The following is a 57,671-nucleotide window of genomic DNA, read 5'->3' on the forward strand; positions in this document are numbered from 1 at the left end:
TTTTGGCATCGCATATAAAGAAAAACCCCGTTTTTGACTCTTATAGAGCAATTTCGGGGTTTGTTTCTTCTAATATATGGTGTATTTTATTGAAAAACAATAATTTGTGTTATTATGAATGTGCCTTAGTATAGCCTAATAGAAATTTATGGATCCCTAAAGGACCCAAAATTATAGCTAATAAACCAGCAGCCAGTCTTTTATTATCTTCTTCAAAAGGTTGCAGATTATTCCAATGTTCTTGTTTTGAATTCTCCATAATCACACATTTAACTGATTATCAACCATTAAATTTATGAAATTATATTCAAATACTGAAATAGTATGGCTTCTTAAAACAAAGTATTGTTCTAATTAAAATAAAAATCATTAATCTTATCGACAATTACCTGCGCTAATCGTTCATGACTTTCAAAGGTCCAACCGGCCACATGAGGTGACAATAGTACATTTTCAGCTTCTAATAAATACTGAAAAGCTTCTGGCGTAGTTTTATCCTGAAATAAGGTTTCAAAAGAAAGTTTTTCATATTCTAATACGTCTAATCCTGCACCTAACACTTTTCCGGATTGCAAAGCAGCAACCAAATCAGCCGTTACAATGTTTTTACCTCTCGAAGTATTAAAAATCCAAAACGGTTTAGCAAAAGCATTAATATAGGCTGCATTTACCATTTTATCGGTTTCTGGAGTCCAAGGAAGATGCAAACTCAACACATCTGCTTTTTGTTGTAATTCTGCTAACGAAACTTGTTTTGCATTGGCATCACCAACATTTTCTTTTATATCATAACAAAATACTTCTACATCAAAACCTCTTAGTTTTTTGGCAAACCATTTTCCCATATTACCATAGCCAATAATACCAACCGTTTTTCCATCTAATTCATGTCCACGATTGCGTTCTCTGTTCCAATGTCCGGAACGTATTTCTCTATCGGCTCGATTTAAATGATTAAAAAGCGACAAAATCATTCCCAAAGTGTGCTCGGCAACTGCATTTCTATTGCCTTCGGGAGCTGCAATGAGTTGGATGTTTTTTGACAAGGCATAATCACAATCAATACTTTCTAAACCTGCGCCAACACGGGCTATAAACTGCAAATTAGTTGCTTTGTCCAGGAAATTTTTATCAATCTTAAATCGGCTGCGAATCACGATTCCATGATAATCTTGAATTTTTGCTTCAATTGCTTCTTTTGGCGAAGTAAAATCTTCATGGTTTTGAAAACCTAATTCTTGCAATTGCTGCATTAAAATGGGATTATTACTATCGATGTGAAGAATTTTAATATTCATAACTATTTTTAAGTTGAGCTTCCAAAATTAATAAAAAAATGGGCTTATTAATTTAATCCCAAAAATTAGCAGCTCTTAAAAATAAAAAACCATTTCTAAATTAGAATTAATTCAGAAATGGTTTTCTTTTGGATAACCCAAACTTAAAGTAATGTTTTTTACATACGCTCTTTTTTTACTAATCCATTTTTCCTTTAATATCTCACCATTGATTCATCTCCGAATAAAAAGCGAGAAATCTTGTCGTAAAACATGTTGAATAACTTTTTCATAATAATGTTTATTTAGTGTTAGTTTTAAATTAAACCATTAATTAAGAAAAGCAGTGATAGATTGGGATTTCCATCTATAAAATTACAGCATTTTTTAATTTTATAAAAGCAACTTCAGCAATACTCGATGTAAAGCTATTTTTTAAGATAAACTACATGAAAATCAAGCATTTGAATTATTTTATTTACAAAAAAACAGGCTCAAAATTTAAAAAAACAAACACAGAATCAACAATATTTATATCTTTGTTAAAAATGTATATTTTACATTTAAATAAAAAACCAACCTATATTATACTAAAATGAACAAAACCTTGAACTTTTTACGCCTGACTTTTCTATTAAGTTTCATAGTTATCGGAATGACAGCCTATTCTCAAAAGCTAAAAAAGAATCAATTCAACAATCCTCTGGCATTTCAACGAGCAGATCCATTTGTTACAAAAACTGCCGACGGAACTTATTACTTTATTGCAACAGCTCCGGAATATGACCGTATTGAAATTCGCAGTTCAAAAACAATTAACGGCATCAAAGAAGCTAAACCGGTAGTAGTATGGCGTAAACACAACAAAGGCGCTATGGGAAACCATATTTGGGCTCCTGAATTGCACCGAATTGATGGCAAATGGTACATTTATTTTGCTGCAGGATCGGCTGAAGACAAATGGAAAATACGCATTTATGCCTTATCTAATCCATCAGAAGACCCTACGAAAGGAGAATGGAAAGAAGAAGGTCAAATTGTGACTAAAAAAGACACTTTTGCCCTGGACGCTACCACTTTCGAACTAAACGGGCAGCGTTATCTTATTTGGGTAGATAGAGGCTCAGGAAAAGTAGTTAATACCAGCCTGTATATTGCAAAAATGACCAGTCCAACTTCAGTAGATGAAAAACAAATTGTTATTAGCCAACCTGATTATGATTGGGAAATGCATACCTACAAGGTAAACGAAGGACCTGCTGTACTTATCCGCAATGGAAAAGTATTTTTAACGTTCTCCGCCAGTGCAACTGACGCTACTTATTGCCTGGGTTTACTTTGGGCAAAAGAAGGCGCCGATTTACTCGACCCAGCTTCCTGGAACAAATTAGACAAACCCGTTTTCTTTACTAACGAAAAATTCAAACGTTACGGCCCGGGACACAATAGTTTTACGGTAGCCGAAGACGGTAAAACCGATGTGATGATATACCACGCTCGTGATTACGAAAAAATCATTGGTGATGCCTTAACCGATCCTAACCGTCACACCCGTGCCAGAGCATTAAAATGGACTAAAGATGGTATGCCTGATTTTGGTCAGGAAATAGATGATAACGATATGGCTTTGAAAGCTAAAAAGAAATAAATTTGCCTTTTAGTTATGTAAAAAAGGGCTTCTCAGTAATTTGAGAAACCCTTTTTTTTGAAAATGTATTATCTATATTGGTTTGGCAAACTTTATCCCTTTTTGAGTTAATTTTTCAATAGGAGTATTACCTTTCAAGAATAATCGTACGGTAGCCTTATCTGAAACCATTTTGGTTACAGATTTTATTATTGCTTCTTTATTTACGACTTTATTATTCATACAACAAAATTAGTGTTCCCTTTTTAAAATAAAGTATTTATCTTATTGTTATAACACTCACGATTACAATAATATAAAACTATTCTTTAGATTGGTTAATGAGTAGTGAACTGCCCCAAAAAGGCAGTTGATGATTCAAGAATACCTTTTGTATTTTAAAACAGGAATATTAAATCCCTTTAATTTTCTTTACTGCCGCTTTAATTCCACGTATTAATGACGAACTAAATCCATGAGATTCCATTTCGCTCAAACCGGTAATGGTACAACCCTGAGGAGTCGTTACCCTGTCGATTAATTGTTCCGGGTGAATTTGTTCTTCCATTACCATTTCAGCAGCTCCTTTTACGGTTTGTGCCGAAATAGCCAATGCCGTTTTCCAGTCAAATCCTATTTCGATTCCCGCCTGCATAGATGCTCTAATGTAACGCAAAGCAAAAGCAGTTCCACTGGCTGCCAAAACTGTAGCCGCATCCATTAATTTTTCGTCAATAACGGGTGCTGTACCTAAATCCTTAAAAAGAGTGACTAGTTTTTGTCCTTCTGCCTTGTGTTTTTCGTTAAAAGAAATACAAGTCGCCGAAGCTCCGTATTGTGCTGCAATGTTAGGCATAATTCGAATTGCCTGATGCCCTTCGCCAATTTTATTCTGAAGCACTTCAATAGACAAACCACTTACACCGGAAGCAATTATTTTATTAGAAATAACAGGAAGTATTTCAGCCAAAACAGTATCTACCTGATACGGTTTAATCGTTAAAATAATAACATCTGCCTCTTGAATATTGTGTTTATTATCCGAAGAAACCGTAACACCTAATTTTTCTAAATATAAAATACTGGTAGTATTTCTTCTTGTTACCGTAATCTGATTTTCGGTAGCGCATCTCGCCATTCCTAATGCAATAGCAGCACCTAAGTTACCACCGCCTATTATATGTACTTTCATTAAATAAATGTATTAAAATCCTAAAATCATTCTTGCCACTGCAAAATATATGATAATACCAAAAATATCATTCGCTGTGGTTATAAAAGGTCCTGTTGCAATAGCAGGATCAATCTTGTTTTTATGTAGAAAAAGCGGAACCAATGTTCCTAATATAGCAGCAAAAAGAATAACCACAACAATAGAAATAGAAATTGCCAATCCTACCAAGTATTGTTGATACATTATCGAATGATAACCCAGCAACAATAAAGAAATTATAGAACCTGAAATCATTGCTACGGCAATTTCCTTGCTAAAATAAACCCGACTAAACTCTTTCAAAGAACCATTAGCCAATCCTTGTACAACGATTGCTGATGCCTGTACTCCAATATTTCCCGCCGTGGCCGAAAGTAAAGGCACAAAAATAATCAAGGTCGAATAGCGTCGAAAAGCATTTTCATTATCTTTTAAAACAAAAGAAGCAATAACTTCTATCACCATTCCGATGAGCAACCAGGGTAAACGCGCTTTGGTCAACTCTAAAATACTGTCATTGGTCTCTACATCTTGAGTAATACCCGCCGCTAATTGGTAATCTTTCTCAGCTTCTTCCTTAATTACATCTACAATGTCATCAATGGTAATACGACCTACTAAACGTCCCAATTCATCCACTACGGGAACGGCTTCCAAATCATATTTTTGCATGATTCGAGCCACTTCCACATCTTTATCGTCTACTTTTACCCAGTTTAATTTTCGAATATAAACATCGCTGATATGCGTTTTGGTTGAAGTAGTTAACAAATCTTTTAGCGAAAGTCTTCCCTTTAATCGGTTTTCATCATCAACAACATAGATTGAATGTACTCTGGAAACATTTTCGGCCTGAATACGCATTTCTTTTACACAGGTCAACACATTCCAGTTCTCATTCACTTTTACCAACTCTTTCCCCATCAAACCACCGGCAGTATCCTCGTCATAACGCAACAATTCGACAATATCCTTAGCGTGTTCAACGTCTTGTAGTTCCGAGATTACCTCCGCTTTTAAGTCCTTAGACAATTCGGCGATAATATCTGCCGCATCATTGGTATCTAATTCATCTAACTCCTCAGCAATCTCTTTTGCAGAAAGACGACTTAATATATTCTCACGCAAATCATCTTCTAATTCAAGAAGAATTTCTGCTGTTTTTTCACTGTCTAATACCTTAAAAATATAAGTAGCTTCTTCAAAATCAAGTTCGTCCAAAACCTCGGCAATATCAGCATGGTGCATGTCATTCAGTAAGGATTCCAGTTCCTTATCATTCTTATTGACAATGTGTTGCTCTAATTCGAGAATTAAGTCTTTGGTGATTTTAAATTCCATCGGCTTCTATTTTTTGAGTAAGTTCGATAAATTGTGCCACATCCAATTGCTCCGGACGGAGGTCAAAGATACTATCTTCTCTTAAATTATCTGACAAATTCAGTGTTTTTAAACTGTTACGCAAAGTTTTACGGCGTTGCTGAAAAGCCGTTTTTACCACCGTAAAGAATAGTTTCACACTACAAGGCAAGCTGTAATCTTCTTTTCGGCGCATACGCATCACCCCTGATTTTACCTTTGGTGGCGGATTAAAAACATTCTCGTCTACCGTAAACAGATATTCAGTATCATAAAAAGCCTGTGCCAAAACGGATAAAATTCCGTAGGCCTTACTTCCTTTTTTCTCGCAAATTCGCTCAGCCACTTCTTTTTGAAACATACCGGAGAATTCAGGAATTTGGTCTCTGAATTCCAATACTCTAAAAACAATTTGGGTCGAAATGTTATATGGAAAGTTCCCGATTATAGCAAACTGCTTGTTCTCAAAGACTTCATTGATATTGTATTTCAAAAAATCCTGCGAAATAATCTTACCATGTAATTTTGGATAATTGGCTTCCAAATACGTCACCGATTCGGTATCAATCTCAATTACATAAGTAGTGATGGGTTTATCCAACATATATTTGGTCAAAACCCCCATTCCTGGTCCTATTTCCAATACATCATCATATCCTTCTAAGCTTAGCGTATCAGCAATGTCTTTGGCTATACTTTCGTCTTTTAGGAAATGCTGTCCGAGGTGTTTTTTGGCTTTTACTTTATCCATGGTGTTTGTTTAAATTTTAAGGTTTTTAAAAACCTCGGATTTTATTTTTTATAGTTGTCTCTATGTTATATAATTATATAAAACTATTTCCAAAGTTTTTCATGCTCCCAATTTGTCTTCATTCCTAATGCATTCGGATCAACATTCGGATATTTTATAAAAAGCTTCGATAATCTTTCTGTAAAATTATTTTCAGGTTGTATTCTATCTAATAAATACTTCATTATACAAAGATGAATATACAATTTTTCATTTTGTTTTGGCACATCTTCAACCCAATTGAATGGAGGATTAGTCAGCAGTTTAGGGTTTCCAGGTAAATTTTTGTTCCATATCCTAGAATGATGAGCACAATAATTGCGAATTTGAGCAATGGATTGTAACCAACTTGGTAAAAAAGTATGATTAACCGCCCCGAATTCTTTGGCAATAATATCTTTCGATTTTACGGTACTTTTTAAATTACCATATAATTTTGATAAAGAACCAAAACTTGTTTGCTCTAAAGATTTCCAAGCTGGAGGAAAACGCAAATCATCTTTGTGATTTTTAACATGATTCTTTATAGTTGTTTCTTTTGTTCTTTCTAGTTCTTCTTCTAGACTCGAAAGTGTTTTAACTAAAGCTCTGCTGTCTATAAATAAATCAAAACTTTGAAACCACCAAGGACTAAATTCATGGGATAGATGATAAATAAGTTTTGTGCGTAAACTTATCTCAATTTTTTCGATAATATCAAATAACAAAATTCTAAGTTCACTATCAAATTGATAAAGAGCTATAACATCTTTAAACTTACTATTCTCTTTAAAAATATGATTAATTTTATCAGATTGCATGGAATACCAATATTCTCCCAGTCTATAATAACTGATATGAGATAAATAGTGTGGGGCGTTATCTTCAGGAGTGATTAACAAACCTCTTGTTTCTAATCTTTCAATTTGTTCTTGAATCGTAAAAGGTAGTTTTTCGAACATAATTAATCAAAAAAAATAAAAACCGAAACATCTTTAAAGCAAAAGACACACCCTGGGACGCTGTCTTTATTGCTAAAAACTGTAGCGTGGTGTGTACTGTTAGTGCAAAGGTAAAGCATTTTTTTGAATGTCAAACAAAATGTCAAACAAATTATTGGAATTCAAAAATCACTTGTAACTCAGTTCTAAAAGTGAGCATTTTTTCACCAAAAAGTTTTTGACCCTCTGCCTGAAGCACTGCATCATCTTCTTGATAGAATTTTTCTAAAGTCACTAAACTATCCGTTGTAAATTGAGCCGAATAAGTCACTCCTCCCATTTCTTCTTCTACTAAAACACGAACCAGTTTAGCATTGGTAAATTTGCCCGTTGCCAGCATTTCAGGAATGTGTTTGTGTTGCATCCAGATCATCCATTTATCATGAACGCTTTCGTGTATATTAATTGTAATGTTATAAATTATCATTTTTAAATGTATTAAGATTGCTGTATTAAGTATTAAGACAATAAAAGTCAATCAAAATTTCTAGTGCAATCTGTTTTCTGTATTCTCCTTATATTCTCTATTCTGAAATCTAAAATCTGCTATCTAATTTACAGGTTTTTATCTCCTCTTAACTCCCTAAATTTCTTTCTGGCTTCGACAAAATAAATACTGTCCTGATGGTTGAAAATCAACTTTTCGTATAATGGTTTTGCCTTTTCGGGTTCGTTTAACTTCTTGCTATAAATTTCCGCCGAAAAAAACAGCGCTTCATCAATGTAAATTCCATCACTATGATGGTCAATTATCGATTGGTATTGGCTTAAAGCCAAATTATATTCGGCTATTTCCTCATAGACTTTCCCCAGTCGCAATTGCGTTACCGCCTCTATTTCCTGTCCTTTAAAGGTTTTTAAAACCAACTGAAACTGTGCAATGGCTTCCTGATTTCTGTTTTGATACAACAAATAATCGCCTTTGGCAAAAGCTTTCAAAGCCGTCTGTGTCGAATCGGCAACTGTGTTATCATTTATCAACAAAAAATATTCTAGAGCATCATTGGCAATCAACTGCGTATTTGCCGATTTCAATTCCTTAAACTGTTTTAATGCCCAAGGAAAATCGCCTTTAAAATAACTCGTTTTGGCTGCTTTCAAACTCGCTTCGTGAGCCACCACATCATTTTTCAAATCCATTTCAATTTGCGAATAATACAACAACGCCTGATTGAATTTTTCTTCGAAAAGCAAAATATCCGCCAATTCCATTTTGGCCTGAGCCACTTCGTAATTATTGAGTTGCAACTCCAAAGCTTTCTTCACAATCGCTCTTCCCTGCTCCGGTTTTTTCAAATGGAATGCCACAAAATGTGCCTGAATTAGCTGCAAAGATAAGGTAAAAGGACTTATTTCAAATTGTTTCAATAAAGCCTCAATTTCCGTATTGATAGTTGCGTAATCTTTTTCGGTGGCTTTAGCAATTTTTAGCTCTATCAAATACGAATGTGCCTGAACCAATAATCCTAAATCCTTGGTATTTTCAATTACAAAATCCAGTATTTCTTTAGCCACCTCCTGATTTTCTTCTTCAATGGCTAAGTTTGCCAAATTCAAAATAGTGGAAAGCGATTCAGGATTGCGTTTGTAGATTGCTTTTTCCTGAATAAAGGCTTTCGGAAATTCTTTTTGTTGTATATAAAACCAACTCAAATATCGGTTCCAGAACAAATCCTGACTTTTTTGAACCTTCAAAACCAAAGCTTTTCGCAAAGCATTGCTAAAACTCACATCGGCTTCATCGGTCATAAAACGCGACAATTGATTCTGAATCACAATTGAATTTTGAGGATTTGCATAAGCTTCGTCCAGAAAAGTGTTAATCATCATTTCGAAATTACCTAATTGCCCATACAGCAATCCTTGTTGGTAATTGAAATTAAAATTAGGCTGGATTTCAGTAGCTGTTTTATAAGCTTTTAATGCATATTCTAATTGTACTTTTCGTTCAAAAGAATTAGCAATTCCGTACACTTCATTGGGATTTTTACGAATACGCTCTATTGCCTCATCATAATAGCTTTTGGCTTTAGCATCATTCTTTTGCAATTGGTAATTATATCCCAATTCAACTAAAAGACTTTCTTGGTTGTATTTTGTAAGCCGGTTTTGGATGGCTTTTTCGGCAACATCATATTGTTGCAATTGCTGATAACAATCTACTGTTCGGAGAAAGTATTGCATGTTTTGAGGAATGTTCTCCAATAATTCCTCATAACTGATTTTGGCTTTTTCAAAATCGCCTTTGTCGTAATAATACTGCGCTAGTTGTTCATTTTGTGAAAAACAAATCAATGAAAAAAACAGGGAAATATGTAGAAAGAGTTTTTTCATTATTCGATTTCAATTTGCTTTCCATTTTTCTAAGTTATTTAACCGCAAATTCACAAATTTTAATTCTTTAAGACTAAAAAATAATTTGCGAATTTGCGGTAAATAAAACTAAAGTTAGTTTATAATATCAAATCCGCAATACGGACGTAAAACCTCTGGAATTACAATTCCTTCCGGGGTTTGGTAATTTTCAAGAATTCCCGCAAGTACTCTAGGCAAAGCCAATGAACTTCCGTTTAAGGTGTGTGCCAATTGGTTTTTTCCGTCTTTATCTCTGAAACGCAATTTCAAACGATTCGCCTGAAAAGTTTCAAAGTTAGAAACTGAACTAATTTCTAACCAACGCTCTTGCGCCGTAGAATACACTTCAAAATCATAAGTCAAAGCCGAAGTAAAACCCATATCGCCACCACAAAGACGCAAAATTCGGTATGGTAATTTCAATTCGTTCAAAATCTCTTTTACGTGTTCTACCATTCCGTCTAAAGCTTCATAGGATTTCTCAGGATGCTCCACACGCACTATTTCTACTTTGTCAAATTGGTGCAAACGATTCAATCCACGTACGTGCGCACCGTAAGAACCCGCCTCACGACGGAAACATGGCGTATAAGCTGTAGTTAAAATTGGCAACTCATTTTCATTTAAGATTACATCTCTAAACAAGTTGGTCACCGGAACCTCAGCTGTTGGAATTAAATATAAATTGTCGGTAGCGTCATGGTACATTTGCCCTTCTTTGTCTGGCAATTGTCCCGTTCCGTATGCCGAAGCTTCGTTTACCATGTGAGGCACTTGAACTTCATTGTAACCCGCAGCCGCATTTTTATCTAAGAAATAATTGATTAAGGCACGCTGCAATCGCGCTCCTTTTCCTTTATAAACCGGAAAACCTGCTCCCGTGATTTTATTTCCTAATTCGAAATCAATGATGTCGTATTTTTTTACCAAATCCCAGTGTGGTTGTGCCCCTTCATGTAAAACTGGCACTTCACCAGCTTCAAAAACATTTAAATTTTCCTCTGGTGTTTTTCCTTCAGGAACAATATCGGCAGGAAGATTAGGTAAAGTATATAATTTTTCAGCAAGATCAGCAGCAATAACCTCAGCTGTTTCAGCCAGTTTCTTGCTCTTTTCTTTATTGATAACTGTTTTTTCTTTTAAGATAGCAGCTTTAGATTTCTCACCCGCTTTCATCAATTCGCCAATGTCTTTGGACAATTTATTAGATTCAGCTAAAATATTGTCTAACTCTACTTGCGTAGCACGACGACGCTCATCAAGTTGTACCACTTCTTCCACAACACTTTTGGCATCCATATTTCTTTTTGCCAAAGCCTTGATCACTTTTTCCTGATTCTCTCTAATAAATGCAATTTGTAACATAGTTGGGGTTTTATAAACTATTATATTTCTAATAACGGTAGCAAATTTAAGGAAATGTTTGGTACAAATAAGACAAAGTTTAAATTGAAAAAAATATTCCCCTAAGGCTTATGGAGCTTGCACAAAGAAGTACATATTTTTTATGCTTTACTTTAAGAATTATTAATCTGCCTTTGCGAAATGCTTATTATCTGTCAAGCAACTAACAGCTAAGCTGATATTTGTTATTCATCATATCAATCTCTAAATTGCTTTAAATTGGGAATGATTATATTGAATTCTGTTCCAACACCTAATTCGGAATTTACATTTACAACACCATCCATTAAATCAACAGACTGCTTTACTATAGACAAACCAATTCCAAAACCCTCACTGACTTCCTTCTCTACCTGAAAATTTAAATCAAATATTTTCGAAAGCATTTCTTTGCTGACGCCAATTCCATTGTCTTTGATTGAGATTTTTGCCTCAATACCATTTGAATCGATTGAAACCAATACAAATGACTCTTCTTTGTTATTGTCATAATATTTCAAACTATTGTCTATCAAGTTTGAAATAACCGAAGTGATTTCATTTTTATACGTATAAAATTCAACCGTTTGATGTACATCCGTCTTAATTTTGACATGTTCCAGTGCTGGATTGTATTTCACGGATTCGTAAAAATCACTTAACAATCTATTAAAATCTACTTCTGTATATTTATTAGTTGATTTAGACAACTCAAGGGTTTCCTGTACGAAAGACTTCAAATTAGAAGCACTTTTTTCGATAAGAGAAAAATATTCATCAATTGATTCATTGTCTATCCTTGATAAATGGATTAGGCCTATAACTGAATTTAAAGGAGCAACTATATCGTGAGTAATTTTAAACATGGTAGAATCCAAGCGTTTGTTGATTTCTTTCAACTGCTTATTTTGCTTTTTAACAATCTCTTCCGAGATTTTTCGTTGACTTATATTAATATGCGACACAATTGACAAATCGACGTTGTTTACCAATGGAGTACACCTTAAAATAAACCATCTTTGCTCGTTTAAGGAATTACAAGAATACTCCATTTGAAAAAGAGCTTGTTCCCTATTAATCACAGCTTGAATACCCACTAATGCTTCGGTAGCACTTTCTGCATCTTTACCGGTTGCTCTTCCACATATATCCAAATAGTTTACACCAACATCCGTTTTGTCCAAAAAACCAAAATTTTCACTCGAAAAACTTTTCCAAGCGATGTTTGTGTAAATAACCTCCCCTTTTTTGTTAATTACAGCAATGGAGTCTATGAATGAGTCAAAAAATTCAAAAGAATATACCATGAAATTATTTGCAATTTGATTCAGAGATGACTTTAACTAAAAGTGTCGAATCATTTACTGATTAGGTTAACAAATCAAAAAAAATGTATGGTAAATATAGGACAAAGTTTTTGGAACAACGAAAAAATATCTTACATAAAACATATATAAAGACAGGACAAAGACACACACAAAAAATTCAGTATTTAGTTAATGAATTCTTTGTTGTCTTTACAAAAAAAAACAATTTTATTGACTATGCCCTTTTAATTTCGCGTCCTACAAAGTCTTCCAACAATTCGAACATGGCATCAACAGAAAGAACCTGTGTGTCCGGATGATTTTTTAAGAAAGCGGCATTCAACTGCAATAAATTTTCTTCCAGTTCGAAAAAGCGGTCGTTGTTAAGCAAATCACGAATAGGATTTACCCCTTCGAGTTTGCCTTTAAAGAATTTTTCTCTTTTCACACTGCTCATTAATTTGACTTTTTTGCATTGTTCCTGAAATAACTCCAAATGTTTTTCGGCGCCAATTAAAGCCAAACCTTCTTCAATCAATTCGTTTAATTCGGAATTCCAACCGGAATTGTATACAAATTGTGCAAAATTACCCTCCACATATTGGCTGTAGTAATAATCCAAATAATAACTCATCAACGCATCTTCGTGAATCAAATCGTCATCGATTTTTTCCTCGCGCATCAGATTAATTACCGAAATGTTTGAGTTGATTACATCTTGAGGATTTTCGCTATTTGCGGCTGTTTCTGAGATAATGATGCTTCCGAATTCCATTTTGAGTTTTTTAAAGAGTGGTTTGCAAATTTCGGCTAAAATAGTGAAGAATGAAAATGTTTTTAGCCACAGATTAATAGTGCTAAAAGTTATTCAGCACCCTATTCGTTAGTATTCTTTTGCTGATTCATTTTGGCAACCAAAGCTTTCAAACGCAAAGCTTTTTCTTTTTTCTCTTCTTGAAGCTTGGCCTTTTTCCGATTCAATAATTTGGTGTGTAAAGCCTTGTTTTTAGTGTTTTTTTCAGGTCCTTTTGGCATGATTTATTTTCTTTAAATCCGTTTGCAAAGATAAACAAACCTAACTGACAATATATTACAAATGACAAATGGAAGACAGTAATACTTTTTGTAAGAAAAAAAAGTAATATATTTGAAAAACCAAATTATAAATCAACACAACCAAAGATGAAAAAAACAATACTATCATTATGCTTTTTATTAGCCCTAAATGCTTTTTCGCAAGAGAAAAAAATCTGGGCAAAATCTATTATCAATCAAAAAGCACCAAAACTGGTCGTAGAAAAATGGCTTTCAGAAAAACCTAAGACAAAAGGAAAATTTGTGCTAATTGATTTTTGGGCTACCTGGTGTGGTCCTTGCAAAATAGCCATTCCTGAATTAAACCGTTTGAAAACGGAGTTTGAAAATGATTTGGTAGTTATTGGCATCAGCGACGAACCAAAAGAAAAAGTAGTCGCTTTGACATCTCCTCAAATTGAATATTACAGCGCCATTGATACACAAAGAAGTATGTATAATTCATTAGAAATAAAAGGCATTCCGCATTGTATTTTGATAGATCCCAATGGTATTGTCCGCTGGGAAGGTTATCCACTATTAACCGGATATAAACTAAACTCTGAAGTAATAAAAGATATTATCGAAAAATTTAAAAGCACAGATACTACAAAACAGCTTTGATTTAAAACATCTGCTAAAACCTGCAGAATCTACGTAAAAATAAATGTTTCGAACGCAAAAGGATTCGCGCACGAACTAGACGTATTAATTATGTGAAAATAGATTTTTTAGCTAACCTATCAGATCTTAAATAAATCTATATTTAAACAAAAATAGAATATTTGCAAAATTCAATATATTTCATTTTATTTGTTTTTTAACAAAAATAAACTTACTATGAATACTAAGCTACCAAAAGCACTTATCGATAATATTAAAGATGGTAAAGTAATTCTTTTTCTAGGTGCTGGAGCAGCATTTGATTCGTTTCATAAAAATTCAAAAAAACCGCCTACTGGTAATCAATTAGCAAACTTAATCGCAGAAAAATTTTTAGGCGATGAGTATTTAGATAAAGATCTTCAATATATATCTGAATTAGCAATTAGTGAAACAGATCTATTTACAGTTCAAAAATTCATATATGATATTTTTATTGAATTCAAACCTGGTGAACACCATAAACTAATACCTTTATACAAATGGCACTCAATTTACACAACAAATTATGATTTGTTGATTGAAGAATCATATGAAAGATGTCATACAAAACTCCAAGAATTAGCAACTTTTGTGAAAAATGGCGAAAGAATTGGCGACAAAATGATTTTTGAAAACTCAGTCATGTTTAACAAATTACATGGTTCAATTACTGATATCAATGACAAGGATGTACCTCTTATCCTAACTCCTGATCAATATGTGGAACACAAGGAAAATAGAGAAAGATTATTTAAAAGGCTAGAAGAATCATCTTATGAATACCCAATTCTTTTTGTAGGTTTTAGTTTCGCAGATTTAGACATAAGAAACAGTCTTAAACACTTAGAAAAAATCGGAAGCGTTCGTCCCAGGTCATATATGGTTGGGCCATATATTACAGATGCGGAAGAAAGACTATATGATTTAAAAAAAATCTCATCGATAAAACTTTCTTTTAAGGATTTCATGAAAGAAATTCAATCAAGCATTTCTGAAAACCAAAGAATTTTGAGTACTTTAAAGAAAGATAGTTTTTCACATCCAATTATTAATAAATTTAATTCTGACTCACCTGAACCAAGTGAAAGACTTATACAATTTTTAGAAAGAGATGCAATTTATTTACATACAAATTTAGCTGCTAAAAATACTGATCCACGTGATTTTTACAAAGGATATTTTGAAGGATGGGATCCAATTATTAAAGAATATGATGTTGAAAGAAATATCACAGATTCTATTTTGTCAGAAGTATTTTTAATTGAAGAAAATCAAAGGATCTCTAAGCAAGAATTGTACATAATAAAAGGGAATGCTGGTTCTGGAAAAACTGTTCTATTACATAGATTAGCTTGGAATGCAGCTGTAATATTTGAAAAATTATGTATTTTTTATAAATCAGACATAAGTATAGAATATGACAGATTATCTGAATTATACCAACTCACAAAAGAAAGAATCTATTTATTTATTGATAATGTAACAGAAAGAAATGAAGATATTGAATATATCTTTACAAAAGCAAAAAAAGACAATTTATTAATATCTATAATATCAGCTGAAAGAGTAAACTTATGGAATATTAATGGTGAAACTTTAAACATCTATCTAACCAGAGAATATACTCTTAAATACCTAAAAGACAACGAAATAACTAAACTCATAGATCTTTTAACTAAATATAAATCTTTAGGATATTTACATGGCAAAACGATTGATCAACAAAAAGATGCTCTTTCAGAAAAATCAGGAAGAGAATTATTAGTGGCGCTATATGAAGCAACGGCAGGAAAACCCTTTGCCGACATAGTTATGGATGAATATAATTCAATTCCTAATGAAGAAGCCCGAAACCTATATCTATCAATTTGCGTTTTTCATAGAATTGGAACATACGCTAGAGCAGGAATAATTTCAAGATTACATAGTATTAATTTCTCATATTTTAAAGAATATCTTTTCAAACCTCTTGAATCGGTAGTATATAGTAATAGAAATTACAACATTAATGACTATGTTTTTCAAAGTCGTCATCAACATATTGCTGAATTAGTTTTTGAACAAGTATTAGTTGATTTAAATTCAAGATATGACAAATACATTAATATTATATCAAAGTTAGATATAGATTACGATAGCGATCGTCAAGTTTTTATTGCTATGACTAACGCACGAAACCTTTTAAATGTTTTTAAGGATCCTGAAATGATTAGATCAATTTATCAAATCGCATATGATAATGTTGGTGAAATTTCATCATTGATGCAACAAGAATCTATTTTCGAAATGAATTCCAATAGTGGAAATTTAGAGAAAGCTTCAAAATTACTAGATTTAGCTCATGAAATAGACCCGAAAAATGGGTCAATTGCTCATTCTAAAGCAGAATTTCTATTAAGAAAAGCAGAAAAAACATCTCAAAGGTTATTAGCTAATAATTTACTAAATAATGCTAAAGAAATTTGTAATGAAATAATATCAAATAAAAGAAATAAAAATATAGTTCATGCATATCATACATTGTTGAAAATTTATTTACAGGAACTAAAGATATCCATTGATAATCAAGCAAATAACATAATTGAAGTGAAAATTCAGGAATTCGAAAAAACATTAAACAAAGCAAAACAATTTTACCCAAATGAAAGTTTTTTTCATGATGCAGAAGCTAGCTTTAATAAATTAATAAATAATACTCCTAAAGCTTTAGAAGCATTAAAATCTGCTTTTGATTTCAACAAAAGAAGCCCATATTTAGCTACAAGATTGAGTAATTATTATATCGAAGAAGGTAAAATAGATGATTCCTTAAATATTTTAGAATTATCCCTTGCTGTAAACGAAAACGATAAAGATTTAAATTTTAGATATGCAAAATTACTAAGTGAAAAATCTCCTGAAAACTATGTGAATTTAAAACATTATTTAAGAAAATCTTTCACTAAAGGAGACAAAAGATATGAGCCTCAATATTGGTATGCAAGATGTTTATATCTTTTAGATGAAAAAGATGAGTCATTAATTTATTTTAACTCTTTAAAAGATGTTCCTCTAGATGTAAGAATAAAAAGAAAACTCAATGGCTTTATAACAATTAATGGAAAAAACCAAACATTCGAAGGAACTATAATAAAATTAGAAAATTCTTTTGGATTTATTAAAAAAGACTTTACAGGAGAATCAATATATTTTGTCAGAAACATTAATGATAGCTTAAAATACAACTCAAGGGTTAAATTTCATTTAGCTTTTAATTACAATGGTTTAATAGCAGAAGTTATTGAGTAGATATTGCAACGAATAGCGGGACATTGAAGATTCAGCGAAGCTAAATAGCTCCAAATAAAATTCTATTCCTTATTTTTGCGCTCTATAAAATTGAATTATGCTACAGAATCCAGAAAGATATACCATTACGGCGGCGTTGCCTTATACTAACGGACCAATTCATATTGGGCATTTGGCGGGTGTTTACGTGCCTTCGGACATCTATTCCAGATATTTAAGATTACAGGGAAGAGACGTTTTGTTTGTTTGCGGAAGCGACGAACACGGAGTTGCCATTTCGATGAAAGCCAAAAAAGAAGGCATTACACCTCAGGAAGTAATCGATAAATATGATGGAATTATCCGTAAATCCTTCTCTGATTTTGGAATTGCATTTGATAATTATTCTCGAACTTCGGCTAAGATTCATCACGAAACGGCTTCGGAGTTCTTTAAAAAATTATATGAAAAAGGTGATTTTATCGAAGAAGTAACCGAACAATTGTATGATGCCAAAGCAGATCAATTTTTGGCAGATCGTTTTGTAATTGGAACTTGTCCAAAATGTGGCAACGAAGAAGCTTATGGCGATCAATGCGAAAAATGTGGTTCGACTTTGAATGCTACTGATTTAATTAATCCAAAATCGACTATTACAGGAGAAACTCCTATTTTGAAATCGACGAAACACTGGTTTTTGCCTTTGGATCGTTACGATGCATTTTTGAGAGAATGGATTTTGGAAGGACATAAAAACGACTGGAAACCGAATGTTTACGGACAAGTAAAATCCTGGATTGATGGCGGATTAGAGCCTCGTGCGGTAACCCGTGATTTGGATTGGGGAATTGATGTTCCTGTGGAAGGTGCCGAAGGAAAAAAATTATACGTTTGGTTTGATGCGCCAATTGGCTACATTTCTTCTACCAAAGAATGGGCTGCGAGAGAAGGAAAAGATTGGGAGCCATATTGGAAAGATGAAAAAACAAAATTGGTTCACTTCATCGGGAAAGACAATATTGTTTTCCATTGCGTGATTTTCCCGGCGATGTTAAAAGCCGAAGGAAGTTATATTTTGCCTGACAATGTTCCTGCAAATGAGTTCTTGAACTTAGAAGGAAATAAATTATCGACTTCTAAAAACTGGGCGGTTTGGTTGCACGAATATTTGGAAGAATTCCCAAATCAGCAGGATGTTTTGCGTTATGCTTTGACTTCGAATGCACCAGAAACTAAGGATAATGACTTTACCTGGAAAGATTTTCAGGCTAGAAATAACAATGAATTAGTGGCAATTTTTGGAAATTTCATCAATCGCGTGGTGGTATTAACCAATAAATATTACAACGGAATTGTTCCGACTCCAAATGAACTTTCGAAAGTTGACGAACAAACTTTAGCGGAATTACAAGCTTATCCTGCCGTGATTTCAAGTTCACTGGAAAGATACAGATTCAGAGAAGCTTTAGGCGAAATGATGAATGCTGCCCGTTTAGGAAATAAATATCTGGCTGACGAAGAGCCTTGGAAAGTGATTAAAGACAATCCGGAACGTGTACAAACCCAAATGTATGTGGCTTTGCAGATTGCTGCTGCTTTGAGTTCACTTTGCGAACCATTCCTGCCGTTTACTGCCGCTAAATTGACTCGTATCTTAAAAATAGAGGATAAATTAAACTGGAGTACCATTACCGAAACTTCTGATTTAATGCCTGCCGGACACCAAATTGGTCAGGCCGAATTATTGTTTTCTAAAATCGAAGACGAAGAAATTCAGAAACAAATAGACAAACTGGAAGCTACTAAAACAGCTAATATCGCTGAAAACAAAAAAGCCGAACCACAAAAAGATTTAATTCAATTTGAGGATTTCTCCAAAATGGACTTGCGTGTAGGAACCATTTTAGAAGCTGAAAAAATGCCAAAAGCCAATAAACTTTTAATTTTAAAAGTTGACACCGGTATTGATGTTCGTACGATTGTTTCAGGGATTGCCGAGAGTTTTAAACCAGAAGATATTATTGGAAAAAGAGTAACTGTTTTAGCTAATCTGGCTCCAAGAGCGCTTCGCGGTGTAGAAAGTCAGGGAATGATTTTGATGACCAATAACGCCGAAGGAAAATTGGTTTTCGTAAATCCGGATACTGATGGTGTTGGGAATGGAGAGACGATAAATTAAAAGAAATACAATCATAAATTACACTCAATTGCCACAACTTCTACGTGGCAATTGGTTTTTATAAACGATAGGAAACATGAACAATGCAAAACCCAAACTTGCTTTAGCGCTTGGAATACTTTGTATTTCCATCTTTCCTATTTTGGTTCGCTTGCAATTAACTAACGGATTGATTTCTGCTTTTTACCGCATGTTTATTGCGGCGGTGTTATTGTTGCCTTATGTAATTATTACTCGAAAATTCAAACGCCCTCCTACCACCATAACATTATTAGCAGTAGTTTGCGGTCTTGTATTTGCAACAGATATAGCCATTTGGAATATAGCCATTCAAAAATCAAGTGCTACCCAGGCTACTTTATTGGCTAATTTATCCCCTGTTTGGGTAGGAATAGGTTCGTTTTTAGTTTTAAAGAACAAACCATCGGCTAATTTTTGGATTGGAACAGCAATAGCACTTATGGGAATGGTAACCTTGGTAGGCTTTGAAACTTTTGCCCAACTCAACTTTGACCTGGCCTTTGTACTCGCAGTTTTGTCTGGAATGCTTTATGCTACTTATATATTAATCAGCAAAAACATCTTATCCCAAGTTGATATACTCTCTTTTATGAGTATTGTTCTGGTTTCTTCGAGTCTGTTTTTAGCTTTGGTTTGCGGGATTACGGCAGAAAGTTTTAGCGGTTTTTCAAATACTGCCTGGTTGGTTTTGTTTATCCAAGGTGCCGTTTGCCAACTGACCGCCTGGTTGTTAATTAGTTACTCTACCCAACATTTACAAGCCACGAGAGTTTCACTTAGTTTGTTAGGACAGGCGGTTTTGGCTACCCTACTTGCTTGGTTATTTTTAGACGAAAAAATGAGTTGGTTTAGGATTATTGGTGCTGTTTTTCTACTTTTAGGAATACGAATCACCTTCTATAACAAACCCATTGGATTTAAAAATTTAAAATAAAAACCATGTCTTTAAAAGTAATTGCCTTCGACGCCGATGATACCTTATTTGTTAACGAAACCTATTTCCTGGAAACAGAAGAAAAGTTTTGCGAGTTGATGAGTGATTACCTTTCGCATCAGGGTATTGCTCAGGAACTTTTTAGAATTGAAATCCATAATTTAAAAATATACGGTTACGGAATTAAGGCTTACATCCTTTCGATGATTGAAGCCGCGATGACTATTTCGAATAATACCATTCCGGTTGAAGTGATTGAAAAAATTATCCAGTACGGTAAAGAATTACTGGAAAAACCCATCGTTCTTTTAGAGGGTGTTGAAGAAACATTAGAAGCATTACATGGAAAATACAAGTTGGTTGTAGCTACCAAAGGCGATTTGTTAGATCAACGTCGAAAACTGCATAATTCAGGATTGGGGAAATATTTTCATCATATCGAAGTAATGTCAGACAAACAAGAACAGGATTACCTGGATCTAATCAAACGTTTGGAGATTCAATCAAATGAATTTTACATGATAGGTAATTCCTTAAAATCGGATGTTTTACCTGTACTGGCTATTGGCGGATATGCAGCACATGTTCCATTTCACACCACTTGGGCACATGAAAAAATTGATCACGAAGTGAAACATGAAAACTTTAGTGCTTTTGAAAAAATTGTCGAAGTACTCGAAATTCTTTCATAAAAGACAACTCTATTAATTTATTTTTTAAAAACAGATTTGAATATGAATATTAGAATTGCAGATAAAAAAAAAGATTACGACAAAGTTTGGGACATCTTTACAAAAGTTATTTCAACAGCTGACACTTATGTTTTTGACCCAAAAACCCCAAAAGAATCTTTAGATAAAAATTGGTTTGCTGACTACATGGACACATTTGTTGCAGTCGATGATAATGATGAAATATTAGGCACTTACATTATTAAACCCAACCAGATTGACTTAGGCAACCATATTGCTAATTGCAGTTATATGGTTAATCCAAAATATCACGGACAAGGAACAGGTAAGCTTTTATGTGAACATTCAATAAAGTTTGCTAAAGATAAAGGATATTTAGGAATTCAGTTTAATATTGTCGTAAGCACAAATACAAGTGCTGTAACGCTTTGGAAGAAGTATGGTTTTGAAATCATTGGAACAACTCCTAAAGGTTTTAGACATAAAAAACTTGGATTCGTGGATACTTATATAATGTTCAAAGATTTACGCGAAAATTAAAAAACTACCATTAAATAAAAATCAAATAGGCTTATACCGATGATTTTTATACGATTTTTAGTAACTTTACCTTACGTTTAATAAAAAACTCACGATTATGTTATCAAAAAATATAGAAGCTGCATTAAACAAGCAAATACGCATTGAAGCGGAATCTTCTCAAACTTATTTATCAATGGCTTGTTGGGCAGAAGTACATGGTTTGGAAGGAATTTCGCAATTCATGTATAAGCAATCTGACGAAGAACGCGCACACATGCTTAAATTAATTAAGTATGTAAACGAACGTGGTGGTCACGCCCAAATTACAGATTTAAAATCGCCTAAAACCAGCTACACTACTTTCAAAGAAATGTTTGAAGCTTTATACGAACACGAAATTTTTGTTTCTAATTCAATTAACGAATTGGTACACATCACTTTTTCTGAAAAAGACTATGCCACTCACAACTTCTTACAATGGTATGTTTCTGAACAAATTGAAGAAGAAGCAACAGCTAAAACAATTTTGGACAAAATCAACCTAATCGGTGACGACAAAGGTGGATTATACTTATTTGACCGTGATATTCAACAACTGGCCGTTACCAGCTCGGTGGCTATAAATCCAAAATAAAAAAGTTAAAGTTTATTTAGAATATATAAAAATAATATTTTTTGTTTTATATTTGTCTCAGTTTTAAACTGATAGAAAAGGTGAGCAAGAAAGACAAAGAAAAAGACAAAAAAAGCAAGAAGAAAGACAAAAAGAAAAAAGAAGCTCTTAATGTCATTAAAAAAGTGGAAAACTGTAAATCTTCCTGTTGTGAAAAATTCAAAAAGTCAGAAAGCAAACGTTGCAAACGTTGTCCTATGCATGACTTGATTAAAAAAGTAGCCTAATTTAATATATAAAAACCCATCTCGTTCTAAAAAACGAGATGGGTTTTCTGTTTAATATTTAAGGCTTTCCTAATAAAAGTAAATCAGAAACCACTACTTCAGTAACGTATCGTTTTTCACCGTTTTTATCCTCATAGCTACGATGAGTTAATTTGCCTTCAATAGCAATTTCTCTTCCTTTAGTAACATATTTTTCGATAATTTCTGCTGTTTTCCCCCAGGCTATTAAACGATGCCATTGGGTTTCTTCGACTTTTTCTCCTTTATCGTTTTTGTAACTTTCATTAGTTGCCAATGTGAAATTGGCTAACTTTTTACCTCCGTCAAAATTTTTGATTTCTGGTTCATTTCCTAAATGACCGATCAACTGTACTTTGTTTCTTAATGCATTCATGGCGTATAAAATTTAATTGTTATCATCTGAACTCGTTTCAGACTTTGTTGTTAATACAATCGAAATCTTTTGTTTGTTTCCGACAGTACAAAGTTGCAACCACCGCCATAATTTATTCGGTTAGTACCTATTTACTTTCGGTTGTAAATATTTGTAAACGTTTGTAAACGGATAATTATTTTTTCGTATCTTTCAGCAAATCAATCCTTTTATGCAAGCAGAAATCAACAAAGTCGAACTAAGAAATCTAAAAATTCAAGATTATAAAGAATTGAAGAATTCGATGATTGAGTCTTATCCTGAAATGGTAGACGATTATTGGAAAGAAGCCGATATCAAAAAACTACTCAAAATATTTCCCGCAGGACAATTGGTTATTTTAGTTGATGATATTGTAGTAGGCTCGGCACTATCGCTTATTGTAGCTGAAGATTTAGTAGATCAAAACCATGATTATGCTAAAATCACAGGAAACTATACTTTTTCGACACATACGGCAAAAGGTGAAATTTTGTATGGTATTGATGTTTTTGTGGTGCCAAAATACCGTGGTTTACGATTAGGACGCCGTTTGTATGATGCCCGAAAAGAAATCTGCGAACAATTAAATCTAAAATCAATAGTATTTGCCGGAAGAATCCCCAATTACGCAAAATATGCTCAGGAGATCAACCCTAAAGTCTATATTGACAAAGTTAAAAGAAAAGAAATTCATGATCCTGTACTATCATTTCAGTTAAGCAACGATTTCCACGTTATGCGAGTCATGAAAAACTACCTGGAAGCCGATAGAAAATCCAAAGAATTTGCCGTTTTATTAGAATGGAACAACATCTATTATAATGAGAGCCCAACAATTATTAATACCGAAAAAACAGTCATCCGACTGGGTTTGATTCAATGGCAAATGCGCCCGTTAAAAAACTTAGATGCGCTATTTGAACAATCAGAGTTTTTTATTGATGCCGTATCGGGTTACGGCAGCGACTTTGCCGTTTTTCCCGAATTGTTTATTGCTCCCTTAATGGCCGATTACAATCATTTATCCGAAGCTGATGCTATTCGGGAATTAGCTAAGTATGCCGAACCGATAAGGAAACGTTTTCAGGAATTAGCCATTTCTTATAATATCAATATTATTAGTGGAAGCATGCCTAATTTAGTTGATGGAGTCTTATATAATAGTGGTTTTTTATGTAAAAGAGATGGTACTTATGAAACCTATACCAAAATTCACATCACCCCAAACGAGGTTTTTCATTGGGGAATTACCGGGGGAAATACCATTCAGACTTTTGATACCGATTGTGGAAAAATAGGAATTATGATTTGTTATGATGTCGAATTCCCGGAACTCTCCCGATTAATGGCCGATGAAGGCATGAATATTTTATTTGTTCCTTTCCTGACTGATACTCAAAACGGATATACGCGTGTCAAACATTGCGCACAAGCCAGAGCCATAGAAAACGAATGTTATGTAGCCATTGCGGGCTGCGTAGGCAACTTGCCAAAAGTCAACAACATGGACATTCAATATGCACAAACGGCTGTTTTTACACCTGCGGATTTTGCTTTTCCAAGCAACGGAATTAAAGCCGAAACCACTCCAAACACCGAAATGACCTTGATTGTTGATGTCGACTTGGATTTACTAAAAGAATTACACGAACACGGAAGCGTTAAAATTCTAAAAGATCGCCGTCATGATTTGTATCGAATTAAAAAAATAAAAAACTAAATATGAAAAACTGTTTAGAATGTGGTGAAAAAATCATCGGTCGGGAAGACAAGAAATTTTGTAGCGATGGTTGTCGCAATGCCTACAACAATAAAATAAATAAGGATAGTAACAATATCATGCGCAACATCAATAATAAATTGCGCAAGAATTACCGCATCCTCACCGAACTCAACACCGATGGAAAATCGAAAACCACAAGAACCAAATTATTAGGAAAAGGATTTGATTTTGAGTTTTTTACCAATATTTTAAAGACTAAAACAGGGAATACATACTATTTCTTGTATGATCAAGGTTATATGTTATTAGAAAACGATTTATACATTCTTGTAAAAAAAGACAATTAGCAACCCGCCCCAAACCTAGCTAAAATGAAAAAAGATTTATCATCCATAGTTTACACCCTGTTTTTTATAGCAGTCCTCACTTTTATTTATCTAAGTATAATGCCGAGATGGACTTTTGACGACAACCAACCACTTTCCGAATTTTCGACAAAAAGAGCTTTAACGCATATAAAATTCATTAGTCAAAAACCCCATTTTGTAAGTTCAGAAAACCACAATCAGACGGCAAATTATCTGCAACACCAACTAACTAAACTAGGTTTAAAAACCAACTTTCAGGAAGGATACACCTTGACCGATTGGGGAAATCTAACCAAATCAAAAAATATAATCGCCCGAATAAAAGGAAACCAATCTGGAAAAGCATTAGTATTACTTTCGCATTATGACAGCGCACCCCATTCGGCTTCACATGGGGCTGGCGATGACGCTTCCGGAATTGCAACCATCTTAGAAAGCGTTCGTGCTTTTTTATACAACAAAACGCCACATCAAAATGACATCATTATTTTATTTACCGATGCCGAAGAACTCGGACTCAATGGCGCGGCACTTTTTGTAACCCAACATCAATGGGCAAAAGAAGTGGGTCTAGTACTTAACTTTGAAGCACGCGGGACTTCGGGGCCCAGTTATATGTTGATGGAAACCAACAATGGAAATGCGGGAATGGTTAAAAATTTCGCTGCCGCAAATCCTACTTTCCCTGTGTCAAATTCGTTAATGTACAGCATTTACAAAATGTTACCTAACGACACCGATTTGACGGTATTTAGAAAACAAGGCAACATTCAAGGCTTTAATTTTGCCTTTATCGACGGGCATTATAACTACCACACCGACCAGGACGACTACAATCATTTAGACCCTAATTCGGTAGCACATCAAGGTTCTTACCTAATGCCTTTGTTGCATTATTTCTCGAATGCCGATTTGAATACCACAAAATCAATTGATGATTATGTGTATTTTTCTATTCCTTTCAGTTTCATCAGTTATCCTTTTAATTGGGTCGTTCCAATGGAAATTATTGCTTTTGCTCTTTTCCTATTCTTTATATTCTTAGGTATTGCCAAAAGAATATTAACTCCCCAAAAAATGCTTCAAGGATTCATTCCGCTATTAGGCTCGCTGTTTTCAGCAGGATTAATTACTTTTTTTGGTTGGAAATTATTATTGCAAATCTATCCGCAATACAATGATTTTTTAAATGGTTTCACTTATAATGGACATGCTTACATCGCTGCTTTCGTATTATTAAGCATTGCTATTTGCTTTGCCTTCTATCACTTTTTTACGCCAAACAAAATTACTGCCAATCATTTTGTAGCTCCATTGTTGATTTGGCTGCTTATCAATACCGGCATTGCCTTTGGTTTACAAGGAGCCGGATTTTTAATTATTCCTGTTTATTTCGGAATCTTTATGTTCGGATTTTATATTCTTACCCAAAAATACAACCCTGTTTTAAACCTAATTTTTAGCATCCCGGCCTTATTAATCATTGCTCCTTTTATTCAAATGTTCCCAATAGGATTAGGATTGAAAATATTGTTCGGAAGCGCCATCCTAACCACCTTATGTTTCGGATTACTGTTGCCTACCTTTGGCAATTACGTCCAAAAAGGAACTTGGTCTATTCTTTTCTTATTGGCTTCCATAGGCTTTTTTGCGAAAGCACATTCGGAATCCGATTACGAAAAAGGAAAAGCAAAATCCAACAGTCTCGTCTATCTCTATGATGCCGATACAAACTCGGCACAATGGCTGACTTATGATAAAAATCTGGATTCCTGGACAAAAAGTTATTTAGGTGAAAATCCAAATACTCCTAAAGGTCTTGAAGCTATTCCGCTTTTTAGTAAATACGATTCGCAATTTACATTTGCTGCCAAAGCACCTATAAAAAACATTCCGCAACCTACCATCGATTTCCTTACCGATAGTATTTCGGATAATCTGCGCTATTTGAAGATTCGCATTTCGCCAAATCGAAAAGTGAATCGTTACGATATTTTTGCAAACGAAAAAATGGACATTTACAACATCAAGACCAATGGTGTGTCTCATTTAGAGCAAAACGGAAAAATATACAAAAGAGAGGGTAAAAGATTACTGAGCTATTATGTGGTCGATAACGAACCGCTTCTTTTAGAATTCAACATCAACGTTGCTACTGCGTTTGATATGAAACTATTAGAAAGTTCGTTTGATTTAATGCAAAATCCATTATTTCACATCAACAAAAGAGCCGACTGGATGATGCCAACCCCTTTTGTATTGAATGATGCCGTGGCGATTAAAAAAACCATCAAGCCAAGTCCTGGAATCATTCAGGCACCATCAGTAGTTGCCGAACCTACAGTTTACACAACTAAACCAATTCCAGCAAAGGCAGTTCCATATATGGAACCTAAAATGGTTAGTGAACCAACAATTATTCCCGAAGTAAATAGAGTTCCTAAACCCAATAAAAAAATTGTAAAATCTAAACCCAAAACCCGAACTCCCTTAAAACTTATTGATGCTCCTATTGATACCACAAGATAAATAAAAGCTATTTCAAGCTTTTGTAACAGCAAAATCTTTTTTTAAATCAAAGAGAATGACTTATCTTTCAAAATTAATTTTATTGATTATGAGAGATATAAATACTATTAATAAAAAAACAAAAGCGGCAGCTGTATTGATCTTTGTTACCATTTTACTTTTAATAAGTAATTATTTCATTGGACTTAATTCTAAAAAAACCAACGAAAGCATCAAAGCTATTTACAACGATAGATTGATGGTGAGTCATTATATTTTTCAGTATACCAATGCGATTCATCAAATAAAAATTCGTGCTATTCAAATCAATCCTAACGATTCTGAAAAACAAAATTTTGTTTCAAAACGTTTGCAAAGCATTCACCGCATTGATAAAAAATATCTGGCTACGGTTTTAACTTCTGAGGAGAAAAAGCAATTTAAAACTTTCCAAAATCAATGTGCTGCTATTGGAACCATGAATCAAAACAAAGATTGGCAAAAACTAACGCAATGGAGTGATCAAAGCTTACAAACCCTGGAAGTATTAGCTCAAATTCAAATTGATGAAGGCAAAACAGAACTAACAACAGCCAACACCTTGCACAATGGAAACAAAATTTTCGCCCAATTTGAGATGGGATTGTTCATTATCTTAGGCTGTCTTTCGGCTTATTTATTGGTTTTAAAAAAGATGAAAATAAAGATAAAAATCCCTGAATCGCCTAGTCTGAATTAAAAATGGCGAAAGAAATAAGAAGAAAGAAAAACTGCTTTTAAATCATTTAACTTCTTCTTTTTTTTAGTACAAACAACTGGTTTTTAAGTGTTTTTAATTTGTCTTTTTTGTAACTTGTACAAATTAACCTAACAATCTAAAATCATGAAAAAATCTAAACTATTTATCTTTGGGATTTTATTATTAGCAGTATTAATGGTTTCATGCAATAAGAAGCGAAACAATTTGATTAATTCATGGAAAACTACTGAGGTAGAAGCAAAAATGCCTCTCTCAGATTCTGCAAAAAATGAAATTTTAACCAAAGGAAAATTAACTTTTACTAAAGACGGACATGTTAATGGATTCTTCCAAAGCGAAATAAACGATGGTACCTATGCATTGACAAAAAAAGGTAAAACTCTCGTAATTAAAGACGAAAATGGCACTCCATACCCTTGTGGAAGCACTATTACAGAAGACAAACTGATATTAGACAGTAAAGAAATGAAAATTACCCTCACAAAAATGTAAATACATTATACCTCACTTCAAGCCACTCAAAAAATGAGTGGCTTTTTTTTACCAGCCACCTCCGCCTCCGCCGCCACCTCCGCCGCCAGAGGAGCCACCACCACCAGAACCACTTCCTCCTGAAGATGCTTGAGTTGATGCAGAGGTTATCGAATTAGATAAATTAGAATAAAATGTATTTCCAAAACTAGAACTGTTAAAACTGCTGCCATAATACCAATTATTTTGATACGTCATTGAAGCCAACTTTAACATACTAGAAAATTTTTGTCCCCAAATTTCATCAACACCTAGTACAATTGCAAAAGGAAGAATTTTTTCAAACAATTCGGGAGTCATGTTAGGAGAATTAAAAAACTTTAATTGCTCACTTTCCGCAGCTCCAATGTACATTTTATAACCTTCAATTAGAGATTGGGTTTCTAACTTCTCTTTCGATGGTTTTTTAATAAGATAAGAATAAACAACCAATGCTATAAATGATAAAACTAAAAAAATAAAACAAATCAAATAATTACAATCTTCTTTAAGATCAAAATTAAAATCAACAGTTCCACTAAAAAAACAGAAAAGAATAAAAGGCATAAACCAAACAAAACGTGATGAAACGGAATAACCTTTTACTAAAAAAGTAAAAACTACAAAGAAAAAAAGTAAGATAAAATACAACCACAATCCAATTACAGCGTTTTTAGGGCCACAAAAAAACAATCCTAAACCATAAACTGCTGAAATAATTAACGCTGGTAATCCTAATTTAGACCTATTGTTTCCTTCATCTAAAAAATTATCATGTTGAAATTTTAAATTACTTTTAAAATCATCTAAAATAAATTTCACCTTTTGATTGTACTTCTCTTCAATTTCAAAAAGATCACCTTCATCAAATAATTTATCCATCAAAACAGATTCTTCTTTAGGCAAATAAACATCTGATTCTTTTAACTTTTCAAGCGCAAAAGTTTTTGTAGAAGATAGCCCAAAAAACTGTGAATCATCACGCTCAGTTATTTTCAAATATCCTTTTATCGCAAGATTTACTATAGATGCTGTTATTAATCTATTACTAAAGCTACCTTCTTTCAAATAACCAAGAGAAGCAGGAGAAAGATTTTGCGGTGTATCAAATTGCGGATAAACAACAGGAGCTTGTGGATCAACACCATACTCAGACCATGCTTTATAAAAATACATCATCAATCCTATAAAAGCTAGAACTGAAAAAATTAAAATCCCATATTGTTTCAAAAAACCTGGAGGCGGTGGTGGTAAAATCACTCCTTTATTGAATCCAACTGCAATTGTAAGCCCTTCTTCAACATCTAAATTGTTAGCAGCCCAAATGATTTTATTATTCGAAATTTTCTCTGAAATACAATTTTGAGATTTTGAACCATACACTCCTGTATAACAAGAATATTGGAGAATACTTGCTCCTGAAGGCAAACTTACGGTTGCCGAAATGGTATCAACAGCAAAATTCCAGGCATTTCCGTTAACATTCCAATACAGCTCATCGTACTTATCAAAAAAACCAATTTGATTCTCGGTTTGATAGGTGATTTCGTATTCGTAAATACCCACAGGAAGAAATATGTCTTTGTTCCCAATATAAATATTTTCATATCCATTTTCATTTTGAACATGATAATCTTCAGAAAGGCCATCTTTTTTTACAGCAATAATATCATATTTTACTCTAAAGTTCTTCCCATTTAAGTTTCGATTTTCCGGTAAAGAACGAAAAATACCTCTCTTGATTTTTCCCCCTTTTGCAATAACTTTAATTGTTTCGGTAACTCTGAGCGATGCATTTTTACCTACAACAATATTAGATTTAAAAGAAAGAATCCGTTCTGATTGATTAATTACTAAAGAATCCTGATTTTCATGTAAAACAACAGATTCCTGGGATTGACCAAATGTAGCAATCCCAAAAAGACACCAAAAAAATAAAAAAAGATGTTTCACAACTTAAAATTTCACTTGTGGAACTTCTCTCTCACTGACATTTGTCAATTCAAAAAATGGAGATTTAGCAAAATGAAATGCCCCAGCAATAATGTTGCTTGGGAAAGATTCCACTAAGGTATTGTTCTCACGAACGGTTCCGTTATAATACCTTCTGGCTTTTTCAATATCACCTTCCAAATTAGAAAGTTCCAATTGAAGTTGTTGGAAATTCGAATTGGCTTTCAAATCAGGATATTGTTCAGCAACAGCATTTAAATTTAACATTGCCTGACTCAGATTTTTTTCTGCAACTTCCTTTTCTTCTACACTTTGTGCCCCCATTGCTTGCACTCTAGCTCGAGTCACGCTATCTAAAGTTTCGCGTTCATGTGTTGCATATCCCTTAACGGTTTCTATCAAATTAGGAATTAAATCATAACGTTTTTTCAACATAACGTCAATACTACTCCATGCTTCCTGAACAAGGTTTTTTAATTTTACCAAATTGTTATAAATAGAGACGGCGTACAAAAGAAAGAGAACAACTATTGCTAAAAAAATAAATGCTATTGCCATAATTATGAATTTAAATAGTTCTAAAGATAAATATTTTTTCAAACTAGCGTTCGAATTTTATTACAAAAAACTTTTTTTAATGTTATTAGCATCTTTTTTAAGATGATTATTCAATTCTCTTTAAGATAAATTCAAAAAAACAACTTAATTCTGTAACCTAAAAAAACAAGCTAGTGTTACCATAAAAGTCAAATAATTATGTAGAAATTTGCAATCTGAATTAATTGAAGGCAAAATGACACAAATAAGTATTTTAGGTTGCGGATGGCTGGGACTTCCTTTGGCGAAAGCGGTATTGAAAGAAGGTTTTCAAGTAAAAGGCTCTACTACATCGGCAGAAAAATTGGCAACTTTAGAAAGTTCTGGAATTCAAAGCTTTTTATTGGCTTTAGATTCTACTACTGTTCCTGATGTCTTTGCTGATTTTTTAGCAGCCAGCGAAACACTTATTATTGCAATTCCACCTAAACTAAGAGGAAAAAACAAGGATTACTCGGATGCTCACAATAATTCCTTTGTTAAAAAGATAGAAAATCTGCTTCCGTATATCCAAAAATCTTCAGTAGAAAATGTGTTGTTTATCAGTTCCACTGCGGTGTATGGAGAAGCAAACGATGTGGTTGACGAAAATACCCTTCCCGTCCCTGTTACCGAAAGTGGCAAACAATTACTTGAAATTGAGCAATTATTATTAGCGAATACGCATTTCAAAACTACTATTTTGCGTTTTGGAGGTTTAATTGGTGAAGATCGAAATCCCGCCCGATTCTTAGCCGGAAAAGAAAATGTTGCTAATCCCGAAGCGCCAATTAACCTGATTGATCTTGAAGATTGCATTGGTATTATTCTGAAAATCTTGGCTACGAATATCTGGAACACGACGCTAAATGCGGTGACTCCTTTTCATCCCAGCAGAGAAGTCTATTATACTGAAAAAGCAGTGGCCGAAAAACTAATTCCACCCAGCTTCAATCATGAAAATCCTTCGATAGGAAAAACTATTTTAAGTGATTATCTGACAGAAAAACTAAACTATACTTTTACTAAAAACCCTTTATAAGGTGATTCATAAAATAAAAAACAGCTTTTCGACTAAAATCAATGCTATTGGATTACCAATTTTAGCGCTGATTTGGGTTGGCTTTTTTTGGGGAACCACCTGGATTGCCTCTAAAGAAGGAGTGCGATACATCCCCGGAATTCAGATGGCAGCAATTCGCCAATTTATTGCCGGATTACTTTATATTCTTTTTTTCTTATTTACCAAAGCGCCTTGGCCTAAAGGCAAACAATGGAAAACCATCATCATTCTTGCCGTATTGAATTTTACGTTGAGTAATGGTTTGAGTACTGCCGGTGTAAAATACATCAGCAGCGGACTGGGCGCAATTATTGCTGCTATTTTCCCTATTTGGGTGGTGATTATTTCTTTTTTTAGAGGTGAGCGAATTGCCAAATTAGCCGTAACAGGCACCCTAATTAGTTTCGTAGGCATTTGTGTCATATTCTATGAACATCTGTGTGATTTCCTGATTGCTGATTTCAGACTGGGTATCATATTGTCGATTATAGCAACGATTACCTGGGCTTTTGGAACACTTTATACAAAGAAAAAAGCAGCTTCTTTCAATCCTTATTTCAGTCTGGGATTGCAAATGTTTATTTCCAGCATATTACTATTTGCCTATAATGGAGCTACCGGAATTTCGGTGAGCCTAAGCGAAATCCCAGCGAACACCTGGTATGCCATTGCTTACTTGGTTATTGTGGGTTCGCTGATTACTTTTACTATTTTCATCTATTCTTTACAAAATCTTCCCCCTGAAGTAAGCAGTATTTATGCTTATATGAATCCAGTAGTTGCGGTTCTTTTAGGTGCTGCACTATTTGGAGAATCACTGAGTCTTTCTATTGCATTAGGTGGTTCGGTTACGCTGTTGGGACTTTATCTGGTTAATCAATCTCTCAGACAAAGTCGCAAAAAAACAAACATATTAATTAAGTAAAGCTTCCAGATTTCCAAGACAGTTTTTGTACTTTTGCAAAAAAAATTCATGAAATCTGTTTTACATAAATACCGAATCTTCATTGGTATCTTTTTTATTTTTTCAGCAGTTACACTTTCTCTTTTTTATGGCGCTTTAAAACCTAAAAAAACACTTCCTATTTACAATCCTGCCGATGTAAATCCGGAATTAGTGGATAGCACCGTTCAATATATCAGTAAATACCATACTATAGCCGATTTTTCGTTTACCAATCAAAACGGAAAAACCATCACCCAAAAAGATTACGAAGGAAAAATTTATGTTGCCGATTTCTTCTTTACTAGCTGTGGTTCTATTTGTCCAAAAATGACCACTAATTTAGTTGATGTTCAAAAAGCGATTCGCAACAATCCAAAGGTAATGTTACTGTCGCATACGGTTTTTCCGGAAGTTGACAGTGTTGCAGTCCTGAAAACCTATGCTATAAAACATGGCGTTGACGACAGCAAATGGAATCTGGTTACCGGAGATAAAAAAGAAATTTATACGATGGCCAGAAAATCTTATTTGGCAGTAAAACTAGGCAAGCCCAGCGAATTATATGATATGGTTCACACTGAAAACTTTGTATTAGTAGATACTAAAAGAAGAGTTCGTGGTTTTTATGACGGCACTAAAAAAGAAGAAATTCAACGACTCATAGAAGACATTAACTTCCTTTGTTCCGAATAAAAATACTATTCGAAAAGACAATAAAACAGAAATGTGTATTGTATGCTTTACTTAATTCTAATTAAAACATAAAACTGATAATTATCATTCGAGTTAGCAATATAATATGTATTTTTGCAATCTTAATTCAATCTAAATAAGACCTTGCGTACCACTATAAATTCATTAAAAAAGAGCGAAAAAGCAATCATCAAAGATTTTGATATTGATATCATTCCTTTGAAGTTACTTGAAATGGGTTGCTTACCAGGAAATACGGTCGAATTACTTCAAATAGCTCCTTTTGGAGATCCATTGTACTTAGATGTAAATGGTTCTCATCTGGCCATTCGCGTAGAAACGGCTAGAGAAATTGAAGTTGAAATAATCAAAACGGAGTTTTAATGATTCATCAGAATATTAACGTAGCTTTAATTGGAAATCCCAACGTTGGAAAAACTTCGGTTTTCAACCAACTTACGGGATTGAACCAACAGGTAGGAAACTATCCTGGAATTACGGTGGAGAAAAAAATAGGTTTTTGCAAATTACCTCATAACATCAAAGCGAACATTCTCGATTTACCTGGAACCTATAGCCTTAACGCCAGTTCTATTGATGAGAATGTAGTAATAGAGCTGCTATTAAATAAAAACGATAAGTTATACCCTGATGTAGCGCTGGTAGTTACTGATGTCGAAAACTTAAAACGAAACTTACTGCTTTTTACCCAAATAAAAGACCTTGAAATCCCTACCATCTTAGTCATTAACATGGCGGATCGAATGGAAAGCAAAGGAATTTCACTTGACATTCCCTATCTTGAAGAGCAATTAAAAACAAAAATTGCCCTAATCAGTTCGAGAAAATCGCAGGGTATTGAGGAATTAAAAAACCTTATTGTAACCTACAAATCCATTTCGGCTGAGCCTTGTTTGAATGCTTCTATCATTGACAAAGAATATTTTAATAACTTACAAAAAGCATTTCCTGACCAATTGTTATACAAACTTTGGTTAGTAATTACTCAGGATGTCAATTTCTTAAATTTAGAACGTAAAGAAATACAGGGGCCGTTTACCAAATCGCATACCGAATTAAAGCGTTTACAGCAGCAAGAAACCATTAAACGCTATCAATTCATCAATGATGTTTTAAAAGTAGGATTGGCTGTTGACAGCAGTGTTGCAAAAGATTTTCGTTCAAAATTAGATCGCGTACTAACGCATAAATTTTGGGGATACATCATTTTCTTTGTAATCCTTTTTGTAATTTTCCAATCTATTTTTGATTGGTCTTCTGTTCCAATGGATTTCATCGACAGTACTTTTGCTACTTTAAGCACAATGGCTGCTGAGCATTTACCTGAAGGTATTTTAACCGATTTAATCTCACAGGGAATCATTCCGGGAATTGGAGGAATCTTAATTTTTATTCCACAAATTGCCTTCTTATTTCTCTTTATATCCATACTGGAAGAAAGCGGCTATATGAGTCGCGTAGTTTTTATTATGGATAAAATCATGCGCCGTTTTGGACTATCTGGAAAAAGTGTCGTTCCTTTAATTTCTGGAACAGCTTGTGCTATTCCAGCTATTATGGCAACCCGAAATATCGAAAACTGGAAAGAGCGTTTGATTACCATTCTTGTAACACCTTTTACTACCTGTTCAGCAAGATTACCCGTTTACGCCATTATTATTGCACTGGTAATACCAAATCATCGCGTACTGGGATTCTTAAACCTTCAAGGCTTAACATTGATGCTATTGTATTTATTAGGTTTTGGAATGGCAATATTCTCTGCTTATGTGCTGAACAAAGTCATGAAAATAAGCGGTAAAACTTTTTTTGTGGTCGAAATGCCCAATTATAAATTGCCTTTATTTAAAAACGTGGCAATCAATGTGATCGAAAAAACAAAAGCCTTTATCTCAGGTGCCGGAAAAATAATCTTAGCCATTTCAATTATACTATGGTTTTTAGCCTCTTATGGTCCTGGTGAAAAATTCAAAAATGCCGAAACCATTATCAGCACACAAGCCAATAATCATTCGCTTTCAAAAACCGAAATCAACAATAGAATTGCGGCTTTTAAACTGGAGAATTCCTATATCGGAATCATGGGTAAAACAATCGAGCCTGTCATTTCCCCTTTAGGATACGATTGGAAAATAGGCATTGCCATTATTAGTTCTTTTGCAGCAAGAGAAGTATTTGTGGGTACTTTAGCTACTATCTATAGTGTGGGAGGAACGGACAACGAAACTACCATCAAGAATAAAATGGAATCCGAAATTCATCCCATAACAGGAGCCAAAATATTTAATTTTGCTAGTGGAATATCGCTATTGTTATTCTATGCTTTTGCGCTGCAATGTGCCAGTACACTTGCAATCACTAAAAAAGAAACCAATAGTTGGAAATGGCCATTAGGACAGCTTATCTTTATGAGTAGTTTTGCTTATATTACAGCCTTAATAGCTTTTCAAATTCTAAAATAAACAAAGATGTTTCAAGAAATCATAGCTTTTTTAGCCCTTGGAATTGCAGTTATCTATCTTTTTAAAAAATTCATTTTAAAGAAGAAGAAAAAGGATAAAGATTGCGGAGGTGGTGATTGCGGATGTCATTAAAAAACACTTGAAACATATAAGTCATTTAAGTTTTCTATAAATAAATTAGAAAACTTAAATGACTTATATGTTTTAAATTACTAATCCAATTTTACAAAAAGATTACTGGCAATTTTACTGGAGACATTTAAAAGAGCATCATCTACTTTGATTCGAAGCGAAAGGTCAAAACTTTCTTTCCCCATAATTTCAATGGTAGAACCTAAGGCAATTCCTTGTTTGTCGAGGTATTTTAAAAACTCCGAAGAAGTATCTTTTACCCCTACGCAAATTCCTTTTTGTCCTTCGGATAGTTCAGAAAGTAATTGTTTATCGATTTTAGGAAGCTGTCCCTGAGCATTCGGAATAGGATCTCCATGAGGATCTTCGGTAGGATTCCCTAAAAAATCATCCAGTTTATTGATCAGTTTTTCTGACTTTATATGTTCTAATTGCTCGGCGATATCGTGTACCTCATCCCAGGAAAAAGCTAATTTTTCGACCAGGAAAACTTCCCAAAGGCGGTGTTTTCTAACAATCATTTTAGCTTCTAATTTTCCCTGATCGGTCAAGGTAACTCCCTGGTACTTTTTATAATTAACCAAATCTTTTTCGGCTAACTTCTTCAGCATATCCGTTACTGATGAGGCCTTGGTTTCCATCACTTCGGCGATAGCATTGGTACTTACTCCCGAGCTTAAAACTACGGTAAGATGATAGATTGCTTTAAGATAATTTTCTTCTGAAAAAGTCATTTTTTGAAAGGTTCTAAGGTTCTAAGGTCAAAAGCATCAAAGGAAAAACCTCAGAAACTCAGTACCTCAGCAACTATTTTTTAACAATCAACAAAGGTATCGAAATTTTATGACGCAAATCGTCTACTGTAGTACCAAAAATCAAATCTTTAAAGCCCGTATGTCCGTGGGTTCCCATAACCAAAATATCAAATTCAGCCGCATTTACAATCTTAGGAATTACTTTGTTTGGTTTACCAAAACCCAATTGGACTTCCACTTTAAAACCTTTTTGCGAAAGCATTTCCTGATATTCTTTCAATAATTTTTCGTCAACTATGGTTTCGTGATCGTCAATATTTTCACCATAAACCATTGCGCCCACGGTTTCTACCACATGAATTAAAGTATAATTTGCTTCCTTTCCTCCCAATTCGAAAGCACTATTCAACGCAATTTCATCAGCCGAAGAAAAATCTACCGAAACAGCAATATTCTTTTTAGCATAGTTTTCTACTTCAGAAAAATGCAATTTCAAATGATGTGGTGAGTGATTTTGAATGGCAATTTTTGATTTGGTAATAAAAGGTTTAAAAACGATATAAAGCAATAATCCTAAGAAACCAAAGGCCAAAGGAACTACCGTAAACCAAAGTACAATTGGGTTTTCAGAAGTTTCAAGCCATCCATCAATTTCGTTGTAAACTAATTTTGCATTCAATGAAACAATAATGGAAGCAATAATCCAGGCCGCAATTTGAGTCGTTTTAGAAATATGAAATCCTTTCATTTTCGATTTATCACTCACAAAATGAATCAACGGAATAATCGCAAAACCCAGCTGTAAACTCAAAATTACCTGACTCAAAATCAATAATTTTCCTGTTACACTTTCGCCATAAATTAAAATAACAATAACCGCTGGAATAATAGCAATTAATCGGGTAATGATTCTTCTAACCCAAGGTTGAATTCTTAGATTCAAATAACCTTCCATCACAATTTGCCCTGCTAAAGTGCCCGTTACTGTTGAACTTTGTCCTGCAGCAATTAAGGCTACGGCAAACAAAACAGGTGCCCATTTGGTTCCTAAAAGTGGCTCTAAAAACTGATGTGCATCCTGAATTTCGGCAACTTCAAACATTCCATTTCTATAAAATGTGGCTGCTGCCAAAATTAAAATAGCAGCGTTTACAAAAAATGCCAAGTTTAAAGCTATGGTCGAATCGATAAAATTATATTTCAAAGCCTGCTTGATCCCGGCAGTTGTTCTGTCAAAATTTCTGGTTTGTACCAATGACGAATGCAAATACAAATTATGTGGCATCACAGTTGCTCCAATAATCCCGATGGCTATATACAACGCAGCCTCAGTAGGCATTGTAGGAATCAATCCCAGAATAACCTTATCCATTTCAGGCTGTGCAAAAATCATTTCGAAAATAAACGAAATCCCAATCACAACAACTAATGTGATGATGAAAGCTTCCATTTTTCGGATGCCTTTATTGATTAAGAACAATAGTAAAAAAGTATCCAAAACCGTGATTAAAACCCCTTCGATTAACGGAATATCAAATAACAAATTAATACCTATTGCCATCCCCAAAACCTCAGCCAAATCACAGGCTGCAATAGCAATCTCTGCCAAAAAATACAGAATATAATTAATAACAGGAGAATAGGTTTCTCTGGAAGCCTGAGCCAAGTCACGTTGGGTAACAATTCCAAGTCGCGCGCTTAAACTTTGTAAAAGCAACGCCATTAAATTACTCATTAGCAATACCCATAGCAACGAATAACCAAACTGGCTTCCTCCAGCAATATCTGTCGCCCAGTTTCCCGGATCCATATACCCTACACTTACTAAATAAGCAGGCCCAAAAAAGGCTAATATTTTTTTAAAAACGGATTTTTGATTCTGTGTCGAAACCGACTGATGAACTTCTTCAAGTGATTTTCCCATTGTATATTCTAACTGACTGAGGCAAATATAATTATATTTTTTTGTTTATTGAAATATTATTTTTAGATTTGCCTAAATTTATATTTAAATACAAACTAAATTATAATTGTGAAAAATCTAATTTTATCTTTTTCTTTTCTTTTACCTACTCTTTTAATTGCTCAAACGAGTATCAAAGGAAAGATTATGTCTGGCGGAACACCATTGCAACTAGCAAATATTAGCTTAAAAAAAGCCAACAAATCAACCATAAGTGATGCTGAGGGGGCTTATACTTTAAAAAACGTTGCCTTTGGCGAGTATGACATTATCGCTTCATATATCGGTTATAAAACCGAAACCAAAAAAATTAAGGTGACTGACAGCACTGAAGTTATGATTGATTTTAATTTAAAAGAAAACAATACACTCGATGAAGTGGTAGTGACAGGAACATTGAAACCGGTGAGCCGTCTGGAAAGTCCGGTACCTGTAGAAGTCTACAAGCCTACTTTCTTCAAGAAAAATCCAACAGCCAATATTTTTGATGCTTTACAAAACGTCAATGGTGTACGACCACAATTGAACTGCAATATCTGCAACACGGGAGACATTCACATTAACGGACTGGAAGGACCTTATACTCTGGTTTTAATTGACGGAATGCCAATTGTAAGCGGACTTTCGACAGTTTATGGATTATCAGGAATCCCTAATTCTCTGTTAGAACGAATAGAGATTGTGAAAGGCCCGGCTTCTTCACTTTACGGAAGCGAGGCTGTGGGTGGCTTAATCAATATCATCACTAAAAACCCAAAAAACGCACCAGTTTTCTCAGCAGATGCATTTGCTACCAGTTGGGGTGAAATGAATTTCGATTTAGGTTTCAAAGGAAACGTCAGCAAAACAGCTTCCGTATTAACAGGAATAAATTATTTCAATTACAGCAACCCTGTTGATAATAACAATGACAATTTCACCGATGTTACTTTATCAGATCGTATTTCCGTTTTTCAAAAATGGAATTTCAATCGAAAAAGCAACAAACTGCTTTCGGTGGCCGGACGCTTTTTCTATGAAGACCGATGGGGTGGTGAAATGCATTGGGAGAAAAAATACCGTGGTGGAAGTGACGTTTATGGTGAAAGTATTTACACCAAACGCTGGGAATTATTAGGAGCTTATGAATTGCCTGTAAAAGAAAAAATGCTATTCTCCTTCTCTTACACTGACCACGACCAAAACTCAGTATATGGAGACATCCCGTATCTGGCTAAACAACGCATTGGTTTCGGACAACTGACTTTAGACAAAAACATAGGTCAACATGATTTACTTTTTGGTACAGCCATCCGTTACCAATATTATGATGACAATACACCTGCTACGACAAAAGAAGACATCAATTGGATTCCGAGTTTGTTTGTTCAAGACGAAATAACATTGCATGAAAATCACAAACTTCTTTTGGGTGCACGATACGATTACAACAAAAATCACGGCAATATTTTCACACCAAGACTGGCTTATAAATGGAAAATTAACGACAATAATATTTTGCGATTCAATACAGGAACGGGATTCAGGATTGTCAATCTTTTCACCGAAGAACATGCCGCATTGACCGGTTCTCGTGATGTTATTGTGCTTGAAGAACTGAAACCGGAGCGATCTTACAATGCGAATCTGAATTACCTGAAGAAAATTTTTACCAAAAACGGCAACTTCATCGGATTCGAAACAACAGCATGGTATACTCATTTTTCCAATTCTATTATTCCGGATTATGATACCAATCCAAATCAGATTATCTACAAAAATTTAGATGGATACGCCGTTACCAAAGGAATCAGTACCAATATCGACATGGTTTTCAACTCCGGTTTAAAATTGATTCTGGGAGCAACCTATATGGACGTCACCAAAACCGAAAACGGAATTAAAACCCGTCAAATGTTAACGGAAAAATTCACAGGAACCTGGGCTATTTCGTATCGTATCAATAAATTATTCCTTGATGTTGACTACACTGGTAATTTATATGGCCCTATGCGTTTACCTCTGCTAGGTAACTTAGACCCAAGAAAACCCTATTCCCCAACATGGAGCATTCAGAACATCCAGTTTACTTTCAATAAATTTAAAAATATAGAAATTTATGCCGGTGTAAAAAACCTGTTGAACTGGACTCCTAACAAAGGAAATCCGTTTATCATTGCCCGTGCCAACGATCCTTTTGATGATAATGTGATAATTTCTGATGGAAATCCAGACAAAAAAGAGAATTATGGTATAAAAGACCCGTTAGTGTTAGTTCCAAATGGTCAGGTAGTCGACACAACAGACAATCCGTATGCTTTAACTTTCGATCCCGGTTATGTTTACGGGCCGAACCAAGGCATTCGCAGCTTTTTCGGATTGCGCTATACTTTGAAATAATAAAAAGATGAAAAAAAGGCTATTCATATTATTGATTTTCTTTTGGGCGATTCCATCCGGTTTTGCCCAATTGAAAACCTATTCGTTTGAAGAAGCCGAGCAATTAGCCGCAAAAAACCCAAAACCCTTTGTCGTTTTCACCCATACTTCCTGGTGCAAATTCTGTAAAATGATGGAAAATTCGACTTTTAAAAATGTCGAAATCAGCAATAAATTAAACGACTCTTTTTATTTCATCGCTTTGGACGCTGAGGACAAAAAAGACATTAGGTTCAACAAGCATACCTTTCAATACCAACCCACCGGAACCAATACCGGCATTCACGAACTCGCCACTGCATTAGCCAGCAGTAACAATCAGGTCAGTTATCCCACATTGACTATTTTAGATTCGGATTATTCTATTGTATTCCAGCAAGCTTCCTATCTAAAAACCCAGGACTTACTTGAAATTCTTGAGAAAATAAAATAATTGGTTACTTTTGGAAATCACTTTCCAAAACCAACATGAAACACTACCATTACATTTTTACTGGAACAGGTTTAGCCGCATTAATGATGGTCTATAAGATGGTACAATCCGGAAAATATAATGACAAAAGCATTTTGTTATTGGATGAGGATTCAAAAAAAACAAATGACAGAACTTGGTGTTTTTGGGAAAAAGAAAATTCGATTTGGGAATCCATCGTTTCAAAAAAATGGAATTATGCCTTGTTTGCCAATGAGAATTTTAATCGAAATTTAAAATTACAACCTTATCAATACTGTAAAATTCAAGGATTAGATTTTTATAATTTTGTTTTTGAATTGCTTTTGAAAGAAAAAAACATCAGTTTTTTAAATGAAAAAGTAACCAACATCAACGAACTGGAAAATCACGTTTATGTTGCTACCGAAAATAATTCGTTTACTTGCGATCAGGTTTTTAACAGTATTTACAATAAAGCAGCTGTTGCTAAGCAAACGAAATTTCCTCTATTGCAACAGCATTTTATTGGTTGGAGTATAAAATCAACCGAAGCGGTTTTCAATCCGGAACAAGCCACTTTTATGGATTTTTCGGTTGCCCAAAAAGGCAATACCCGATTCATGTATGTGTTGCCTATCTCTAAAAACGAAGCTTTGATAGAATACACACTTTTCTCTGCTGAACTTTTGGAAAAAGAAGAATACGAATTGGAAATTGAAAATTACATTCAGAAACTAGGCATTCAAAATTTCGAAATAACAGAAAAAGAACAAAGCAGCATCCCAATGACTTGCTATCCTTTTTGGGAAAAAAACAGCAAACGCGTACTCAACATTGGCACAGCAGGCGGATGGACAAAAGCCAGTACGGGTTATACTTTTAAAAATGCTGATAAAAAATCATCGCAATTAATTGCCTTTCTTCAACAAGAAACCGATTTTAGAAAATTCCACCGCAAAAACAGATTTTGGTTCTACGACTTACTTTTGTTGGATATTCTGCACCAAAAAAACGAATTGGGTTCTCGTATTTTTTCTTCGATGTTTAAAAATGGAAATCCTGCTTTAATTTTTAAATTTCTGGACGAAGAAACTTCATTGATCGAAGACATCAAAATCATTCTAAAATGTCCTAAAATGCTTTTTATAAAAGCATTATTTAAATCGGGACGCTATTTATAATTTCGAAAATGACTATCAAACTATAACAAAACTTTATAATCCGAGCCATTTAGTTCGACAGATTCTTTGTAACTTTGCCTATTCAAAAATTACAAATTAAAATACAAAAGATATGTATCCACAAGAAATGGTAACTCCAATGCAAGCTGAATTAACTACAGCTGGTTTTCAAGATTTACATAGTGCTCAAGATGTTGAAAACGCTATCAAAGCAGAAGGAACAACATTAGTTGTTGTAAACTCTGTTTGTGGTTGTGCTGCAAGAAATGCACGTCCAGGAGCAAAATTGAGTTTAGAAGGTGCTAAAAAACCAGATCATTTAATAACTGTTTTTGCAGGAGTTGATAAAGAAGCAGTAGATGCTGCAAGACAGCACATGTTTCCTTTTCCTCCATCATCGCCATCTATGGCTTTGTTCAAAAACGGAGAATTGGTTCACATGTTAGAGCGTCACCACATTGAAGGTCGCCCGGCTGAAATGATTGCTGAGAACTTGCAAGATGCTTACAACGAATATTGCTAATATTTAAAGCAAAGATCAATACGATTTAACCGCAGATTCACAGATTTTTAATGTGAATCTGCGGTTTGTTTTTTTAAACCATTAAGAAAATTTAGAATCTAATTATAACCGCAAAGCTCACTAAGTTCTTTCGCAAAGGAAAAACTAAGTTACACTTAAAAATTTCTAATATTTATATCATTTCTTTAATCTATGTTCCAAAAAAATAGTGTAAATCTGAACATTTCTTCTAAAACCTAGCGGACTTAGCGTAAAACTTAGCGAACTTTGCGGTTTAAAAAAAACAATTTTTGCGGTAAAAAATCCTTGGAAAAAGAACTCAAAACCATAACCTTCACTGTTATTGAAAACGGAACTCGAATCCCGATTGTAACGCGTCATGGCAGTTATCCAAATTTGATGTATTTGCTGAAAGAAGAATTACAGTTGGAAAGTTTTGGCGAATGTGGCGGAGTGGGTAGATGTGCTACTTGTGTTGTAAAAACAAAAGGAATTACTGGGAATTCAGCCCTAAAAGAGCGCAATGAACCCGCAACCTTATCCAAATTAGGATTTGAAGAAGCAGCCATTCGTCTCTCTTGCCAAATCTACATCACCGCTGATTTGAATGGAGCTGAAATTACTGTTTTAGAAATATAAACAAACTCATCTACTATATAATTTGCAGTTTTTTAACCGCAAAGAGCACTAAGTTTGTACGCAAAGGACACCAAAGCATACTTTACTAAACTTAATACCTTAATGGTTTCTAAAAATTTTCTTAGAGACCTTTGTGCATTCTTTGTGACCTCTGCCTGTCGGCAGACAGGTTTGTGGTTAAGCAATAAAAAAAGCCACAACATCAGTTGCAGCTTTCTCTATTTTATTCAATTAAAACTTATCTTCTTTTTACATAATCCAATTGCTCGTCCTGGTCGATGATTTCAAATTCGGCATCTTTTTCCCAAATTTCCATCTCACAAGGCTTACAGTTGAATTTCAATTTATATTCCGTTTCGCCGTGTTTTAACGTTAGCGGTTCTTTTACTTTTTCTCCCATAGTATCACGCTGAAAACGGGCACATTTACCCAACTCGTATTTCACGCAATATTTGGTTGTCATTACACGCGCTTTCCCGGGATCCCATTGCAATTCGAATGCTTTTTCAATCTCAGTTACACCATGTCTTTTATAGAAAGCTCTCGCCAATTTATTCGAGACATTAAAAGTAAAATCTAATTTTTCGGTTGGATAAGAAATATCCGATTTTGTGATTTGGAATTCTTCTCTATGGTATTCATTGATTCGAATATCAATCAATTGTTCCAAAGCAATTCTTCGTACTTCATTCACTTTTGAAATTGGTAAAAACCAATTGTTAGTAAATTCTACTTCTATATCATCCACTACAAAAGGTGTATTTCCCGTTTTAGCTAAGTTCTTTGTGATATTCGGGATTACTGATTCTTCACTTTTTGCTAGTTCTTTTTCAGTAGCCAGAGTCGCTATACTTTGGTGCCCGTCTTCATCCACCACTGTTAATTGGAAACCTTCCTCCGTTTCAGAAAAACGAAGGCTTACTCCAATTTTTCGAACCGCAGCATTTTCTTTTTCTACAATTCGGTTGAATTCTGCATCCGAATTTCGATAAATAACCGTTCCTACAGCAATATTTTTAAAGGTATTCGGCACCACAATATCATTCACAATAATATTGATTTGTACCCCATCGGCAATGCCTTCTTCATTAATGAAAAACAAACCATCACCATTATTTAGCTTATCATGATTTTCAATCACATAACCATTGGCTTTGATTTCGGTAACTTTTCCAATGTACTGCCCTTGCGATTTTGGACTTTCCCAGTTTCCGATTTTCTCTTTACGTTGGTTTACAAAATAATCCGTATAACCTCTATTGAAACTTCTGTCCATTTCCGGTTCGAAATTATAAAAAGTCCTTCCCGAAGAAGCTTTTTGGAAACTATCATTATTTTCTAAAAAAGCATCCAATTTCTTTCTTAAAAACGAAGTATTGTTTTTTACGTAAACAATGTCTTTTAAACGACCTTCGATTTTGAATGAAGTAATCCCTGCCTCAATCAAATTGGGTAATTGGTCACTTAAATCCAAATCTTTTATCGAAAGCAAATGACTTTCGGTCAATAAAGTCGTTCCGTTTCCATCAATCAAATTGTACGGCAAGCGACAGTTTTGTGCACAAGAACCACGATTAGCACTACGTTCTCCACCCGCGATACTCATATAGCAATTCCCGCTAAAAGACACGCAAAGCGCACCAGAAACGAAGAATTCTAATTCTACATCAGTTGCTGCGGCAATGTCTCGCACCTGGTCTAAATTCAACTCTCTGGCTAAAACCACGCGTTGCATTCCGACATCTTTCAGGAATTTTACGTGTTTTGGTTCACGGTTATTTGCTTGAGTACTTGCGTGAATAACTATTGGAGGCAAATCCATTTCCATAATCGCCATGTCCTGCACAATAAGCGCATCAACACCAATATCGTATAATTGATAGATTAATTTTTTACAAGCGTCTAATTCGTTGTCGTACAAAATGGTATTAATCACCACAAAAACCTGTGCCTTAAACAAGTGAGCATATTTCACCATTTCGGCAATATCTTCAACTGAATTGGTTGCATTGGTACGCGCTCCAAAAAGCGGTGCTCCAATATATACAGCATCTGCACCCGCATTGATAGCCGCAATTCCCTGAACCAAATTTTTAGCCGGAGCAAGAATTTCTACTTTCTTTTTCATATAATCATTACTATAATTCCAAATTTTCTGGAATCAAAGTGCAAAAGTATAAAATACTTCTCAAAAAATCAGGGTTTTAGTGGGATTAAGATTTAAATCATTTGAAAAACAATCATTTACAACATAAGTATCTATTCAAATATTTAAATGATATCGATAAAACACATTAACTGATTATCAAGTTAAACAATAAAATTAAATCCTAAAAATAAAAGATTTTATTTACAAATCAAATTATTCTATATATTTAACATCTAACAAATGTTTTCAAATCAATGAAAAAAATATTTCTTTTATTCTTTATTGTATTTACTTCTATCTCTTTTGGACAATCCAAAAAAGACTCTTTATCAACAACCAAAATCAATATAATTAATAGTTTTGAAGAATATATAGCTAATAATAATGATAAAAATAAAATTTATTCTTCTGCAGAAGTCGATACACGACCAGAACTTATAGGTTGGATAAAAAAAGAACAATTTATAAAGGATAACTTTAGAACTCCTGTAGTAAACGGAGAAAAAATTGAAGGAAAAGTGTATGTTTCTTTTGTAATAGAAAAAGACGGATCCATCTCTAACATAGGGATAATAAGAGACGTAGGTCATGGCACTAAAGAGGAAGCTATAAGAGTTCTTCAAAATATGCCCAGATGGAATCCAGCAAAAAAAGATGGAATAACTGTAAGGTGTAGTTTTACTATGCCTATGATTTTACCTTAATATATTTCCCTAAAGATTGAATCAAAAAAAGCACGAATAAAAATCCGTGCTTTTTAAAACTAAATATCTCTAAAAATTATTCCACTTTGATACTTACAGTTTCTAAACTAATATTCCCTGCTGTAGTAGCTTCAAGTGTGATGTTTTCTGCTTTTTTATTCGATTGTAAAATCACAACACATTTCCCGTTATACAATTTACGATAATCAGCTTTAAAAGGCTCTAAACTGGCTTGGTAACCATTGTCTACTCCAACAATTTTAGCTCCTCCGGAAACTTTAAAATTAATTAGATTATCGGCTGTAGGAAGTGAATTTCCGTTTTTGTCCTGCAAAGAAACTGTCACGTAAGCCAAATCATATCCGTCGTTTTTAATGCTCGTTTTATCCGACTTCAAATCGATTTTAGTCGCTTCGCCAGCCGTATGAATTTCGGTTTCCTTCACTATTTTTCCATCTTTTCTGGAAATGGCTTTCAATGTTCCTGCCTCAAAAGGTACTTTCCAAGCAATGTGCAATTCGTCTCCTTTTTTAGCTTTCGAACCTAGAGATTTTCCGTTTAGGAATAATTCTACTTCATCAGCATTGTTGTAATATGCCCAAACATCAATCATTTGACCCGCTTTCCAGTTCCAATGTGGCAATAAATGCAAGACCGTCTTATTACTCCACTCGCTTTGGTACATATAATAGACATCTTTAGGGAAACCCGCCAAATCTACAATCCCAAAATACGAACTACGCGCAGGATAAGGATACGGATCAGGTTCGCCAATGTAATCAAAACCTGTCCAAACAAAAGTCCCCGCTATAAAATCGTATTTTTTTGCCGCTTTCCAGTTCTCTTCATGAGTCGTTCCCCAATATGAGGCGATATTATCAAAAGCAGTTACCGTCAGATCAGGATTTCCATCAAAAGTTTCACCATATTTTTTTGGCCAGAATCGAATGCTATCCGTTGGCATATCATAGCGACCTCTTGTTTCATAAGCCGAAACACTCTCAGAAGCGATGATTTTTTGCCCTTTGAAACGCTCCGGAAAAGTAGCGTAATCGGCATGTTTGTAGTTAAATCCTAAAAGATCTAAAGCACCCGATTGATAGATGAAATTCTTCTCCGGTACATTCTCGGTCAAAGCCGAAGTTACCGGTCTGGTTTTGTCTAAAGATTTTACAATTTGGGCTAATTCTCTGGTAATACGAACACCGGTGCTGTCAAATTGTTCACGGATTTCGTTCCCAATACTCCACATCATTACCGATGGGTGATTGCGGTCTCTTTTTATAAAATCTTCCAAATCGCGTTTATGCCATTCGTCCCAATATTTATGGTAATCATTAGTTACTTTTTTCTTTTTCCAAACATCAAAAACCTCATCCTGCACAATAAGTCCCATTTCGTCACACAGTTGCAACAACTCTAAAGAAGGTGGATTATGTGAAGTTCGAATCGCATTCACACCCATTTCTTTCATGATGGTTAATTTTCTTTTGATAGCATGAAAATTAGCCACAGCCCCTAAAGCACCGTTATCATGATGCAAGCAAACGCCCAAAAGCTTGGTTGGAACACCATTTAAAGAAAATCCTTTTTCGGCATCAAATGCAAAATATCGAAATCCAAGTGGTGTTTCATAATTATCAACCAGAGTCGATTTTTCATAGATTTTCGTGACTACCTTATATAAATTCGGGTTTTCAGTATCCCATAATTTTGGATTTTTGACTTCAAATTTTTGTCCTTTTTCCAAAATAGTATTCGCTCCAATTTTTCCGGTAGATTCCAGCTGTGCCACCGAACGGTTATTGGCATCCAAAATATTGGTTACCACTTTGAATTCCTTTGGCAAATCAGAATCGTTTTGAATACTAACGTTATAATCTACCGTAGCTTTTCCCTTTGAAACTTCGGGTGTAGTCACCACAGTTCCCCAATGTGCCACGTGCAATTTATCGGTAGTTACTAAACGCACATTTCTATAAATCCCGGAACCTGTGTACCATCTGGAACTTGGTTGTGCATCGTTATCGACTTTTACAGCAATGTAATTTTTTTGATTTCCAAAGTTCAAATACTTTGTCAAATCATAAGAAAACGAAATATATCCAAACGGACGTTTTCCTAAATAATTTCCGTTAATCCAGACTTCGCTATTGCAAAAAACACCATCAAATTCGACAGCAATGCTTTTGTTTTTAGCCGATTCTGGCAAAGTAAAACTTTTGCGGTACCAGCCCATTCCTGCTGGCAAAGCGCCTTGTTGCGGCTTAGTTGGATGGTCTTTACTAAACGCACCTTCGATACTCCAATCGTGTGGTAAATCTAATATTCGCCAATCATTCGCGTCAAAATTAGCTTGTATCGCAGTAGGATGATCGCCCAATTTAAAATTCCAATCCGGATTAAAATCGGCTACAATTCTACTTTCTTTTTTTGTTGATGCACAAGCAACCAAGAACAATACTATAATTGCTGTTGCAGATTTTTTTAAAACACTTTTATGTAAATTCATAAGTCTATTTTTTTAACTCCCTCTCCTTTGGAGAGGGCTGGGGTGAGGATTTATTGAAACTCAAAAGATTCCAAACGCAATCCTTTCATGTTATCCGATTCAATTCTGATTTTATATTTTCCTGCATTGATATAGCCTCCCGAAGTGGTATTTAAAACCTTCCATTTTTCAGTTGGCGTAGGGAATTCGATGTTGTCATTTCGTAATAAAATGCCATACGCATCTTCGATAACCAACTTTACTTTTATCGGTTCGGCGTTCATATTCATGTATCTAAAACGCATCAAATAGACATTGGCAACACCCGGATTGACTTCAAATTCGATACTGTTTGGAGTACTTTTGGTAAATTCAACATAATCATTGCTCTTGAAATTTCCCTTTACAATTCCGTCACCAGTAATTTTAGCGGTTTCGGCTTCCAGTTTTAACGAAGGTCTGTCGTCCTTATTTTTTCCCATGTCCGATGTTGGAACAACTACAATCGAATTAGCATTGTTTTCGAAAGCTACTTTTTCTCCTTTTTTTACTTCTTTTTCGAAAACAGCAAAAGTAACTCCACTGCTATTTTTAGCCTTTTCTTCTGATTTTTTAAAGTTCGAAAGCCAAGGCAAAGTCGTTTTTATATTCGAATCTACCAATGCATAAACAGTAGCATCTTCTTTCGAAACAAAAGAACCTGAATTAGTGTTTTCTTTCGAAAAACGGATATAATCAGCAGCATACAAACTAGCTGGTAATTGCGTAAAAGTCACATCCGAATTTGAATATTGTTTCGAATTTAGTTGCAACCAGGAACCAATTTCAAATGGTGTATTAGTGGCAACATCCAGAATATTCTTTGGCGAAGCTGCAGCTGCTTTCACAGATTTGTCTTTGGTAGCAATGGCAATCGCTGAGATAATTCCTTCTCCCGAACTTACTTTTGGAAAATTAATTACTAATTGACCGTTTTTGCTTTTCACCGTGAACGTTTTTTTCACTGCTTTCGAAAAACCAACTTCGCTCCAAATATCAAAGTCTTTTAAAACCACCTGATCGTTGATTGCCACATCAAAAACGCGCCAATCTACGCAATCCAGTCCTCCGCCAGTTCCATACCATGGTTCTGAAAAATACAAATCGACCAAATATTCTCCATCGGGAACGGGGAATTCATACTTTAATTTATCCATTCCATAACGGAAATTCTGAAACAAAGCATCATTTTGAGTTCCATCAACAAGATCAAAAGTAGCACGCTGACTTGCAAAATAAGCAGGCACATTTTTAAAATTATTTGACCAGGATGTAGAACCCCAGGTATTCGCTTCGGTCTTATGTACGTCAGCTAACCATTGATTTCCATCAGTATCTTTGAAATCAGGACCACCACAATTGACACGATAAATATAATTGTAGTTCGCTTTTGACCAAACGATTTCTTCTTTTGAACTTAACGATTTTAAGTTTGGTGCCTCAGGTAAATTGTTCAAAACAATATAATCCTGAGCTACTTTTTCACCATCCACATAACCCACAGCATACAAGACATTGTACTGAATATTGACCTTATTCCATTGAAAATGCTGTCCTCTTCCTAGGTTTTTCAATTTCCCTAAAGATTGATTATTCACGTCATTGAACAATTCGACTTCATCACAATTGGAATACACATCGATTCCGTTCTTGATTCCGACAGATTCCCAACGATTAGGCCAAGTGTGCGAAACAATATACACCATCGGATTGGTTTTATTCGACGCATAATTGGCTCGGTACATATAATAAGCGTCCAGAGGCTCGCCCCAAATGCTAAACAATCCTTTGTAATTAACTGGTCCAACCTGATCAATGGTTCTAAACCCTTCGCCATTTTGCTCGCGTCCCGGATTTTCATGCGAAGCAAACAACCAGTTGAATTGTCCCGCTATTTTATCTTTTACGGCCTCGGCTTCGCGAACTTTAATTTCCATTAATTGCGAAAAACGGTTTTCGCTCAAAATTCCTTTTTGGTCAAATTCGCCTTCGGTATGCAAATCATGCGAACGCCAGGCACCATATTCCCCATTCAGCAATTGTTCTGAAAGTTCCACATGGTAATTCGACGGATTTCCCCCATAAGTTCCTGACCAGTTTTGCACCACATTCCAATCGGTTCCTTCGCCGCCATTACAAGTAGTTACTTTGCGTTGTGATGAAGCTGTAGGATCCATTTCGCGGATGATTTGGGTACATTCTTCAGCAAATTCCTTTGGAATCGTGCTTTCATTTTGTAATCCCCATAAAACCACCGATGGATTGTTGCGACGTTCTTTAATCCATTCTCGTAATAAGGTTTTGAAATTAGCTTTAAACTCAGGCGTATCGTACCAAATATGAGCCGAAAACTGACTCCAAAACAAAATACCACTTTCGTCTAAAAGTTCCTGATATTTTAGATTGTGCGGTTGGTGTGCTTCTCTAAAAGAGTTGAATCCGGCAGCTTTTATTTGCTCGATTCTGGCTTTTATTTGAGTATCCAAAAAGGCGTGACTTTGTCCTAATTGATGTTCATATTCACAAGTTCCATTGATAAATACGGGGGTATCATTGATAAAAAATCGTTTGTCATCACCCGCTCTATCTACTGGCCAGGAAACCCAACGAATTCCATAAGGCGTAGTAATTTTATCAAAAACTTTATTTTTTTCTAAAATAGTGGTCGAAAGGCTGTATAAATACGGACTTTCCGGTGACCATAAATTAGGATTCTTGATTTCAGGCAAGGTTTGCTGAATCTCTTTAATTTCTTTCGAAAGCAAAACAGTATTCTTAGCCGAAGCTACTTCCTTTCCATTTTTATCTAAAAGAGAACTTATCACCGTAATTTTTCTATCGGATTGACTGTAATTCTGGATTTCGGTTGTGGTATGCAAAACAGCTTTCTCTTTCGAAGTCGATTTATCATTCCAGACATGAACCCCAAAAGGAGCAACCCGAACCTCATTTGTAATGACTAAAGTCACCGGTCTAAAAATCCCCATCGGTTGTGAACCTTCTGAAAATCCCCATTCGCCGGAACAACCACCACAAACCCAAGGCAAATCGGCAATAAAAGCAGGATGAGCCGCTTTGACCACGATTCGGTTATTAGCATCAAATTTTACGGCATCGCTAATGTCTAAGGTAAAAGTCGTTCGACCACCTTTGTGTTGACCAACTTCTTTTCCGTTAACCCAAACTGTAGCGTAACTGTTTACTCCTTCAAAAAACAGAAAGAGTTTTTTACCTTTTTGTTGTTTGCCAATTTTTAAATTTTTCGAATACCAGGCCGTTCCGTGCAAGTTGCCGTGTTTCATTTGGCGAAAGCCTTCATATTGATCCCAATTGTGAGGAACATTTACGGATTTCCAATTGGCATCGGCATTTGAATTTTGCACAAAATCTTGCTTTGACTCTGGATGAGAATCCACCATGGTGGTTTTCCAACCTGCATTCAACGAAATCTCCTTACGAAATGAAGTTGCTCTTTCTTGGGTTTGTGCCCATGAAACAGTAGTTATAAAAAATAGTATGCGTATTAATTTCTTCATTTTACCTTTTAAATTTAACTCTGTCAGGGTTCAAAACCCTGAAAGGGTTTAAAATTTTTCTATTCTTAGTAAAACAACCAGTCTACCGCGCCTTTTTCGCCTTCGTCGATATAACCCACATCACGAGTTGTAATGTTTTGATTGGCATCAATAAATCCTAAAATTAGGACTCTTCCTTTGCCTAAATCCAGTTTATTTTCTCCCGGTTGAAACGTATACGTATGAATATTGATTCTTGGCAATTCTTTCAAATTCATCGCACTTGCCAAAATCACTTCGGCTTGACCATAGGCATTTCCGGCTGCATCAGTTTCTAAACTTGGTGGAAACAAAAATCTTTTTTGGTCGGAATTGAAATAACCTACCACCAGTTTTACGGCTTTGGTGTTTTTGAATTTCAGGTGTGTTCCGTTCTCATTTTGAGAAGTTTCATCAAAAGCAATTCCTTTTAGGTTTTGCAATTCAGGAGCTACTTTTATCAGTTCTGAAATTGGAGTTCCGTACACTTTCGTTCCATTCTTTACTGTGTAAGTTCCTTTACTTTCTTCCGAAGATTTATTTAAAATTTGGTTGTCAGGAACCGCCTTTTCATTTTTATTGGAAGAAGATTTATTGTTGGCGGTTTCGCTTAATAAAGTTACTTCTGCTGTTTGCCATGGCTTGCCTTGCTTTGTTGCAACCTTACCATCTTTTGATGTTTTTAATAGTTCCAAATTTCTTTTGAAATTAGCCAACTCTCTTTCGTAATGTGGCAATAATTCTGCCCAGGTTTTGTTGTTTCCGTCATCTCCTCCAATTGGAATTCGGCGTTGCGCAGTTTGCATACTATTGGCATACAAATAATGATCTTTCGTCAGATTGACCAAAGTTTCATAATATTCGATACTTTTTTCTAAATGCGGAAGGGCTTTATCCAAATCGGCAATATCATTAGAATAGCTGTATCGCAACACTAAAATAGCAGCTTTTACTTTCTCTGAAAAGAAATCGGCGAAAGCTTTATAAGCGTGCACATCGTTTTTCAAACGCAGGAATTCTTCCTTGTCTTTAGTTACTTTTACTTCTGCTTTGTCAATCGCTTCAACGGCTAATCTTCCGTGCTCTGTGATTTCCGAGATTATTTGTGTTGGCAATTCACCTGAATGTGCTTCGTGATTCCACTCTTTTTTAGCATATTCTAAAAGTAATTCCCCAGCAGGTCCACAAGATTCGTGGAATCCAGGATACACACGCCATTTTGCTGGATTGACCAACTGGCTTTCGAACATTCCTAATAATAAGGTTTGACGGTTCCCCTCTGTGATTCCGAAACGTCTTAATGTTTTTGGTGCGATTTCGCCTGTTTCTTCGTAGGCTTTTAAGATATTATTTGCTGCTTCGGTATCTGTTCCGTACTTAGCAGCTAAATCTTTATCCCAATATTTAACCTCTTCGTTTCTGTCTCTCTTGCTATCCCAGGCATATCTTGCCCAGGCTTTGTACCAAATCCAGTCACGATCCATTTCCAATAATCGTTCACCTGTTTTGGTTTTATCTGCTGAATATGGCCAGTCCCAATACGATGCCTGCGGATACAAATGCAAAGCATTCGCCCCATGAACACTGTGCATTGCTTTCACTGTTTTCTGGATAAAATCAGGGGAACCGTAACGGAAAGGTTCCAGGTTTGCCAAAATATGAACGTTTTCGATATGGATTGATTTTAAAGCGCTCAACTGTTTGTGCGTCTCGCCCCAAGGTCCGCCTGGCGTATAAGTCGTCAAAGATTCTCCCGTGTATTTACTTTCTGTGTACAGGTTTTTATACAACGGAAGCGACTTTTCCATTACCAATGGCCCATCGGTGTCGTGAGAACGTAAAATAATTGGTGGTTCATCCGTTCTTCCCAATGCTTTTAATCCGTCCTGAACACCTGGAATAATGGTTTTGGTAAACCATTCCACATCATCATCAACTGTATTAATAGCTTCGCCAAGACAAACCATCAATCCAACATTTGGATATTTTTCAATAAAGGCTGCAATTGATTTTCGGGTATAATCGGAAAGCAAAGGTGTAATAGATCTGGAACGATCTTGCGTTTTCATATTATAATGCTCCGCAAATGGTTTGGAAACTATGATATTATAAAACATCTGAATGACCCAGATTCCTCTTTTGTTGGCTTCTACGGTAAGATATTTATAGATTTCCTCATTCTTTTTGAAATCTTCGTCGCTTACTTCAACGGCAAACGGATAGTCTTTTAGTTTTACCAACGAAGCAAAAGGATGTCCGTTCCATAAATACAAGGAATTCATTCTATTCTCGACCATCATATCCAAATACTTTGTCCAAAGTTTTTTGTCGTAAAACCAAGGGAAAGTTTCAGGCGTGTATGGATATTCGTAAACATCTCTGCCCGGAAGATAAACCGGCTTTTGCATTCCGATACAAGCACCTCTCAAGACCATTTCCGGACTGTCATCGATATTGATTTCTGATGGAATTTCTCCTGAAGTTTTAATTCGGTCTGCCAATTCCAAAGCACCGTACAAAGCGCCTGAAGCATCAGTTCCTTCAATGAAAATGATGTTTTTTTGTGTGCGAATTTGAAAACCTTCTTTCTTTGTTAATTTGCTATCATCGATTTTTGCCTTTTTTGTGTTTAGCTTCCAGAAATCAGTTCCTTTTTCGCCAATAACAATTACCTTGTCTTTTGATTTTTTAGGAGCTTTATCAGCAAAAACAACTTTGAATCCTTTAGCAGTTGCCGTTTCAGATAGTTTTTGGGCACCAAATTGCGCTCGAGGTGCATTGGCATCACGAACAATAGTTATGTTTTGCGCAGATAAATAAGACGCAAAAAAACATAAAAAAAGTAAACTTAAATATTTCATTGTATTGTAATTTTTTGTTTTACCACAAAGGCGCAAAGACTCAAAGTTTTTAGAAGTTTTTAGAAGTTAATAAAACCGTTGAACTTAAATTTTCTTTGTGACTTTGTGCCTTCGTGGCATTTAATTTTTAATTCTGGAAAATGCGTTTTAAATACGCAACATTTGCGCCGTAATTTGCTTTCACGTTATGTACCTGCGTGGTATCACGGGAACGCTCTACAATAAGCCAGCCTTCCCAGTTCATCTTATCTAAAGTAGCTTTGATTTTAGGCATATTGATGGCTTTGTCATTTTGCAACCAAAAACCATCGGTGTTTGAAGCATGGATTTGAGCCAAATATTTTTTACCTAAAATTGCAAGTTCTGCTGAAATGTCTTTTCTGTTTTCAATAGCATTCGAAAAGTTGAATGAACTCTTGATTTGTTTACAACCGATTTCCTTTAATAATTTTTTCTCAGCTGTGGCGTCCAGTGTAGTTTCAATAGCAATAACACCACCTATTTTAGCCACTTGCTTTGCTGCCCATTGTAAACGCTCAATGATTATTGGACGTAATTCCGGATTTTTTCTCAAATCACATTGATTTCCTAATGGCAAATAAGCCACTTTTACGTTCATCGTTTTCATCGCATCAATACAATCCTGAACCATTTTTTTCACGGTTTCTCTCTTCGCAAATGATTGTCCATAAAACCCAGACATCGCAATCGAAGAAATCCCAACATTAAATTCTTTTGACTTATCCTTAAATTTTTTCACCTCAACAGGATCGGCTAATTTACTGTCAAAAGTTTCACGGTTTCCTAAACCACCCATGTCTAATTCTATTCCGTCTGCTTTCAATTCGCTTGCTAATTCAAATGAACCCAGCTTTTGTCTTTTTAGAATCATCCAATCACAAACGGCAACTTTATATTGCTGTTTCTTGATGGAAGACTGCGCAATCCCACAACTATTAAAAGTACTGCACAAGACTGCAATAACTACAATAATGGAATTCCTTTTTAAATAAGTTAACTTCATATTATGAGTTTTTACCATTAAGACAGTAAGAAAGTTAAGCGTATTGCTTAATGAAACTTAATATCTTAATGGTTAAATTTTTAATTCTTATTCTTCTTCCGCTTTAACCGCTTTCACTTCCTTACCTTCATCTCCAGGCCAGATTCCGTTTTTGATTGGAAGAGACACTAATTTGCTAGGATCTACTTTTACGTATTTCAATTTCTCTCTTCTCCAGGTGTAAACAATATGCACCATTCCGTCTTTACTTTGAATCATAGAAGGGTACGAATACTGGCTGAT

The 57,671-nt window shown here is 34.7% G+C and carries 50 protein-coding genes (1 of these 50 running past the window's edge); 26 read left to right on the top strand and 24 right to left on the bottom strand.

Annotation, left to right across the window (positions count from 1 at the left end; translation table 11 throughout):
* Positions 1–112: 112 nt before the first annotated feature.
* Positions 113–259, bottom strand: a complete 147-nt coding sequence (locus GTZ96_RS00005; RefSeq protein WP_161640332.1) for an NINE protein — start codon at positions 257–259, stop codon at positions 113–115.
* Between the two features lie 91 nt (positions 260–350).
* Positions 351–1,298, bottom strand: coding sequence for a 2-hydroxyacid dehydrogenase (locus GTZ96_RS00010; protein ID WP_161640333.1), 948 nt, complete (start codon positions 1,296–1,298; stop codon positions 351–353).
* A gap of 574 nt (positions 1,299–1,872) precedes the next feature.
* On the opposite strand from GTZ96_RS00010, the gene GTZ96_RS00015 reads away from it, so the two are divergent.
* Positions 1,873–2,925 (top strand): glycoside hydrolase family 43 protein, encoded by a 1,053-nt coding sequence (locus GTZ96_RS00015; RefSeq protein WP_161640334.1) that lies wholly within the window; start codon positions 1,873–1,875, stop codon positions 2,923–2,925.
* Positions 2,926–2,997: 72 nt separating this feature from the next.
* Here the strand turns inward: GTZ96_RS00015 and GTZ96_RS00020 are convergent, their stop codons facing one another.
* The 11 genes from GTZ96_RS00020 to GTZ96_RS00070 form a co-directional block, all read right to left on the bottom strand.
* A complete protein-coding gene (locus tag GTZ96_RS00020; RefSeq protein ID WP_161640335.1) occupies positions 2,998–3,147 on the bottom strand; it encodes a hypothetical protein in 150 nt (49 codons plus the stop codon).
* A 169-nt stretch (positions 3,148–3,316) separates the two neighbouring features.
* Positions 3,317–4,096: a pyrroline-5-carboxylate reductase gene (proC, locus tag GTZ96_RS00025; protein WP_161640336.1), complete on the bottom strand. Its 780-nt coding sequence runs from the start codon at positions 4,094–4,096 to the stop codon at positions 3,317–3,319.
* Positions 4,097–4,108: 12 nt separating this feature from the next.
* Complete coding sequence (gene mgtE / locus GTZ96_RS00030; protein WP_161640337.1) at positions 4,109–5,458, bottom strand: magnesium transporter; 1,350 nt, start codon at positions 5,456–5,458, stop codon at positions 4,109–4,111.
* Positions 5,448–6,227, bottom strand: coding sequence for a 16S rRNA (adenine(1518)-N(6)/adenine(1519)-N(6))-dimethyltransferase RsmA (rsmA, locus tag GTZ96_RS00035; protein ID WP_161640338.1), 780 nt, complete (start codon positions 6,225–6,227; stop codon positions 5,448–5,450). Before rsmA ends, mgtE begins: the two co-directional genes overlap by 11 nt.
* Positions 6,228–6,310: 83 nt before the next feature.
* Entirely contained in the window at positions 6,311–7,207 is an 897-nt protein-coding gene (locus GTZ96_RS00040; protein WP_161640339.1) for an Abi family protein, read from the bottom strand.
* A 151-nt stretch (positions 7,208–7,358) separates the two neighbouring features.
* On the bottom strand, positions 7,359–7,673 hold the full coding sequence (locus GTZ96_RS00045; protein ID WP_161640569.1) for a DUF4286 family protein: 315 nt from the start codon (positions 7,671–7,673) through the stop codon (positions 7,359–7,361).
* Between the two features lie 128 nt (positions 7,674–7,801).
* A complete protein-coding gene (locus GTZ96_RS00050) occupies positions 7,802–9,580 on the bottom strand; it encodes a tetratricopeptide repeat protein (protein ID WP_161640340.1) in 1,779 nt (592 codons plus the stop codon).
* A 114-nt stretch (positions 9,581–9,694) separates the two neighbouring features.
* On the bottom strand, positions 9,695–10,966 hold the full coding sequence (gene serS, locus GTZ96_RS00055; RefSeq protein ID WP_161640341.1) for a serine--tRNA ligase: 1,272 nt from the start codon (positions 10,964–10,966) through the stop codon (positions 9,695–9,697).
* Positions 10,967–11,202: 236 nt separating this feature from the next.
* Positions 11,203–12,291 carry a sensor histidine kinase gene (locus GTZ96_RS00060; protein WP_161640342.1) on the bottom strand — a complete coding sequence of 363 codons (1,089 nt, stop codon included), beginning with the start codon at positions 12,289–12,291 and terminating at the stop codon, positions 11,203–11,205.
* Positions 12,292–12,526: 235 nt separating this feature from the next.
* Entirely contained in the window at positions 12,527–13,066 is a 540-nt protein-coding gene (locus GTZ96_RS00065) for a DMP19 family protein (protein ID WP_161640343.1), read from the bottom strand.
* A 101-nt stretch (positions 13,067–13,167) separates the two neighbouring features.
* On the bottom strand, positions 13,168–13,326 hold the full coding sequence (locus GTZ96_RS00070) for a hypothetical protein (protein ID WP_181033113.1): 159 nt from the start codon (positions 13,324–13,326) through the stop codon (positions 13,168–13,170).
* 147 nt (positions 13,327–13,473) lie between these two features.
* Here GTZ96_RS00070 and GTZ96_RS00075 point away from each other — a divergent pair, with 147 nt between their 5' ends.
* The 8 genes from GTZ96_RS00075 (at position 13,474) to GTZ96_RS00110 (ending at position 22,525) form a co-directional block, all read left to right on the top strand.
* Positions 13,474–13,989, top strand: a complete 516-nt coding sequence (locus tag GTZ96_RS00075; protein WP_161640344.1) for a TlpA family protein disulfide reductase — start codon at positions 13,474–13,476, stop codon at positions 13,987–13,989.
* A 216-nt stretch (positions 13,990–14,205) separates the two neighbouring features.
* Entirely contained in the window at positions 14,206–17,298 is a 3,093-nt protein-coding gene (locus GTZ96_RS00080; protein ID WP_161640345.1) for an SIR2 family NAD-dependent protein deacylase, read from the top strand.
* A 97-nt stretch (positions 17,299–17,395) separates the two neighbouring features.
* Positions 17,396–19,456, top strand: coding sequence for a methionine--tRNA ligase (gene metG / locus GTZ96_RS00085; protein ID WP_161640346.1), 2,061 nt, complete (start codon positions 17,396–17,398; stop codon positions 19,454–19,456).
* A gap of 76 nt (positions 19,457–19,532) precedes the next feature.
* Positions 19,533–20,411, top strand: coding sequence for a DMT family transporter (locus GTZ96_RS00090; RefSeq protein WP_161640347.1), 879 nt, complete (start codon positions 19,533–19,535; stop codon positions 20,409–20,411).
* A gap of 5 nt (positions 20,412–20,416) precedes the next feature.
* A complete protein-coding gene (locus GTZ96_RS00095) occupies positions 20,417–21,103 on the top strand; it encodes an HAD family hydrolase (RefSeq protein ID WP_161640348.1) in 687 nt (228 codons plus the stop codon).
* A gap of 42 nt (positions 21,104–21,145) precedes the next feature.
* Positions 21,146–21,643, top strand: a complete 498-nt coding sequence (locus tag GTZ96_RS00100; protein ID WP_161640349.1) for a GNAT family N-acetyltransferase — start codon at positions 21,146–21,148, stop codon at positions 21,641–21,643.
* Positions 21,644–21,740: 97 nt separating this feature from the next.
* Entirely contained in the window at positions 21,741–22,259 is a 519-nt protein-coding gene (locus tag GTZ96_RS00105; protein ID WP_161640350.1) for a ferritin, read from the top strand.
* Between the two features lie 80 nt (positions 22,260–22,339).
* On the top strand, positions 22,340–22,525 hold the full coding sequence (locus tag GTZ96_RS00110) for a hypothetical protein (RefSeq protein WP_161640351.1): 186 nt from the start codon (positions 22,340–22,342) through the stop codon (positions 22,523–22,525).
* 58 nt (positions 22,526–22,583) lie between these two features.
* Here GTZ96_RS00110 and GTZ96_RS00115 read toward each other — a convergent pair whose 3' ends face one another.
* Positions 22,584–22,919, bottom strand: coding sequence for a single-stranded DNA-binding protein (locus GTZ96_RS00115; protein WP_161640352.1), 336 nt, complete (start codon positions 22,917–22,919; stop codon positions 22,584–22,586).
* A 211-nt stretch (positions 22,920–23,130) separates the two neighbouring features.
* Here GTZ96_RS00115 and GTZ96_RS00120 point away from each other — a divergent pair, with 211 nt between their 5' ends.
* The 5 genes from GTZ96_RS00120 (at position 23,131) to GTZ96_RS00140 (ending at position 28,791) form a co-directional block, all read left to right on the top strand.
* Complete coding sequence (locus GTZ96_RS00120; protein WP_161640353.1) at positions 23,131–24,660, top strand: carbon-nitrogen hydrolase family protein; 1,530 nt, start codon at positions 23,131–23,133, stop codon at positions 24,658–24,660.
* Positions 24,661–24,662: 2 nt separating this feature from the next.
* Positions 24,663–25,010 carry a hypothetical protein gene (locus GTZ96_RS00125; RefSeq protein ID WP_161640354.1) on the top strand — a complete coding sequence of 116 codons (348 nt, stop codon included), beginning with the start codon at positions 24,663–24,665 and terminating at the stop codon, positions 25,008–25,010.
* 24 nt (positions 25,011–25,034) lie between these two features.
* Complete coding sequence (locus GTZ96_RS00130; RefSeq protein ID WP_161640355.1) at positions 25,035–27,560, top strand: M28 family peptidase; 2,526 nt, start codon at positions 25,035–25,037, stop codon at positions 27,558–27,560.
* 88 nt (positions 27,561–27,648) lie between these two features.
* Positions 27,649–28,278, top strand: coding sequence for an MCP four helix bundle domain-containing protein (locus tag GTZ96_RS00135; protein WP_181033114.1), 630 nt, complete (start codon positions 27,649–27,651; stop codon positions 28,276–28,278).
* A 144-nt stretch (positions 28,279–28,422) separates the two neighbouring features.
* Positions 28,423–28,791, top strand: coding sequence for a flagellar basal-body rod protein FlgG (locus tag GTZ96_RS00140; protein ID WP_161640357.1), 369 nt, complete (start codon positions 28,423–28,425; stop codon positions 28,789–28,791).
* A gap of 48 nt (positions 28,792–28,839) precedes the next feature.
* On the opposite strand, the gene GTZ96_RS18380 is transcribed toward GTZ96_RS00140, so the two are convergent.
* Together GTZ96_RS18380 and GTZ96_RS00150 are read right to left on the bottom strand one after the other, a co-directional pair.
* Positions 28,840–30,762 (bottom strand): DUF2207 domain-containing protein, encoded by a 1,923-nt coding sequence (locus tag GTZ96_RS18380; protein WP_161640358.1) that lies wholly within the window; start codon positions 30,760–30,762, stop codon positions 28,840–28,842.
* Between the two features lie 3 nt (positions 30,763–30,765).
* The gene (locus tag GTZ96_RS00150; protein ID WP_161640359.1) at positions 30,766–31,320 is read right to left on the bottom strand and encodes a LemA family protein; all 555 of its coding nucleotides are present in this window, start codon (positions 31,318–31,320) and stop codon (positions 30,766–30,768) included.
* Positions 31,321–31,555: 235 nt separating this feature from the next.
* Between GTZ96_RS00150 and GTZ96_RS00155 the strand changes: the two genes are divergently transcribed.
* From GTZ96_RS00155 to GTZ96_RS00180, 6 genes are all read left to right on the top strand, one after another.
* The gene (locus GTZ96_RS00155; protein WP_161640570.1) at positions 31,556–32,380 is read left to right on the top strand and encodes an NAD-dependent epimerase/dehydratase family protein; all 825 of its coding nucleotides are present in this window, start codon (positions 31,556–31,558) and stop codon (positions 32,378–32,380) included.
* 1 nt (position 32,381) lies between these two features.
* Positions 32,382–33,326, top strand: a complete 945-nt coding sequence (locus GTZ96_RS00160; RefSeq protein ID WP_161640360.1) for a DMT family transporter — start codon at positions 32,382–32,384, stop codon at positions 33,324–33,326.
* Positions 33,327–33,374: 48 nt separating this feature from the next.
* Entirely contained in the window at positions 33,375–34,040 is a 666-nt protein-coding gene (locus GTZ96_RS00165; protein ID WP_161640361.1) for an SCO family protein, read from the top strand.
* 144 nt (positions 34,041–34,184) lie between these two features.
* Positions 34,185–34,424 carry a FeoA family protein gene (locus GTZ96_RS00170; protein WP_161640362.1) on the top strand — a complete coding sequence of 80 codons (240 nt, stop codon included), beginning with the start codon at positions 34,185–34,187 and terminating at the stop codon, positions 34,422–34,424.
* The gene (gene feoB, locus GTZ96_RS00175) at positions 34,424–36,523 is read left to right on the top strand and encodes a ferrous iron transport protein B (protein WP_161640363.1); all 2,100 of its coding nucleotides are present in this window, start codon (positions 34,424–34,426) and stop codon (positions 36,521–36,523) included. Before GTZ96_RS00170 ends, feoB begins: the two co-directional genes overlap by 1 nt.
* Positions 36,524–36,529: 6 nt before the next feature.
* Entirely contained in the window at positions 36,530–36,655 is a 126-nt protein-coding gene (locus GTZ96_RS00180) for a FeoB-associated Cys-rich membrane protein (protein ID WP_161640364.1), read from the top strand.
* 80 nt (positions 36,656–36,735) lie between these two features.
* Here the strand turns inward: GTZ96_RS00180 and GTZ96_RS00185 are convergent, their stop codons facing one another.
* Positions 36,736–37,389, bottom strand: a complete 654-nt coding sequence (locus tag GTZ96_RS00185; RefSeq protein WP_161640365.1) for a metal-dependent transcriptional regulator — start codon at positions 37,387–37,389, stop codon at positions 36,736–36,738.
* 73 nt (positions 37,390–37,462) lie between these two features.
* Complete coding sequence (locus GTZ96_RS00190) at positions 37,463–39,334, bottom strand: Nramp family divalent metal transporter (RefSeq protein ID WP_161640366.1); 1,872 nt, start codon at positions 39,332–39,334, stop codon at positions 37,463–37,465.
* Between the two features lie 108 nt (positions 39,335–39,442).
* Here GTZ96_RS00190 and GTZ96_RS00195 point away from each other — a divergent pair, with 108 nt between their 5' ends.
* The 5 genes from GTZ96_RS00195 (at position 39,443) to GTZ96_RS00215 (ending at position 44,567) form a co-directional block, all read left to right on the top strand.
* Entirely contained in the window at positions 39,443–41,752 is a 2,310-nt protein-coding gene (locus tag GTZ96_RS00195; RefSeq protein ID WP_161640367.1) for a TonB-dependent receptor, read from the top strand.
* A 7-nt stretch (positions 41,753–41,759) separates the two neighbouring features.
* Positions 41,760–42,224 (top strand): thioredoxin family protein, encoded by a 465-nt coding sequence (locus GTZ96_RS00200; protein WP_161640368.1) that lies wholly within the window; start codon positions 41,760–41,762, stop codon positions 42,222–42,224.
* A 35-nt stretch (positions 42,225–42,259) separates the two neighbouring features.
* On the top strand, positions 42,260–43,405 hold the full coding sequence (locus GTZ96_RS00205; protein WP_161640369.1) for a lycopene cyclase family protein: 1,146 nt from the start codon (positions 42,260–42,262) through the stop codon (positions 43,403–43,405).
* Between the two features lie 112 nt (positions 43,406–43,517).
* Positions 43,518–43,928: a BrxA/BrxB family bacilliredoxin gene (locus GTZ96_RS00210; protein WP_128193153.1), complete on the top strand. Its 411-nt coding sequence runs from the start codon at positions 43,518–43,520 to the stop codon at positions 43,926–43,928.
* A gap of 306 nt (positions 43,929–44,234) precedes the next feature.
* Entirely contained in the window at positions 44,235–44,567 is a 333-nt protein-coding gene (locus GTZ96_RS00215) for a 2Fe-2S iron-sulfur cluster-binding protein (RefSeq protein WP_161640370.1), read from the top strand.
* Between the two features lie 238 nt (positions 44,568–44,805).
* On the opposite strand, the gene GTZ96_RS00220 is transcribed toward GTZ96_RS00215, so the two are convergent.
* Positions 44,806–46,695: a peptidase U32 family protein gene (locus GTZ96_RS00220; protein ID WP_161640371.1), complete on the bottom strand. Its 1,890-nt coding sequence runs from the start codon at positions 46,693–46,695 to the stop codon at positions 44,806–44,808.
* 275 nt (positions 46,696–46,970) lie between these two features.
* On the opposite strand from GTZ96_RS00220, the gene GTZ96_RS00225 reads away from it, so the two are divergent.
* The gene (locus GTZ96_RS00225) at positions 46,971–47,420 is read left to right on the top strand and encodes an energy transducer TonB (RefSeq protein ID WP_161640372.1); all 450 of its coding nucleotides are present in this window, start codon (positions 46,971–46,973) and stop codon (positions 47,418–47,420) included.
* A gap of 76 nt (positions 47,421–47,496) precedes the next feature.
* Here the strand turns inward: GTZ96_RS00225 and GTZ96_RS00230 are convergent, their stop codons facing one another.
* From GTZ96_RS00230 to GTZ96_RS00250, 5 genes are all read right to left on the bottom strand, one after another.
* Positions 47,497–49,932: a sugar-binding domain-containing protein gene (locus GTZ96_RS00230; RefSeq protein ID WP_161640373.1), complete on the bottom strand. Its 2,436-nt coding sequence runs from the start codon at positions 49,930–49,932 to the stop codon at positions 47,497–47,499.
* 50 nt (positions 49,933–49,982) lie between these two features.
* Positions 49,983–53,486, bottom strand: coding sequence for a malectin domain-containing carbohydrate-binding protein (locus GTZ96_RS00235; protein ID WP_161640374.1), 3,504 nt, complete (start codon positions 53,484–53,486; stop codon positions 49,983–49,985).
* A 65-nt stretch (positions 53,487–53,551) separates the two neighbouring features.
* Positions 53,552–56,365 carry an alpha-d-galacturonidase gene (locus tag GTZ96_RS00240; protein WP_161640375.1) on the bottom strand — a complete coding sequence of 938 codons (2,814 nt, stop codon included), beginning with the start codon at positions 56,363–56,365 and terminating at the stop codon, positions 53,552–53,554.
* A gap of 127 nt (positions 56,366–56,492) precedes the next feature.
* Positions 56,493–57,389, bottom strand: a complete 897-nt coding sequence (locus GTZ96_RS00245) for a sugar phosphate isomerase/epimerase family protein (protein WP_235972814.1) — start codon at positions 57,387–57,389, stop codon at positions 56,493–56,495.
* 87 nt (positions 57,390–57,476) lie between these two features.
* Positions 57,477–57,671, bottom strand: the 3' portion of a protein-coding gene (locus GTZ96_RS00250; RefSeq protein WP_161640377.1) for a sialidase family protein. Its footprint extends 951 nt past the window's final position; only the last 195 of its 1,146 coding nucleotides appear in the window; its start codon lies off the right edge, out of view — the gene reads right to left on this strand; it ends in the stop codon at positions 57,477–57,479.

Origin of the sequence: Flavobacterium undicola, from assembly GCF_009909155.2 — a bacterium.
Lineage (GTDB): Bacteria > Bacteroidota > Bacteroidia > Flavobacteriales > Flavobacteriaceae > Flavobacterium > Flavobacterium undicola.

Coding starts and splice junctions, on each gene's coding strand:
- GTZ96_RS00060 (WP_161640342.1), bottom strand. CDS start 12,291: ATGGTATATTCTTTTGAATTTTTTGACTCATTCATAGACTCCATTGCT.
- GTZ96_RS00115 (WP_161640352.1), bottom strand. CDS start 22,919: ATGAATGCATTAAGAAACAAAGTACAGTTGATCGGTCATTTAGGAAAT.
- GTZ96_RS00220 (WP_161640371.1), bottom strand. CDS start 46,695: ATGAAAAAGAAAGTAGAAATTCTTGCTCCGGCTAAAAATTTGGTTCAG.
- GTZ96_RS00090 (WP_161640347.1), top strand. CDS start 19,533: ATGAACAATGCAAAACCCAAACTTGCTTTAGCGCTTGGAATACTTTGT.
- GTZ96_RS00150 (WP_161640359.1), bottom strand. CDS start 31,320: ATGGCAATAGCATTTATTTTTTTAGCAATAGTTGTTCTCTTTCTTTTG.
- GTZ96_RS00165 (WP_161640361.1), top strand. CDS start 33,375: ATGAAATCTGTTTTACATAAATACCGAATCTTCATTGGTATCTTTTTT.
- GTZ96_RS00205 (WP_161640369.1), top strand. CDS start 42,260: ATGAAACACTACCATTACATTTTTACTGGAACAGGTTTAGCCGCATTA.
- feoB (WP_161640363.1), top strand. CDS start 34,424: ATGATTCATCAGAATATTAACGTAGCTTTAATTGGAAATCCCAACGTT.
- GTZ96_RS00050 (WP_161640340.1), bottom strand. CDS start 9,580: ATGAAAAAACTCTTTCTACATATTTCCCTGTTTTTTTCATTGATTTGT.
- GTZ96_RS00010 (WP_161640333.1), bottom strand. CDS start 1,298: ATGAATATTAAAATTCTTCACATCGATAGTAATAATCCCATTTTAATG.
- GTZ96_RS00095 (WP_161640348.1), top strand. CDS start 20,417: ATGTCTTTAAAAGTAATTGCCTTCGACGCCGATGATACCTTATTTGTT.
- GTZ96_RS00185 (WP_161640365.1), bottom strand. CDS start 37,389: ATGACTTTTTCAGAAGAAAATTATCTTAAAGCAATCTATCATCTTACC.
- GTZ96_RS00140 (WP_161640357.1), top strand. CDS start 28,423: ATGAAAAAATCTAAACTATTTATCTTTGGGATTTTATTATTAGCAGTA.
- GTZ96_RS00020 (WP_161640335.1), bottom strand. CDS start 3,147: ATGAATAATAAAGTCGTAAATAAAGAAGCAATAATAAAATCTGTAACC.
- GTZ96_RS00200 (WP_161640368.1), top strand. CDS start 41,760: ATGAAAAAAAGGCTATTCATATTATTGATTTTCTTTTGGGCGATTCCA.
- GTZ96_RS00155 (WP_161640570.1), top strand. CDS start 31,556: ATGACACAAATAAGTATTTTAGGTTGCGGATGGCTGGGACTTCCTTTG.
- GTZ96_RS00130 (WP_161640355.1), top strand. CDS start 25,035: ATGAAAAAAGATTTATCATCCATAGTTTACACCCTGTTTTTTATAGCA.
- GTZ96_RS00105 (WP_161640350.1), top strand. CDS start 21,741: ATGTTATCAAAAAATATAGAAGCTGCATTAAACAAGCAAATACGCATT.
- GTZ96_RS00245 (WP_235972814.1), bottom strand. CDS start 57,389: ATGAAGTTAACTTATTTAAAAAGGAATTCCATTATTGTAGTTATTGCA.
- GTZ96_RS00040 (WP_161640339.1), bottom strand. CDS start 7,207: ATGTTCGAAAAACTACCTTTTACGATTCAAGAACAAATTGAAAGATTA.
- GTZ96_RS00135 (WP_181033114.1), top strand. CDS start 27,649: ATGAGAGATATAAATACTATTAATAAAAAAACAAAAGCGGCAGCTGTA.
- GTZ96_RS00225 (WP_161640372.1), top strand. CDS start 46,971: ATGAAAAAAATATTTCTTTTATTCTTTATTGTATTTACTTCTATCTCT.
- GTZ96_RS00235 (WP_161640374.1), bottom strand. CDS start 53,486: ATGAAGAAATTAATACGCATACTATTTTTTATAACTACTGTTTCATGG.
- mgtE (WP_161640337.1), bottom strand. CDS start 5,458: ATGGAATTTAAAATCACCAAAGACTTAATTCTCGAATTAGAGCAACAC.
- GTZ96_RS00075 (WP_161640344.1), top strand. CDS start 13,474: ATGAAAAAAACAATACTATCATTATGCTTTTTATTAGCCCTAAATGCT.
- GTZ96_RS00005 (WP_161640332.1), bottom strand. CDS start 259: ATGGAGAATTCAAAACAAGAACATTGGAATAATCTGCAACCTTTTGAA.
- GTZ96_RS00210 (WP_128193153.1), top strand. CDS start 43,518: ATGTATCCACAAGAAATGGTAACTCCAATGCAAGCTGAATTAACTACA.
- GTZ96_RS00100 (WP_161640349.1), top strand. CDS start 21,146: ATGAATATTAGAATTGCAGATAAAAAAAAAGATTACGACAAAGTTTGG.
- rsmA (WP_161640338.1), bottom strand. CDS start 6,227: ATGGATAAAGTAAAAGCCAAAAAACACCTCGGACAGCATTTCCTAAAA.
- GTZ96_RS00125 (WP_161640354.1), top strand. CDS start 24,663: ATGAAAAACTGTTTAGAATGTGGTGAAAAAATCATCGGTCGGGAAGAC.
- serS (WP_161640341.1), bottom strand. CDS start 10,966: ATGTTACAAATTGCATTTATTAGAGAGAATCAGGAAAAAGTGATCAAG.
- GTZ96_RS00190 (WP_161640366.1), bottom strand. CDS start 39,334: ATGGGAAAATCACTTGAAGAAGTTCATCAGTCGGTTTCGACACAGAAT.
- GTZ96_RS00065 (WP_161640343.1), bottom strand. CDS start 13,066: ATGGAATTCGGAAGCATCATTATCTCAGAAACAGCCGCAAATAGCGAA.
- metG (WP_161640346.1), top strand. CDS start 17,396: ATGCTACAGAATCCAGAAAGATATACCATTACGGCGGCGTTGCCTTAT.
- GTZ96_RS00045 (WP_161640569.1), bottom strand. CDS start 7,673: ATGATAATTTATAACATTACAATTAATATACACGAAAGCGTTCATGAT.
- GTZ96_RS00015 (WP_161640334.1), top strand. CDS start 1,873: ATGAACAAAACCTTGAACTTTTTACGCCTGACTTTTCTATTAAGTTTC.
- proC (WP_161640336.1), bottom strand. CDS start 4,096: ATGAAAGTACATATAATAGGCGGTGGTAACTTAGGTGCTGCTATTGCA.
- GTZ96_RS00070 (WP_181033113.1), bottom strand. CDS start 13,326: ATGCCAAAAGGACCTGAAAAAAACACTAAAAACAAGGCTTTACACACC.
- GTZ96_RS00080 (WP_161640345.1), top strand. CDS start 14,206: ATGAATACTAAGCTACCAAAAGCACTTATCGATAATATTAAAGATGGT.
- GTZ96_RS00120 (WP_161640353.1), top strand. CDS start 23,131: ATGCAAGCAGAAATCAACAAAGTCGAACTAAGAAATCTAAAAATTCAA.
- GTZ96_RS00180 (WP_161640364.1), top strand. CDS start 36,530: ATGTTTCAAGAAATCATAGCTTTTTTAGCCCTTGGAATTGCAGTTATC.
- GTZ96_RS00240 (WP_161640375.1), bottom strand. CDS start 56,365: ATGAAATATTTAAGTTTACTTTTTTTATGTTTTTTTGCGTCTTATTTA.
- GTZ96_RS00230 (WP_161640373.1), bottom strand. CDS start 49,932: ATGAATTTACATAAAAGTGTTTTAAAAAAATCTGCAACAGCAATTATA.